46 protein-coding genes, 2 tRNA genes and 1 pseudogene (1 of these 49 running past the window's edge) are annotated in these 57,671 nt (G+C 43.8%); 33 read left to right on the top strand and 16 right to left on the bottom strand.

Annotation, left to right across the window (positions count from 1 at the left end; all coding sequences use genetic code 11):
* A protein-coding gene (locus tag DXC01_RS09560) for a YfhO family protein (protein ID WP_118698811.1) crosses the window boundary here: on the top strand, nt 1–580 show its end. 1,958 nt of this gene lie to the left of the window's left edge; the window shows 580 of its 2,538 coding nt (coding positions 1,959–2,538); its start codon lies beyond the left edge, outside the window; its stop codon occupies nt 578–580.
* An 83-nt stretch (nt 581–663) separates the two neighbouring features.
* On the opposite strand, the gene DXC01_RS09555 is transcribed toward DXC01_RS09560, so the two are convergent.
* Nucleotides 664–1,929 carry a D-alanyl-D-alanine carboxypeptidase family protein gene (locus tag DXC01_RS09555; protein ID WP_118698810.1) on the bottom strand — a complete coding sequence of 422 codons (1,266 nt, stop codon included), beginning with the start codon at nt 1,927–1,929 and terminating at the stop codon, nt 664–666.
* 223 nt (nt 1,930–2,152) lie between these two features.
* Here DXC01_RS09555 and DXC01_RS09550 point away from each other — a divergent pair, with 223 nt between their 5' ends.
* The 10 genes from DXC01_RS09550 (at nt 2,153) to DXC01_RS09505 (ending at nt 15,943) form a co-directional block, all read left to right on the top strand.
* Nucleotides 2,153–4,018 carry a glycosyltransferase family 2 protein gene (locus DXC01_RS09550; RefSeq protein ID WP_118698809.1) on the top strand — a complete coding sequence of 622 codons (1,866 nt, stop codon included), beginning with the start codon at nt 2,153–2,155 and terminating at the stop codon, nt 4,016–4,018.
* Between the two features lies 1 nt (nt 4,019).
* Nucleotides 4,020–4,973, top strand: coding sequence for a glycosyltransferase family 2 protein (locus DXC01_RS09545; protein WP_022214286.1), 954 nt, complete (start codon nt 4,020–4,022; stop codon nt 4,971–4,973).
* A 118-nt stretch (nt 4,974–5,091) separates the two neighbouring features.
* On the top strand, nt 5,092–6,495 hold the full coding sequence (locus DXC01_RS09540; RefSeq protein ID WP_022214285.1) for an undecaprenyl-phosphate glucose phosphotransferase: 1,404 nt from the start codon (nt 5,092–5,094) through the stop codon (nt 6,493–6,495).
* A 16-nt stretch (nt 6,496–6,511) separates the two neighbouring features.
* The gene (locus DXC01_RS20880) at nt 6,512–8,107 is read left to right on the top strand and encodes an LCP family protein (RefSeq protein WP_118698808.1); all 1,596 of its coding nucleotides are present in this window, start codon (nt 6,512–6,514) and stop codon (nt 8,105–8,107) included.
* Nucleotides 8,108–8,189: 82 nt separating this feature from the next.
* The gene (locus DXC01_RS09530; protein WP_118698807.1) at nt 8,190–9,113 is read left to right on the top strand and encodes a glycosyltransferase family 2 protein; all 924 of its coding nucleotides are present in this window, start codon (nt 8,190–8,192) and stop codon (nt 9,111–9,113) included.
* 124 nt (nt 9,114–9,237) lie between these two features.
* Entirely contained in the window at nt 9,238–10,704 is a 1,467-nt protein-coding gene (locus DXC01_RS09525; RefSeq protein WP_118698806.1) for a S1C family serine protease, read from the top strand.
* Between the two features lie 150 nt (nt 10,705–10,854).
* Nucleotides 10,855–12,279: an ATP-dependent Clp protease ATP-binding subunit ClpX gene (clpX, locus tag DXC01_RS09520; RefSeq protein ID WP_118698805.1), complete on the top strand. Its 1,425-nt coding sequence runs from the start codon at nt 10,855–10,857 to the stop codon at nt 12,277–12,279.
* Nucleotides 12,280–12,308: 29 nt separating this feature from the next.
* A complete protein-coding gene (locus DXC01_RS09515) occupies nt 12,309–12,899 on the top strand; it encodes a zinc ribbon domain-containing protein (protein ID WP_118698804.1) in 591 nt (196 codons plus the stop codon).
* Nucleotides 12,900–12,926: 27 nt separating this feature from the next.
* On the top strand, nt 12,927–14,258 hold the full coding sequence (locus tag DXC01_RS09510) for a serine hydrolase (protein ID WP_118698803.1): 1,332 nt from the start codon (nt 12,927–12,929) through the stop codon (nt 14,256–14,258).
* A gap of 20 nt (nt 14,259–14,278) precedes the next feature.
* Nucleotides 14,279–15,943 carry a hypothetical protein gene (locus DXC01_RS09505; RefSeq protein ID WP_118698802.1) on the top strand — a complete coding sequence of 555 codons (1,665 nt, stop codon included), beginning with the start codon at nt 14,279–14,281 and terminating at the stop codon, nt 15,941–15,943.
* A gap of 108 nt (nt 15,944–16,051) precedes the next feature.
* Here DXC01_RS09505 and DXC01_RS09500 read toward each other — a convergent pair.
* Nucleotides 16,052–16,135 (bottom strand) — tRNA-Leu (locus DXC01_RS09500).
* A gap of 33 nt (nt 16,136–16,168) precedes the next feature.
* A tRNA-Leu gene (locus tag DXC01_RS09495) sits at nt 16,169–16,252 on the bottom strand.
* Nucleotides 16,253–16,494: 242 nt separating this feature from the next.
* Between DXC01_RS09495 and DXC01_RS09490 the strand changes: the two genes are divergently transcribed.
* The 4 genes from DXC01_RS09490 (at nt 16,495) to DXC01_RS09475 (ending at nt 22,905) form a co-directional block, all read left to right on the top strand.
* Nucleotides 16,495–17,583 carry a carbamoyl phosphate synthase small subunit gene (locus tag DXC01_RS09490; protein WP_118698801.1) on the top strand — a complete coding sequence of 363 codons (1,089 nt, stop codon included), beginning with the start codon at nt 16,495–16,497 and terminating at the stop codon, nt 17,581–17,583.
* Nucleotides 17,570–20,785, top strand: a complete 3,216-nt coding sequence (carB, locus tag DXC01_RS09485) for a carbamoyl-phosphate synthase large subunit (protein WP_118252224.1) — start codon at nt 17,570–17,572, stop codon at nt 20,783–20,785. Before DXC01_RS09490 ends, carB begins: the two co-directional genes overlap by 14 nt.
* 200 nt (nt 20,786–20,985) lie before the next feature.
* A complete protein-coding gene (locus DXC01_RS09480) occupies nt 20,986–21,888 on the top strand; it encodes an undecaprenyl-diphosphate phosphatase (RefSeq protein ID WP_022214275.1) in 903 nt (300 codons plus the stop codon).
* A 102-nt stretch (nt 21,889–21,990) separates the two neighbouring features.
* The gene (locus DXC01_RS09475) at nt 21,991–22,905 is read left to right on the top strand and encodes a hypothetical protein (RefSeq protein WP_118698830.1); all 915 of its coding nucleotides are present in this window, start codon (nt 21,991–21,993) and stop codon (nt 22,903–22,905) included.
* Between the two features lie 67 nt (nt 22,906–22,972).
* Here the strand turns inward: DXC01_RS09475 and DXC01_RS09470 are convergent, their stop codons facing one another.
* Both DXC01_RS09470 and DXC01_RS09465 read right to left on the bottom strand, forming a co-directional pair.
* A complete protein-coding gene (locus tag DXC01_RS09470) occupies nt 22,973–23,896 on the bottom strand; it encodes a helix-turn-helix transcriptional regulator (protein ID WP_118698800.1) in 924 nt (307 codons plus the stop codon).
* Nucleotides 23,889–24,101 carry a TOBE domain-containing protein gene (locus DXC01_RS09465; RefSeq protein ID WP_022214272.1) on the bottom strand — a complete coding sequence of 71 codons (213 nt, stop codon included), beginning with the start codon at nt 24,099–24,101 and terminating at the stop codon, nt 23,889–23,891. The genes DXC01_RS09470 and DXC01_RS09465 overlap by 8 nt, the downstream gene beginning before the upstream one ends.
* A 157-nt stretch (nt 24,102–24,258) precedes the next feature.
* On the opposite strand from DXC01_RS09465, the gene modA reads away from it, so the two are divergent.
* The 3 genes from modA to DXC01_RS09450 all read left to right on the top strand — a co-directional run bounded on the left by modA (nt 24,259) and on the right by DXC01_RS09450 (nt 26,936).
* A complete protein-coding gene (modA, locus tag DXC01_RS09460) occupies nt 24,259–25,113 on the top strand; it encodes a molybdate ABC transporter substrate-binding protein (RefSeq protein ID WP_118698799.1) in 855 nt (284 codons plus the stop codon).
* 75 nt (nt 25,114–25,188) lie between these two features.
* Nucleotides 25,189–25,884 (top strand): molybdate ABC transporter permease subunit, encoded by a 696-nt coding sequence (modB, locus tag DXC01_RS09455; RefSeq protein ID WP_022214270.1) that lies wholly within the window; start codon nt 25,189–25,191, stop codon nt 25,882–25,884.
* On the top strand, nt 25,884–26,936 hold the full coding sequence (locus DXC01_RS09450; RefSeq protein WP_118698798.1) for a sulfate/molybdate ABC transporter ATP-binding protein: 1,053 nt from the start codon (nt 25,884–25,886) through the stop codon (nt 26,934–26,936). Before modB ends, DXC01_RS09450 begins: the two co-directional genes overlap by 1 nt.
* A 555-nt stretch (nt 26,937–27,491) precedes the next feature.
* Here the strand turns inward: DXC01_RS09450 and DXC01_RS09445 are convergent.
* From DXC01_RS09445 to DXC01_RS09435, 3 genes are all read right to left on the bottom strand, one after another.
* Nucleotides 27,492–28,580 carry a PucR family transcriptional regulator gene (locus DXC01_RS09445; protein WP_330427653.1) on the bottom strand — a complete coding sequence of 363 codons (1,089 nt, stop codon included), beginning with the start codon at nt 28,578–28,580 and terminating at the stop codon, nt 27,492–27,494.
* A 68-nt stretch (nt 28,581–28,648) separates the two neighbouring features.
* Nucleotides 28,649–29,740 (bottom strand): ABC transporter ATP-binding protein, encoded by a 1,092-nt coding sequence (locus DXC01_RS09440; protein ID WP_118252220.1) that lies wholly within the window; start codon nt 29,738–29,740, stop codon nt 28,649–28,651.
* Nucleotides 29,741–29,898: 158 nt separating this feature from the next.
* The gene (locus tag DXC01_RS09435) at nt 29,899–30,771 is read right to left on the bottom strand and encodes a damage-control phosphatase ARMT1 family protein (protein ID WP_022213188.1); all 873 of its coding nucleotides are present in this window, start codon (nt 30,769–30,771) and stop codon (nt 29,899–29,901) included.
* A 244-nt stretch (nt 30,772–31,015) separates the two neighbouring features.
* On the opposite strand from DXC01_RS09435, the gene DXC01_RS09430 reads away from it, so the two are divergent.
* The 8 genes from DXC01_RS09430 (at nt 31,016) to DXC01_RS21460 (ending at nt 43,397) form a co-directional block, all read left to right on the top strand.
* Nucleotides 31,016–32,731 (top strand): ATP-binding protein, encoded by a 1,716-nt coding sequence (locus DXC01_RS09430; RefSeq protein ID WP_158583627.1) that lies wholly within the window; start codon nt 31,016–31,018, stop codon nt 32,729–32,731.
* A complete protein-coding gene (locus tag DXC01_RS09425; RefSeq protein WP_118698796.1) occupies nt 32,728–37,209 on the top strand; it encodes a leucine-rich repeat protein in 4,482 nt (1,493 codons plus the stop codon). The genes DXC01_RS09430 and DXC01_RS09425 overlap by 4 nt, the downstream gene beginning before the upstream one ends.
* A complete protein-coding gene (locus DXC01_RS09420) occupies nt 37,206–38,147 on the top strand; it encodes an AAA family ATPase (protein ID WP_118698795.1) in 942 nt (313 codons plus the stop codon). The genes DXC01_RS09425 and DXC01_RS09420 overlap by 4 nt, the downstream gene beginning before the upstream one ends.
* A gap of 6 nt (nt 38,148–38,153) precedes the next feature.
* Nucleotides 38,154–39,323, top strand: coding sequence for a DUF58 domain-containing protein (locus tag DXC01_RS09415; protein WP_118698794.1), 1,170 nt, complete (start codon nt 38,154–38,156; stop codon nt 39,321–39,323).
* A 15-nt stretch (nt 39,324–39,338) separates the two neighbouring features.
* The gene (locus DXC01_RS09410) at nt 39,339–41,672 is read left to right on the top strand and encodes a transglutaminase-like domain-containing protein (RefSeq protein ID WP_118698793.1); all 2,334 of its coding nucleotides are present in this window, start codon (nt 39,339–39,341) and stop codon (nt 41,670–41,672) included.
* Nucleotides 41,673–41,776: 104 nt separating this feature from the next.
* The gene (locus DXC01_RS09405; RefSeq protein ID WP_118252250.1) at nt 41,777–42,247 is read left to right on the top strand and encodes an ABC transporter substrate-binding protein; all 471 of its coding nucleotides are present in this window, start codon (nt 41,777–41,779) and stop codon (nt 42,245–42,247) included.
* Nucleotides 42,248–42,383: 136 nt separating this feature from the next.
* A complete protein-coding gene (locus tag DXC01_RS21465; RefSeq protein ID WP_442857731.1) occupies nt 42,384–42,692 on the top strand; it encodes a ParA family protein in 309 nt (102 codons plus the stop codon).
* A 66-nt stretch (nt 42,693–42,758) separates the two neighbouring features.
* Nucleotides 42,759–43,397 (top strand): ParA family protein, encoded by a 639-nt coding sequence (locus tag DXC01_RS21460; RefSeq protein ID WP_442857730.1) that lies wholly within the window; start codon nt 42,759–42,761, stop codon nt 43,395–43,397.
* 33 nt (nt 43,398–43,430) lie between these two features.
* On the opposite strand, the gene DXC01_RS09395 is transcribed toward DXC01_RS21460, so the two are convergent.
* From DXC01_RS09395 to DXC01_RS09385, 3 genes are all read right to left on the bottom strand, one after another.
* Nucleotides 43,431–44,369, bottom strand: coding sequence for an Abi family protein (locus DXC01_RS09395; RefSeq protein ID WP_005422103.1), 939 nt, complete (start codon nt 44,367–44,369; stop codon nt 43,431–43,433).
* Nucleotides 44,370–44,560: 191 nt separating this feature from the next.
* The gene (locus DXC01_RS09390) at nt 44,561–45,310 is read right to left on the bottom strand and encodes a hypothetical protein (protein ID WP_005422101.1); all 750 of its coding nucleotides are present in this window, start codon (nt 45,308–45,310) and stop codon (nt 44,561–44,563) included.
* Between the two features lie 328 nt (nt 45,311–45,638).
* Complete coding sequence (locus DXC01_RS09385) at nt 45,639–46,478, bottom strand: helix-turn-helix domain-containing protein (RefSeq protein ID WP_005422097.1); 840 nt, start codon at nt 46,476–46,478, stop codon at nt 45,639–45,641.
* 325 nt (nt 46,479–46,803) lie between these two features.
* Here DXC01_RS09385 and DXC01_RS09380 point away from each other — a divergent pair, with 325 nt between their 5' ends.
* The 4 genes from DXC01_RS09380 (at nt 46,804) to DXC01_RS09365 (ending at nt 50,128) form a co-directional block, all read left to right on the top strand.
* Nucleotides 46,804–47,424: a CHC2 zinc finger domain-containing protein gene (locus tag DXC01_RS09380; protein WP_005422095.1), complete on the top strand. Its 621-nt coding sequence runs from the start codon at nt 46,804–46,806 to the stop codon at nt 47,422–47,424.
* Entirely contained in the window at nt 47,399–48,772 is a 1,374-nt protein-coding gene (locus tag DXC01_RS09375) for a DNA primase family protein (protein ID WP_303321400.1), read from the top strand. Before DXC01_RS09380 ends, DXC01_RS09375 begins: the two co-directional genes overlap by 26 nt.
* 113 nt (nt 48,773–48,885) lie before the next feature.
* The gene (gene mobV, locus DXC01_RS09370) at nt 48,886–49,860 is read left to right on the top strand and encodes a MobV family relaxase (protein WP_118252218.1); all 975 of its coding nucleotides are present in this window, start codon (nt 48,886–48,888) and stop codon (nt 49,858–49,860) included.
* Nucleotides 49,861–49,936: 76 nt separating this feature from the next.
* Nucleotides 49,937–50,128 carry a hypothetical protein gene (locus DXC01_RS09365; RefSeq protein ID WP_044924790.1) on the top strand — a complete coding sequence of 64 codons (192 nt, stop codon included), beginning with the start codon at nt 49,937–49,939 and terminating at the stop codon, nt 50,126–50,128.
* A gap of 195 nt (nt 50,129–50,323) precedes the next feature.
* Here the strand turns inward: DXC01_RS09365 and DXC01_RS09360 are convergent, their stop codons facing one another.
* The 3 genes from DXC01_RS09360 to DXC01_RS09350 form a co-directional block, all read right to left on the bottom strand.
* Entirely contained in the window at nt 50,324–51,505 is a 1,182-nt protein-coding gene (locus DXC01_RS09360) for an IS256 family transposase (RefSeq protein WP_243002366.1), read from the bottom strand.
* A 225-nt stretch (nt 51,506–51,730) separates the two neighbouring features.
* On the bottom strand, nt 51,731–52,210 hold the full coding sequence (locus DXC01_RS09355) for an MGMT family protein (RefSeq protein ID WP_117998174.1): 480 nt from the start codon (nt 52,208–52,210) through the stop codon (nt 51,731–51,733).
* A 109-nt stretch (nt 52,211–52,319) separates the two neighbouring features.
* On the bottom strand, nt 52,320–52,640 hold the full coding sequence (locus DXC01_RS09350; protein WP_118252216.1) for a TfoX/Sxy family protein: 321 nt from the start codon (nt 52,638–52,640) through the stop codon (nt 52,320–52,322).
* A 190-nt stretch (nt 52,641–52,830) separates the two neighbouring features.
* Between DXC01_RS09350 and DXC01_RS09345 the strand changes: the two genes are divergently transcribed.
* Complete coding sequence (locus DXC01_RS09345) at nt 52,831–54,780, top strand: recombinase family protein (protein ID WP_118252215.1); 1,950 nt, start codon at nt 52,831–52,833, stop codon at nt 54,778–54,780.
* Nucleotides 54,755–55,330, top strand: a pseudogene (locus DXC01_RS09340) (ABC transporter substrate-binding protein); the annotation flags it as partial. The gene DXC01_RS09345 and the pseudogene DXC01_RS09340, both read left to right, overlap by 26 nt.
* Before the next feature lie 4 nt (nt 55,331–55,334).
* On the opposite strand, the gene DXC01_RS09335 reads toward DXC01_RS09340, so the two are convergent.
* Both DXC01_RS09335 and DXC01_RS20600 read right to left on the bottom strand, forming a co-directional pair.
* Nucleotides 55,335–56,297 carry an MATE family efflux transporter gene (locus tag DXC01_RS09335; RefSeq protein ID WP_243111588.1) on the bottom strand — a complete coding sequence of 321 codons (963 nt, stop codon included), beginning with the start codon at nt 56,295–56,297 and terminating at the stop codon, nt 55,335–55,337.
* Nucleotides 56,281–56,493: an mATE efflux family protein gene (locus DXC01_RS20600; RefSeq protein WP_022213196.1), complete on the bottom strand. Its 213-nt coding sequence runs from the start codon at nt 56,491–56,493 to the stop codon at nt 56,281–56,283. Before DXC01_RS20600 ends, DXC01_RS09335 begins: the two co-directional genes overlap by 17 nt.
* Nucleotides 56,494–56,687: 194 nt before the next feature.
* Here DXC01_RS20600 and DXC01_RS09330 point away from each other — a divergent pair, with 194 nt between their 5' ends.
* Nucleotides 56,688–57,593: an AraC family transcriptional regulator gene (locus DXC01_RS09330; RefSeq protein WP_118698791.1), complete on the top strand. Its 906-nt coding sequence runs from the start codon at nt 56,688–56,690 to the stop codon at nt 57,591–57,593.
* The last annotated feature ends 78 nt before the right edge of the window (nt 57,594–57,671 follow it).

Raw genomic sequence — 57,671 nt, 5'->3', positions numbered from 1 at the left:
ACCGGACGAGACAAAATATAAGCTGCTGGATCAGGTGGGAAGTCTTTATATCCATGAGAATGTACTGGATGCACAGACAGCGCATTTCTATACGCAGGATATTTCAGAGGAGAGCCTTAAGGAACTCTGCACAGAGGAGAACAGGGAAGAACTTCTCGGAGAGGCGATCGCCCTGGAGGATGGAACGGAGATCGGAGATGCATCTGAGATCCAGACACTCAAATCCGAGGAGCAGGAGACAGCAGAGCAAAATTCTTCCGTGACGCTGGATGCGCCGCAGAAAGACTCTGTTGTGACAGGAAGTGTCCATGCAGAAGCAGATGGATATGCCCTGTTTATGATCCCATATGAAAAAGGCTGGAGTCTCACGATCGATGGAGAAAAAGCGGAACTGCTCCGCGGCGATATCGGATTCCTTGCATGTGAAGTGCCAGAGGGAGATCATACGATCCTTCTTACCTTCGAGGCACCGGGATTAAAGGCAGGCACGATAGGAAGTGTGCTGTTCTGGATCTTGTTTGCACAGAGCAGGCTCCTGATCATACGAAAGAATAAAACCAGAAAATCAGCGGGTGCTTGAGGGCACACCGCTGATTTTCTGGTTTATGAGAAGTGAAAAAATTGGAATGTATTTTGACCCGTAACTGTGAGGGTACTGAACAGTTACGATTTTGCTACTTTGATGATTCTCCAGAGAAGTAGAAGGAAGAGTATGAGACCGGCACCGCCGAACAGGATGTATGGAAGATTGTTCCTGTCTGCGGAATATTCTCTGGCAGCTTCTATATTCTGGTTGCTTTCAGTAGAAAAAGAAGAATTGTCTTCATGGGTGGCTGCCATAGTTGCTGTTCCGACAGGAGTACCACCAAAGAAATACTGACGGCTGTACTGTCCGTTTTCCTGTTCTTCGCCATCTTCAGTAGTGAGACTGTCTGCTGTGGCGCCGACAGGTACGTAGACATTGCCGCCGGAAACCATGTTGAAGTCGTTGTCTCCGAGGGAGAGCATCTGGAAATTATCAAATCCGTAGTTAAACAGGCTGACTGCTTCTGTTGTAGTTACACCGGAAGCACCCTGAAGAACAACAGCGATCAAGGTGACATCGTCCTTTTCGGCTACACAGACGAGTGTGCTGCCGGAGGCTTCTGTATAACCTTCCCTTCCACCAAGACAGTACTGATAATAGGCTGCATTGGATGAAGACATCAATGGAAAATTGTTGGTCAGTACACGTTCACCACCGGATACGTTAGTCGCTGGGATCGTATAAGAAACTGTATTGGAAATGGTCCGGAAGGATTCATTATCAATAGCTGCCTTCATAATAAGTGCCATGTCATGTGCGGTGGTATGCTGATTTTCATCTGGAAGTCCGGTAGACTTGGTAAATACTGTGTTGGTGCAGCCAAGCTGTGCAGCCCGGTCATTCATCATCTGAACGAAGTTTTCAACAGAACCGCCAACGTGTTCTGCAACCTGAAGTGCGATGTCATTTGCTGAGGAGAGCATGATCGCATAGAGGCATTGTTCCATTGTAAAAACCTCTCCAAGCTGTGCGGAAATATTGGCACCTCCGTCAGTAACACCGGAAACACCGGTTTCTGTCATGGTGACTTCATCAGTAAGCTGCGAATTTTCAAGAGCGACCAGGACAGTCATGACTTTGACTGTAGCACCGGGATACAGTTCCTGATCCATGTTTTTGGAATAAAGCATCGTCTGTGTGCTGTCCTCCATGATTACGGCCGCTGTGGAAGTAATCTCTGGTCCCTGAGGCCATCCCGGAATGCTGTTTGTTGTTATAGCAGAAGTAGCAGCCTGGGCAGTATCTGCGGCTGTTTCCTCGGCGGCCAGGACCGGTGTCTGGAACAATACAGAACAAGAAAGTCCCAGAGCCAGAAGACCGCTGTATAATCTTTTTAATCTCATAATCTATCTCCTGTGACTGATAAAATAGTGTGTCGTTTTTAACAAAAAAATACATATCAATTCATATCATATCCCATTTTTCGACGCAATTCAAGCAGAATGATATAGCCCCTTGCAAAAATAGGCCTGGAATGATAAAATAAAGCCGATTATGAGTAAAATTATTGTAAAATATGTGTTGCTGTGAGCAGTAACAAATAAGTAAAGTCTGAGGACACAATATATGAATAAAAAACAACAGGCAGGAGGCGGGATCCAGTGGGGACGCATGCTCAAGAAAATGAATCCCTACACGATCCAGAAGGGCTTCCGCTATCTGAAGCACTATGGACCGAAGGAATTCTGGATCCGTCTCCATGAACGTTTTGAGCCGGAAGAAGTTCCCTATGGTCCGTGGTATGAAGCGTATATTCCGGATAAGGCGGAACTTGAGAAGCAGAAGAAACATAAGTTTGCATACACACCGCGGATCAGTGTTGCTGTGCCGGCATTCCGTACACCGGAGGTTTTTCTGCGCCAGATGATCCAGTCACTTCTTGACCAGACCTATCCGAACTGGGAACTCTGTATTGCAAATGGAAGTCCGGATGATACGGAGATGACAGCCATCCTTAAGGAATATGCGTCAGCAGATCGGAGGATCTGCGTCAGAGATCTGCGCGAGAATCTGGGAATCGCAGGAAATACCAATGCGGCACTTACGATGGCATCAGGAGAGTTTGTGGGTCTTCTGGATCACGATGACCTTCTGGCACCGAATGCCCTTTATGAGATCGTTAAGAAACTCAATGAGGACAGAGAACTGGATGCCGTTTACACAGACGAGGACAAGGTCACAACAGACTTAAGTGAACATTTCCAGCCTCATCTGAAACCGGATTTCAACCTGGATCTCCTGAGGTCCAACAACTATATCTGTCACTTTTTTGTAGTCCGCAAGACTATCGTGGATAAGGTCGGCGGTTTCCGTCAGGAATTTGACGGGGCACAGGATCATGACTTTATTTTCCGCTGTGTGGAGGAAGCTTCCGGCAGAGTCGGACATGTACCGGAGATCGTTTATCATTGGCGTACACACAAGGCATCGACTGCAGATAATCCTGCCAGCAAGATGTATGCGTTTGATGCAGGCAAAAGAGCAATCGAAGCACACCTCAAGCGCGTGGGCGTAGAGGGTGAAGTAAGCCATACACCGGATCTTGGATTTTTCCGCGTGAAATATCCGGTCCACGGAGAGCCTATGGTTTCTATCATCATCCCAAATAAGGATGAGAAGGAATCCTTACAGGCATGCATAGAATCCATCAGGGAAAAAACAGAATATCAGAATTACGAGATCCTGATCATTGAGAATAACAGTACTTCCGAGGAGATTTTTCATTATTACAAAGAACTCTCCAGAGATCCAAAGATCCGTCTGCTCAGATGGAAGAAGGAATTCAACTATTCTGCCATCAACAACTATGGTGTCCGCCATGCAAAGGGCGATTACTTACTGTTCCTTAACAATGATGTGACGGTGATCACACCGGGCTGGATCAAAGAAATGCTCGGTGTCTGCCAGCGAGGAGAGGTCGGGGTGGTCGGCGTGAAGCTGATCTATCCGGACAATACGATCCAGCATGCAGGCTGTGTGATCGGTATCGGCGGCATTGCAGGCCATATGTTTGTTGACATGCCGGCGAACAGAACCGGGTATCTCCACAAGGCTTCGATCCTTCAGGATATGAGTGCTGTGACTGCGGCGTGCATGATGATGAAGCGCAGTGCATTTGAGGAAGCAGGCGGATTTACAGAGAAACTGTCTGTTGCATTTAACGATGTGGATCTGTGTCTGAAAGTTCGTAAGAATGGAAGTCTGATCGTGTATGATCCATATGTTCAGTTATATCATATGGAATCCAAGACGAGAGGTGCAGAGGACAGCGAGGCGAAGGTCAGACGTTTTCAGGAAGAAATTGAATACATGCGCTGTCAGTGGATCGACATCCTCAGGAAAGGTGATCCTTACTATAACAAGAATCTGTCTCTGACCAAATGGAATTACTCCCTTCGTCCGATCCGGGGAATGGAGAATAAGGAGAAATAATATGGAAGTATCGGTTGTCATACCGAATTATAATGGAATTGCGTTTCTGGACAGCGTACTTGCAAGTCTGGAAGGGCAGACACTCAAAAATTTCGAAGTGATCTTTGTGGATAATGGTTCTTCTGACGGAAGCTGTTCTTTCGTTGCGGGCAATTATCCGTGGGTGCATATCATTGAACTGCCTGAAAATTATGGTTTCTGCAAGGCAGTTAATGAAGGGATCAAAGCTTCCAGAGCACCGTATGTCCTTCTTCTGAACAATGATACAGAAGTGAAAGAGGATTTTCTGGAAGAGATGGTCGCCGCGATCCGCAGGCACAAGAGAGCTTTTTCCTGTGCGGCGAGAATGGTGCAGTATCATGACAGAGACCGCCTGGATGATGCAGGCAATTTCTACAATGCACTTGGCTGGTCTTTTGCGAGAGGCAAGGGCAGGGATATCCATACGTATGAGAAGGAAGAACAGATATTTTCCTCCTGCGGCGGTGCTGCGATCTACAGAAGAAAACTTTTTGAAAAGATTGGATATTTTGACGAAGAACATTTTGCATATCTGGAAGATACGGATATCGGATACCGTGCAAGGATCTACGGTTACGAGAACTGGTATGCGCCAAAGGCGGTCGTTTACCATGTGGGAAGCGGCACGAGCGGATCCAGGTATAATTATTTCAAGACCAGATATTCTTCAAGAAACAACGTTTATCTGATCTACAAAAATATGCCGCTGCTTCAGATTATTCTGAATCTTCCGTTCCTGGCAGCAGGATTTTTGATCAAGTTTTTGTTTTTTGCTGTCAAGGGCATGGGCAAAGAATATCTGGCAGGTATAAAGAATGGATTTTCCATCAGCCACAAGGGTCGAAAAGTCCCGTTTTCGATGAAACATCTGCCAAATTATGCCAGGATTCAGCTGGAATTATGGAAGAATATTTTTGTCAGATTTACTGCGTAAAGGCGGATTTACAGATCGCAGAGCTAAATTTTATAAAATAAAATTTGGTATTTTATTGATTTTGACAGTCAACTATTATAAGATAAACACACATAATGAAACAGTGAGGTGACAGAAATTGATTCAGGATAATCAGAAGAATTTCAGTCGTCTCCAGATGTTAATTGATGCCGTTGTAATTGCGGTTGCTTATGTCCTTGCGTGGATGATCCGTTTTATCGGACCGTTTTCGTATTCGGCAGTCCGGGCACTGGCGTTTGAGCAGTATATGTTTGCCCTGATCTTTATTATTCCGGGCTATCTGCTGCTATACCAGGCGTTTACCTTGTATGAACCTTTGCATCTGCAGGGGCGGCGGCTTGTGCTTGCCAATATTGTCAAGGCAAATGTTCTGGGACTTCTTCTTGTAGTATTCAGTCTTTATATGATCGGAGAGCCTGATTTTTCCAGACTTACGGTCTATATTTTCTGTGTAGTTAACATCTTTATGGAATGGGGAGTCAGACTTCTGATCTATTCTATCCTTAAGGATATGCGAAAGAGGGGACTGAACCAGAAGCAGATACTGCTGGTAGGTTACAGCCGTGCAGCGGAAGAGTACATTGACAGAATTAAGGAGAATCCTCAGTGGGGATATATCGTCCGTGGAATTCTGGATGACAATGTACCGGCGGGAACCCTCTATAATGGAGTAAAGGTGATCGGACGTATTGCGAATCTGACCGTGATCCTTCCTGCAAACAGACTGGATGAGATTGCAATTACATTGGGATTAAGTGAATATTATCGTCTGGAGGAGATCGTTGCAATGTGCGAGAAATCCGGAGTACACACGAAGTTTATTCCGGACTACAATAAGATCATTCCTACAAAGCCATATACGGAGGATATACTGGGACTTCCGGTGATCAATATCCGTTATGTGCCGCTGAGTAATACATTTAATGCCATGGTCAAGAGAACTATGGATGTTGTAGGTTCTATTATGGCGATTATTGTTTCTTCGCCGGTCATGCTTCTGATGTGTATCCTTATCAAGCTGACCTCACCAGGACCGCTGATCTATAAGCAGGAGAGAGTGGGACTTCACAACAAGACTTTCCGTATGTACAAATTCCGTTCCATGGAGATTCAGCCGGAGGCCGAGGAGCGTAAAGCGTGGACGGTCAAAAACGACCCGAGAGTTACCGGAATCGGCAAGTTCATGCGAAGGACAAGTATCGATGAACTTCCACAGCTTTTTAATATTCTGAAAGGCGATATGAGCCTGGTAGGACCAAGACCGGAAAGACCTTTCTTTGTAGAGAAATTCCGTGAGGAAATACCGAGATACATGGTCAAGCATCAGGTGCGTCCCGGACTTACAGGATGGGCACAGGTCAATGGTTACCGCGGAGATACATCCATCAGGAAGCGTATAGACTGTGACCTGTACTACATTGAGAACTGGAGCATCGGATTTGACATAAAGATTTTGTTCCTGACAATTTTCAAAGGCTTTATTAACAAAAATGCATATTAAGTAAGAAGGAGAAAAGATGGCAAGAAAACCAAAATCAAAAAAGAAAAAGATACTTTTTGCGGTTGAGATCATTGTACTTCTGGTATTTATCGGCGGACTTTATGTTTACGGTCAGCTGAATACCAAACTGGACAAGATCCAGCAGCCGGTATTGGACGAAAGCAAGATCCAGGTAAACCAGGAAGTACAGGATTCCATTGATTCTGAGACCTCCACACTGACCGGATATACCACATACGCTCTGTTTGGTATTGACCACCGTGACAAGAACACTGCTCTTGGTGGAGAAAACAGTGATACAATTATTATTGCAAGTGTCAACAACGACACCAAGGACGTTAAACTTGCATCTGTTTACCGTGATACACTTCTGAACATGGGATTCAGTGACAAGGAAACCTATTCCAAGGCAAATGCCGCATATGCTTATGGAGAAGCAGAGCAGGCAATCACCATGCTGAATACAAACCTTGACCTGAATATTTCTGATTACGCGACCGTAAACTTCAATGCGCTGACAACCATTATTGATGACCTTGGCGGTCTGGATATGGATATGTCCTATGCAGAGATCGTTCATATGAACAACTACTGTGTGGAAACCGCAGAAGAAACAGAAAAAGATTACACACCGATCGAACTTCCGGAAGAACCGGAGGACATCGAAAAAATCCAGTATACTTACCATCTGAACGGTGTACAGGCAACTTCTTACTGCCGTATCCGTTATACAGCAAGCCTGGATATGGGACGTACAGAACGTCAGCGAAAAGTTATCCAGATGATCGTTGACAAAGCAAAATCAGCAGGACTGAGCACGATCTTCAAGATCATGGATGATGTATTCCCGATGGTAACCACTTCCATGGACAAGACAGAGATCCTTCAGATGCTTCCGACACTCATCGGATACAGCGTCAACGATACAACCGGTTTTCCAAGTTCTTTCAAGTTCTCCAATGTTAAGGGAAGCGTTATCGTGCCGACCTCACTGGAGTCAAACGTTATTGAACTTCACAAATTCTTGTATGACGATCCGAACTATACACCTTCTGCAACAGTACTTGCAAACAGCCAGAGAATCCTTGAAATCGTCGGCGGTGAGGCAAGTCTGGATGATACACAGAAAGTAACCGAGGAAAACAGTGCAAATGATACCGTTATTTATGAGAATAACGGAACAACATGGGAAAATACTGCCGGAAGTGACGACAGTGGAAGCAATGATAATGATTACACCGGAGGAGATACAACCGGAGGAGATACAACCGGAGGAGATACAACCGGAGGAGATACCTCTGGCGGTGATGATTACACCGGAGGAGATACAACCGGAGGAGATACAACCGGAGGAGATACTTCTGGCGGCGATGATTATGGCGGAGGAGATACAACCGGAGGAGATACTTCTGGCGGCGATGATTATGGCGGAGGAGATACAACCGGAGGAGATACTTCTGGCGGCGATGATTATGGCGGAGGAGATACAACCGGAGGAGATACTTCCGGCGGTGATGATGGCGGCGATGACGGCGGTGATTACTCCGAACCTGATTATGGCGGAGACGGCGGCGGTGAAGACATTGCAACAGAATCCGTAGAAGCAGCTTAAGCTACGAAACAATGATATAAGATGATCAGAAGGGAATTTCTCAGGCAGGAATTCCCTTCTGTTATAAATGGAGATTTATACAATGGAAAAAACAACAGATGTGATCATTCCCACATATCGCCCGGGAAAAGAATTTGGCAGGCTGATCGAGCGTCTTCAGAAACAGAGCTGCCCGATCCACAGAATCATCATAATGAATACAGAGGAGAAATTCTGGAATAAAGAATGGGATGAGAAATATCCATTTCTGGAAGTTCATCATATCCCGAAAGCAGAATTTGATCACGGCGGCACCAGGAAAAAAGCAGCCGCGCTGTCTGAGGCAGATATCATGGTATTTATGACACAGGATGCACTTCCGGCAGACGGAGAGCTGATTCAGAATCTGACAGGAGCACTTTGTTCTGATGAGCAGATCGGGGCTGCCTATGCCAGACAGCTTCCGAATGCCGAGTGTAGTTTTGTGGAGCGTTACACGAGATCTTTCAACTATCCGGAAATTTCCTGCGTTAAGACGAAGGCTGATCTTCCCAGGTATGGTATCAAGACATATTTCTGCTCCAATGTATGTGCTGCTTATAAGAAAGATATTTTTGAGAAGCTTGGAGGCTTTGTAGAGCGGACGATCTTTAATGAGGATATGATCTATGCCGGAAATCTGATCCAGGCAGGATACGGGATCGCCTATGCCGCAGATGCGAAGGTGATCCATTCTCACAATTATTCCTGCATGCAGCAGTTTCACAGAAACTTTGACCTGGGTGTTTCACAGGCAGAGCATCCGGAAATTTTTGCATCGGTGAAATCAGAAGGTGAGGGCATCCGCCTGGTGAAGCAGACATTCCGCTATCTCCTTTCCAGAGGAAAGATCTGGCTGATCCCGGGTTTTGTCATGCAGTCAGGATGCAAATATGCGGGATATCTGGCAGGTAAAAAATATCAAAAACTTCCTCGCAGAGTCGTTATGTGGTGTACAATGAGTCCCTATTACTGGAAGGCATTCTGACCAGACTGAGAGAAGGGAAACAAACAGCAACACACGCTTTTTTAAAGGAGTTATCACACTTTGAACACAATTGACTGATACACTGTTTTCATACAAGAAAAGGATAAGAGAAAGGAGCAGAAAGATGGACGATGAAAGAAGATGGAATTCGGCTCCGCAGTATGAGAAGACAGTAGAAGATTCGAATGTGCCGCCTTCCTACGCACACTATCATATGCATCAGGGAACAACGACGCAGAATTCAGGAACATCAGATAAAAGAGTAACTCCAGGAAAACAGAAACCACGGAACAGACTGGGCACCACGATTGGACTTGCAGTTGTATTTGGTCTGGTAGCAGGCATTGTTTTTCAGGGTGTGAATCTGGCAGCAGGTTTTATAACAGATACGACACAGACAGATACCGTGCAGGAACAGATAGATACAGCACAGCTTGTGACAGAAGCATCTGCTGATTCAGGAACAGGGCAGGAAGACACAGCTGCCACGGGAACAGCAGGAAGTGTAGCAAGTGTGGCCAGGGCAGCGATGCCGACGGTCGTGGCGATCACATCAGTAAGCATTCAGGAAATTCCGTATTATTTCGGATTTGGATTTTCTTCCAGAAGCACACAGCAGTATTCCAGTGAGGGCAGTGGATCAGGCATTATCGTTGGGGAAAATGACGACGAACTCCTGATCGCGACCAATAATCATGTAGTATCCGGAGCAACGACCTTAAGTGTCTGCTTTATGGGCGATGATGTGGTCAGCGCAGAGCAGGAAGCAGCAGAGACTGCTTCTGACAGCACCGGAGATGTCAATGTAGAGGATGCTGTCAGTGCCAAGATCAAGGGAACAGATGAGACAAACGATCTGGCGGTGATCGCAGTTGCGAAGTCGGATATTCCGGCAGATACACTTTCCAGTATTAAGATCGCACAGCTTGACACTTCAGATGATCTGGATGTTGGAGAGCAGGTAGTTGCAATTGGTAATGCGCTTGGTTACGGACAGTCTGTAACTTCCGGCTGGATCAGCGCATTGAACAGAACCATTTCTACAGATGATACGACCGGATCCGGACTTATTCAGACAGATGCGGCAATCAACCCGGGTAACAGCGGTGGTGCGCTTCTCAACATGAAGGGTGAGGTTATCGGAATCAATTCAGCCAAGTTTGCAAGCAATGCAGTAGAAGGAATGGGATATGCTATTCCGATTTCCAAAGCACAGCCGATCCTGGAGGAACTGATGAGCCGTCAGACAAGAGACAAGGTAGACAGCTCGGAAGCGTCTTATCTGGGAATTACACCAGTAGATCTTTCTTCTGAGACAATGGAGATGTTTGACATGCCTGTAGGTGTTTTTGTAAGCGAAGTAAGCGAAGGTGAAGCTGCTGCGAACGCAGGGATCCAGAAGGGTGACATCATCACGGGATTTGACGGACAGGCAGTTACTGGCAGGGATGATCTTGAGAGCAAGATGGTCTATTATGCAGCCGGTGAGACGGTTGATGTGACGATTTCAAGGGCAGAGGATGGACAGTACGAGGAACAGACTGTGCAGGTAACTCTGGGGAAACGCCCGAAGTCAGGATATGGAGACTGAAGCGTGGTTATAGGATAAGTATTTTATAAAAACTTTAGTTTACAGTTTGGATGGTTATGATATAATGAACGCATAGGCTCTGGACCAGGATCAGGTTCGGGGGCCTGTGCGTTCTGTATTTTACAGAACCAAAACCGAAAGGAGCAAATTATGTCAGATAAATACAACGATGATATCATAGAGGAAGAGATTCAAAATGAGGATGACGACAACAAGTATGAATCGGAGAAATTCTGTACCCTCTGCCGCAGATCAGAGAAGCAGGCGGGTAAGATGATCGATCTTCCAAATAACATACATATCTGTTCGGACTGCATGCAGAAGAGTTTTGACAGCATGAACCAGCAGATGAGCAGCAGCAATTTTAATTATAATGATCTTTTTAACATGCCGAATATCAGCATGATTGATTTAAGCAGTTTACAGAACCCGACACAGCATCAGAAGGTCAAACCTAAGAAAAAAGAAAAGAAAGCTGAGCCGGTTCTGGATCTTAAGAAGATCCCTGCACCGCACAAGATCAAAGCAACACTGGATGAGTACGTGATCGGACAGGAGCATGCCAAGAAGGTTATGTCTGTGGCGGTCTACAATCACTACAAGAGAGTTGCAACAGATACGATGGACGATATCGCTATCGAGAAATCCAACATGCTTATGATCGGACCGACAGGATGTGGCAAGACCTATCTTGTCAAGACACTGGCGAAGCTTCTGGATGTGCCGCTCGCGATCGCGGATGCGACTTCTCTGACTGAGGCAGGCTATATTGGGGATGACATTGAGAGCGTTGTTTCCAAGCTTCTGGCAGCAGCAGACAACGATGTGGAGAAGGCGGAGCACGGCATTATCTTTATCGATGAGATCGACAAGATCGCCAAGAAGAAAAACACCAATCAGAGAGATGTAAGTGGAGAAGCTGTACAGCAGGGAATGCTGAAACTTCTGGAGGGAGCTGATGTAGAGGTTCCGATCGGAGCAAACAGCAAGAATGCAATGGTTCCGCTGACTACAGTAAATACCAGAAATATCCTGTTTATCTGTGGCGGTGCATTCCCGGATATTGAAGACATCATTAAGGAGAGACTGAACAAGCAGGCATCCATTGGATTTTATGCGGACCTGAAGGACAAATACGACAATGATCCACATCTTCTGGAGAAAGTGACCGTAGAGGATCTTCGAAACTTCGGAATGATTCCGGAATTCCTTGGCCGTCTGCCGATCATCTTTACGCTGAACGGACTGGATGAGGATATGATGGTCAAGATCCTTTCTGAGCCACGTAACGCAATTCTCAAGCAGTATCAGAAGCTTCTGGCACTGGATGAGGTGAAACTGGAATTTGACGACGGTGCACTTCATGCGATCGCAGCCAAAGCCATGGAGAAGGATACAGGAGCCAGAGCACTTCGTGCAATTCTGGAGGAATATATGCTGGATATCATGTATGAGATCCCGAAGGATGACAGCATTGGTGAAGTTATCATTACGAAGGAATATATTGAAGGAACCGGAGGACCACAGATCCTGCTCCGCGGGCAGGAAGTTCCACTTCTTACAGAGAATAACTAGGATTTCATAAGAAAGAGAGGAATTTTATTATGGCAAAGGATTTTTTTGGCACCTTAGGAGAAACACTCACAAAGACAGCACGAGAACTGAGCGGCCGTGCAGAGGAAGTCTATGAGACACAGCGCCTCAGAAACAAGATCTCCGGTGAAGAAAGACAGATCAACAAGGCGATGGCAGATCTCGGCAAGATCATCTACAAACGCTACAGAGATGGCGTTCCGGTAGACGAAGAGGAGAAGGCAATCTGTGAACAGATCGATGACAGAATGGCCCAGGTAGACAAATACAAAGAAGAGATGGACGGTGTCAAAGGAAACAGATTCTGTCCATCCTGCGGTAATCCGATTGGCAGAAATGATGCGTTCTGTTCCAGATGCGGGGCAGCCTGCCCGATTCCGGAACCGGAGGAAGAAGCCGGTGATACTGTGGACGGAACAGCCGAGGAGATTTATGAGACTGAGGAAACTTCCGAAGAAGTTGATGTGACAGACGGCACAGAGGAGACAGGGAGTAAAGTCAGCCTCTCCAAAGAAGAGACTGTACAGGAAGAAGTATCAGAGTCAGAGGCGAACGAAGTTCCAGAGAAAGAAGACAGTGTACAGGAAGAAAAAACTGAATAACGAAATCAGATAACAGGAGTGGCGGTTATGAAAGAGAAAGAAAAACGGACGGCAGGATCAGGCGGCAGGCTGGCAAGGGGTCTGCTGCTTACAGTATTGTTTATGATTTTGTCTGCGGGTCTTGTGGCAGTCCCGGCATCAGAAACACAGGCCGCATCAACGACAAAAAAGACGGTAAAGATCAAACTGGTGGGTTCCAGTGGGAGATATATCCTTGATACAGGCTATAACTGGTGGCTCAGGGACAAGAATGGCAGAAGTGTCGGCGGTTTCAACTACGTCAAAGTACCAGCAGGGAACCGATTAAAGAGTGGCTACTATATGTTTGACAACAGAGGACGTCTCTGTACAGGCAAACATTTCCACAAGGTAAACACGACACTTGGCAGAAAGCAGTTTAAGGGAACCTATTATTTTGGCGGACAGAACGGAAGTCTCTACCGGAAGAAAGGCTGGATCACTGTCGGAGGGAAGAAGTATCTACTCACACCTTATGGCAAGCGTTATGAGAACTGCTGGAGATACGGCTGTTATCTTCAGTCAGACGGAACTATTGCCAGAAGTAAGAAAGTACCGGACGGAAGTTACGTGGACTTTGAGGGGCATAAATGCTCCAGAGAGGATATGAAACTGAACAGTCTCAAGAAGAAACTGAGTCAGATGCTGAACAGCTACGGCGGTTCCTGGTCCGTTTATGTCAAAGACCTTAAGAATGGCGGCGTGATCAATCTGAATGACCAGCAAATGTATCCGGCGAGTACGATCAAGGCATTTGTCATGGCATCGACGTTCGACCAGATCAAGCGGGGAAATTTAAGCTATAATGCAACTGTAAAAAGCCTTCTGACAGATATGATCACAGTAAGTGATAATGAGGCATGCAATCAGCTGATCCGATACAACAGCAAATCCAGAAGTTTCCTCGATGGTGCAAGGACGATTAACCGCTATCTGAGTGCCAAAGGCTACACTGAGACAGGCTGTCATCACAGCCTTCATCCGGCAGCTTCTTCTTATGTCGGTGATGGCAGCAGCAATGTATCTTCTGCAAAGGACTGCGGAGTTCTTCTGGAGCGTATTTATAATGGAACCTGTGTGTCATCCAGCTATTCCAGAGCAATGCTGAACCTTCTTCTGAGACAGACAAGAAGATGGAAGATCCCGTCAGGGCTTCCATCGGGAGTCAAAGTTGCAAACAAGACAGGAGAAACTTCAAGTGTTGACCATGACATGGCAATTGTTTTTGGAAAAAAGACAGATTATGTGATCTGTGTATTTTCAAGAACCGGAAGTGAAGGCTATGCGATCCCGCGCATCAAAAGTATTTCGGGAACAGTATACAATTATCTGAACAAATAAAGTTGACAGGAAATGACAGAATGAATTTAAAACAGAAATGCAAAGAAATATCCATGGCACTGGCTGCAAATCTTCTGGCGCTGTTTGCGATGGTGCTGGTAATGCGCCCATCGTTTGAGACAAATGATGATATTGTTTTTGCAGAACTTGGAAGCGGACTGAGAGGAGTGAAGGATGCACACCTGGTATTTCAGAATTACGGGCTGGGTGTGATCTACCGGTTTCTGTACGCAGTGACAGGCAGACTGCCGTGGTACACGATTTTTCAGTATGTGATTCTTCTGGTGGCATTTACTGCAGTGACTTATGTATTAATAAACAGGCTGGAAGGAATTTCCGGCCTGTGTCTTTCTCTGATCCTTGTATGTGGATTTGGTTATGAAGGATACATTCATCTGCAGTTTACCAAGACAGCAGGAATTGCAGCGGCGGCATCCGTTTTTTTACTGCTTTATGTGCTGGAGAAGGAGAGATGGTCCTGGGCTGAGGCTGTCTTTGGTATCTGCCTCGGAATTATGGCTTATATGTACCGGGAGGACCAGTTCTGGGCAAGCTGCGGTCTGATGGCAGGAGCAGGACTTCTTTTCTTATTTGATCTCAGGAAATATAAGGGCAGGAAACTTCGCAGACTGGGACTGTGTGTTTTGACATTTGGAGTCCTTCTGGCGTGTGTGTTTGGCGTGGACAGATGGGATGCTTCAAACTACCAGAGTGCGGAGTGGAAAGAATACCAGGAGTTCAACCAGTTTCGTTCCAGGCTTCTGGACTATGGATTTCCGGATTATGATAGCAATCAGGAAATTTATGAAGAACTCGGGATCAGCAGGGATGCCTATGAACTGTACCGAAGCTGGAATTTCAATGACACAGAGAAATTTAATACAGATGTCATGAAGAAACTGGTGGATCTGAAACAGAAGCGTCCGCTGACAGGAAAGACTGTGACGGCATTTCTGAAGCGGTATCCTTCTGATCTTCTCAAAATGCCGATGTTTTATGTTTTTGCTGTTTTTGTGCTGGTCTGGCTGATCTGGGGACAGAAAGATATCTTTTCCGTACTTTCTGTGCTGGCAGAGTGGATGATGCTCATGGCGGTATATTTTTACCTGTATTATCAGGGGCGGTATATGGTGAACCGTGTCGATGTCGGTCTGTGGTTCAGCGCATGTCTCGTGATGCTGTGGATCATTTCAGCAGGAAAACTCAGGCATATGGATGCGAAGATGTCTGTGGTATTGTGCATAGTATGTGTGGCAGCAGGGCAGTTTTTGATGTACAGAGACTGGAGGATCATGACTTCGACTATCCCGGAGGCAAGAGTGAGCCAGAGGGCAGTTCTGGAAACGCTCGGAACAGATAAGGAGCATACGTATCTGGCAAAGAGTGGAATGCTTTCTGAGATCGTATGTTATGGTCCGTTTGACCGGATGCCGGAGAATCTTCTGGACAATGTGTACTGGTTTGGCGGATGGGAATGCCGGACACCTGGATATACGCAGGAGATGGAGGCGCATGGGATCACAAATCCTTACAGAGATGTGATCAACAATGACAGCATTTATCTGGTGGATGATAATATTGACCTGACACTGAAGTATATCCGTCAGTATTATGACAGCAGTGCACAGGCAGTGTTTATAAAGACAATCGGAAATGTGGATGTTTATCAGATCAGAAGTAAATAATAAGAGAGTCACCGATACTTCTCTGACTGCAATGTAATAAAAATCCCGCAGAATCTTTGAGATGAGATGCTGCGGGATATTATTTACCATATTAAGACAAAAAAAGAATGCAGGAGATGGGACTTGAACCCACACGATCTTGCGACCACAGGCACCTGAAGCCTGCGCGTCTGCCAATTCCGCCACTCCTGCATTTCAATATGAATCAGACATTGTCTGATTAAATGCAGAAGATGGGACTTGAACCCACACGATCTTGCGACCACAGGCACCTGAAGCCTGCGCGTCTGCCAATTCCGCCACTTCTGCATTTGATATAATCAGTCGAACTCGCCGACTGCCTGATTATAATAACCTATGAGGGATGAAATGTCAAGAGTAAAATCAAAAATAGTTTTAATTTTTTGGTTTGTCTTTTCAACTGCAACAATTTACCAAAGAAAAGTTTTTGAGTACAACTGAATTATTTTTAGTGTCGGAATCTGTTGAAAAAACAAAACTCTTATGATACAATCTTGAAGATTTAGATAAAAAGCAGAAAGGGAGATTATATGAAAGCATTTCTGATATTAGAAGACGGCCATGTGTTTAAAGGAACCAGTATCGGTTCAACAAGAGAAGTCATCAGTGAGATTGTTTTTAATACTTCCATGACAGGATATCTCGAAGTAATGACTGACCCATCGTATGCAGGACAGGCGGTCTGCATGACTTATCCTCTGATTGGCAATTATGGTATCTGTTATGAGGACCAGGAGTCCAGGAAGCCCTGGATCGATGGTTTTATTGTTCGTGAATTATCCCGTATCCCAAGCAACTTCAGAAGCGTGGATACGATCCAGCATTTTCTTGAAAAACATGATATACCGGGTATCGCAGGTATTGACACCCGTGCTCTTACCAAAATTCTTCGTGAAAAAGGTACCATGAATGGTATGATCACAGTCAACGAAAACTACAACTTAGATGAAATAATCCCCCGCTTAAAAGCATATACAACTGGAAAAGTAGTCGAGAAAGTTACCTGCCGTGAGAAGGACGTTCTCAAGGGCAATGGACCCAAAGTAGCTCTCATGGACTTCGGCGCGAAGCGCAATATCGCCCGTTCCCTGAATGAGAGAGGCTGCCAGGTAACCATCTATCCGGCACTTACACCGGCAGAAGAGATCCTTGCGGACAACCCGGACGGAATCATGCTCAGCAATGGTCCTGGAGACCCGAAGGAGTGTACTACTATAATAGAAGAAATCCGTAAGCTGTATGAATCTGATGTGCCGATCTTTGCGATCTGCCTCGGACATCAGTTGATGGCACTTGCAACAGGCGGAGATACACACAAGATGAAATATGGACACAGAGGCGGCAATCATCCGGTCAAGGATCTTGCGACAGGACGTGTTTACATTTCCTCACAGAACCATGGATATGTTGTTGACTCAGATATCCTGGAGCAGAAGGGAATCGCGAAACCTGCTTTTGTCAATGTAAACGACGGTACCAACGAAGGTATGGCTTACATCGGCAAAAACATCTTTACCGTACAGTTTCATCCGGAAGCCTGCCCTGGACCGCAGGATTCCAGCTACCTGTTTGACAGATTTATGAAAATGATGGGAGGAACAGATCATGCCGAGAAATAAAGATATCCACAAAGTTCTTGTAATTGGCTCCGGTCCGATTATCATCGGTCAGGCAGCAGAATTCGACTATGCAGGTACACAGGCATGCCGCTCTCTCAAGGAAGAAGGCATGGAAGTAGTTCTTCTGAACTCCAACCCTGCAACCATTATGACAGACAAAGATATCGCGGACAAAGTTTACATCGAGCCGCTTACTGTAGAAGTTGTAGAACAGCTCATCCTCAAGGAGAAACCGGACAGCGTTCTTCCGACTCTTGGAGGACAGGCCGGTCTGAACCTTGCAATGGAACTGGAAGAAAAAGGGTTCCTCAAGGAACACAATGTGCGCCTGATCGGTACCACTGCAGAGACCATCAAGAAGGCAGAGGACCGTCAGGAATTCAAGGACACCATGGAAAAGATTGGCGAGCCGGTCGCAGCTTCCAAGGTCGTAACAACCGTAGAAGATGGTGTCGCATTTACCAGAACCATCGGTTATCCGGTCGTTCTCCGTCCTGCTTACACCCTTGGCGGAAGCGGCGGCGGTATTGCCAACAACGAATATGAACTGAGAGAGATCCTCGAGAACGGACTCAGACTTTCCCGTGTAGGAGAAGTTCTGGTAGAACGCTGCATCGCAGGATGGAAAGAAATTGAATACGAAGTAATGCGTGACAGTGCAGGAAACTGCATCACAGTCTGCAACATGGAAAACATCGATCCGGTTGGTGTCCATACCGGTGACTCCATCGTAGTCGCACCGTCCCAGACACTTGGAGACAAGGAATATCAGATGCTCCGTACTTCCGCTCTGAACATCATCACAGAGCTTGGTATCACAGGTGGATGTAACGTACAGTACGCCCTTCATCCGGAGAGCTTCGAGTACTGTGTTATCGAGGTAAACCCTCGTGTAAGCCGTTCTTCCGCACTGGCAAGTAAGGCAACCGGTTACCCGATCGCCAAAGTTGCAGCAAAGATTGCTCTTGGATATACCCTCGATGAGATCCCGAATGCGATCACAGGCAAGACATACGCAAGTTTCGAGCCGATGCTTGACTACTGTGTAGTCAAGATCCCGAGACTTCCATTTGATAAATTTATCACAGCCAAGAGAACACTGACTACTCAGATGAAAGCTACCGGTGAGGTTATGAGTATCTGCCATAACTTTGAGGGTGCACTCATGAAAGCTATCCGTTCTCTGGAGCAGCACGTGGACAGCCTGATGTCCTACGATTTCACAGGACTTGATGAAGACGAGCTGATCGACGAGCTGGCAGTTGTAGATGATCGCCGTATCTGGAAGATCGCAGAAGCGATCCGCAGAGATATTTCCAAGGAATACATCCACAGGATCACCAAGATCGACAGATGGTTCATCGACAAGATCGCGATCCTGGTAGAGATGGAACAGGCACTCAGGACCCAGCCGCTGACAGAAGAACTTCTTCTTGAGGCGAAACGCATGGAATTCCCGGACTACGTGATCGCAGACCTCTGCGGAAGAACAGAGGCAGACATCAAGGCTCTCCGTCAGGGCTACAAGATCACAGCCGCATACAAGATGGTAGATACCTGTGCTGCTGAGTTTGCAGCCGCAACACCATATTACTACTCTGTATATGGCGGACCGGACACAGAAAACGAAGCCGTAGCTACCCATGATAAGAAAAAAGTCCTCGTCCTTGGTTCCGGACCGATCCGTATCGGACAAGGTATCGAGTTCGATTTCTGCTCCGTACATTGTACCTGGGCATTCAAAAAAGAGGGCTACGAGACGATCATCGTAAACAACAACCCGGAAACAGTCAGCACCGACTTCGATATCGCAGACAAACTGTACTTCGAGCCGCTGACACCGGAAGATGTGGAAAACATCGTAAATATCGAGAAACCGGACGGAGCAGTTGTTCAGTTCGGTGGACAGACCGCGATCAAACTTACCGAAGCACTGATGAAAATGGGAGTCAAGATCCTCGGAACATCAGCAGAGGATGTTGACGCGGCAGAGGACCGTGAGCTCTTCGATGAGATCCTGGAGAAATGCCAGATCCCGAGACCGAAGGGACACACCGTATTTACCGCCGAAGAAGCCAAAAAAGCAGCCAACGAACTTGGCTATCCGGTACTTGTTCGTCCTTCCTATGTACTTGGTGGACAGGGCATGCGTATCGCAGTCAGTGATGAGGATGTAGAGGAATACATCGGAATCATCAACCAGATCGCACAGGAACACCCGATCCTGGTAGATAAGTACCTGATGGGTAAGGAGATTGAAGTTGATGCGGTATGCGATGGCGAGGATATCCTGATCCCTGGAATCATGGAGCACATCGAACGTGCAGGTATCCATTCCGGTGACAGTATCTCCGTATATCCGGCACAGACTATCAGCCAGAATGCAAAGAATACGATCGCAGAGTACACACGCCGTCTGGCACAGGCACTCCATGTAATCGGAATGATCAACATCCAGTTCATCGTCTGCGGCGAAGAAGTATATGTTATCGAAGTAAACCCACGTTCCAGCCGTACCGTACCTTACATCAGCAAGGTGACAGGAATCCCGATCGTGCCGCTGGCAACCAAGGTCATCCTCGGATACAAACTCAAAGATATGGGCTACGAACCGGGACTTCAGCCGGAGGCAAAACATATCGCGATTAAGATGCCGGTATTCTCCTTCGAGAAGATCCGCGGCGCAGATATCAGCCTTGGACCGGAAATGAAATCCACAGGTGAGTGCCTTGGTATTGCAGAGAACTTCAATGAAGCCCTCTACAAAGCCTTTATCGGAGCAGGGATCAAACTTCCGAAATACAAGAACATGATCATCACCGTCAAGGACGAAGACCATGAAGAAGTTGTTCCGATCGCAAGACGTTTCGAGGCTCTTGGATACCGCATTTACGCAACAAGAGGAACCGCCAAAGTCCTCAAAGAAAACGGAATCAAAGCGATCCGTACCAACAAACTGGAACAGCCTGCACCGAACCTTATGGACCTTATCCTCGGACATAAGATCGACGTTGTCATCGACACACCGCCGCAGGGTGTAGAACACCAGAAGGATGGTTTCGTGATCCGTCGAAACGCGATCGAGACAGGTGTCAATGTCCTTACCAGTCTGGATACAGCAGAAGCACTTGTAACCAGCCTTGAGAACACAGATCTTCATAACCTGACACTGATCGACATTGCAACGATCGCAAGCAGATAAATCAGATAAGACATAATAATTTACTGACCGGAGAGACAGACGATGTTTCTCCGGTCTTGTGTATTACAGGAAATCTAAACAAAAGTTAAACTTTGAACGAAAATGCATCGAAAGGTTTACGAACCACGGAAACTGTAATATACTGTATAAGTTCAGAGAAAAGTTCTGGATCAAAAATAAAAACAGAGAGGAAAAGAAACATGAGTGTTTTGGAGTTTATAAAAGTTGTGATCCTCGGCATCGTAGAGGGAATCACAGAATGGCTTCCGATCAGCAGTACCGGTCATATGATCCTGGTAGATGAATTTATCAAGATGGATATGGCCACAGAGTTCAAGGATTTTTTCCTGGTTGTCATTCAGTTGGGTGCGATCCTTGCGGTCGTAGTCCTGTACTGGGGGAAATTGTGGCCGTTCTACATAAGGCAGATCCCGAAGAAAAAGAAAGCGCAGCTTGCCCGCAAGAATCCGGTTTCCCGTATCGCGCTGACTTTTGTTGAGAAATTCTGTGATAAGGACAAATGGATCCTCTGGTTTAAGATCGTGGTAGCCTGCATCCCGACGATCGTGATCGCCCTTCCGTTCAATGATTTTATCGAAGAGAAATTCAACAACTATGTAGTCGTTGCGATCGCCCTGATCGTTTACGGTGTGATCTTTATCCTTGTTGAAAACTACAATAAGAGAAGAAAACCGACCTGTACTTCCCTTGAAGACTTAAGTTTTGCTACAGCGTTCAAGATTGGTATCTTTCAGGTACTGTCTGTAGTGCCGGGAACATCCCGTTCCGGTTCTACAATCATCGGTGGAATCCTTGTAGGAACCTCAAGAACAGTAGCAGCAGAATTTACCTTCTTCCTGGCGATCCCGGTTATGTTCGGAGCCAGCCTTCTGAAACTGGTAAAATTCGGCTTTGCCTTTACACCGGCTGAGATCCTGACACTGGTAACAGGCGTTGTGGTAGCTTTCTTTGTTTCTGTTATCGCGATCAAGTTCCTGATGGGTTACATCAAAAAGCACGATTTCAAGGCTTTTGGATGGTATCGAATCGTTCTCGGTATCCTTGTACTCGGATATTTTATCGGCAGAAATTTCCTTGGATAATTGCTTAATTTGACATTTAAGTAAATCCGTGGGATAATGAACGCGAAAAACAAGAGAGTTTTGACTGTAATTCGTTGCAGTTCAGAAAGGATGGTTGAAAACATGCATAAATCTAAATATATCGCTATGATCGCAGCGGCGGCTATGGCATTGACACTGGCCGGATGCGGAGGCAAGGGTGGAGAACTCATTGAAGTAACACCGACTCCGATGGCGACACCGACACCTACCGTTGTTCCGGCAACCGTAACACCACTTCCGACTTCCACACCGGCACCGAAGATGATCGGTACCAAGACAGCGCAGGCGAAGTTTATTTATCTGTCAAACAGTCTTCAGAGTGATATCCGTGAACTCTATCTGAGAACTTCCGGAAATGAAGACGGAGACTGGGGCAAGAACCTGATCTCTATGGAGTCTTCCATCAAGGCTGCTGAACAGGTGCAGATGTATTATGGCGGAGAGACTTCTTCCAGCACAACAGAGTCCGGAGACTCATCAGAGAGCACTTCTGACAGTACTTCTGCAAATTATGATATGAAGCTTGTCACAGCAGATGGAAACAGCTATGAGATTTATTCTGTAAACTTTGGAGATATGGAAAAAGCTTCTCTGATGCTTGACGACAGTACATCTTCTGTATACCTGCGTTATATGAGCCTTTCCACAAAGAAAGAAACAGATACAAGAGGAAATTCAGTGGAGACGAGTGACAGCAGTGATGAGAGTTCAGAGGACAGCAGTTCCAGCGACAGTTCTTCCAGTGACAGCAGTGACTCTTATGACAGCAGTTCCGACAGCAGTAGTGATTCCTATGATAACTCTTATGACAGCAACGACGACAGCAGTTATGACGGCTCCTATGATGATTCCAGCGACAGCAGTGATGATTATAATGACGGAAGCTATGATGACAGTTACGATGGCAGCTATGATGATAGTTCCTATGACGACGGTGGTTATGCTGACGAAGGCTATGACACAGACGAGTCCAGCAGTTCAGACTGGGATTATTAACAAAAAAGAATCTGCCCGCATCCTTAAATGGAGGGGCAGATTTTTTATGTACAAAAATATATATTCTTTATAAATAAGACAGTTCTCCGGTATGAGCCGTGTAATAACAGTTCTGACCGCGGAGTGCAGTCTTGAATTCGTCGGAACGGGTGATCTCGATGAGTGCCTGAAATCCGGGAGAATTCAGAGAAGAGGCCTCCATGACAAGATACATCGGAACTTTGAGAAGTGGAATAAAGTCCAGCTTTCCGGCGTTGAGAACGACAGCTTTTTCTCCGATCGCAGTATCACAGTGTCTGTCGATCACTGCAGCAACGGCAGAAAAGTCAGAAACGAATTCTTTCTGATATCCGGATATGGAAGAAGCAGGGATCTGCATTTTCTTAAGCTGTTTATCCAGATAGATCCGGCTGGTACTGCCTTTTTCACGGTTGGCAAGAATGATGTCCTTGCGGGTAAGATCCTGGATACCAGAAATGTCCTTGGGATTTCCTTCTTTAATATATAACCCAAGTGTAAATTCATAGAGTGTAAGCAGTGCAAGTGGGATTCCCGGCAGCAGAGGAGTGATATCTTCTGCAAAAACTCCGGCAGCAGCGGCATGTACTTTCCCGAAATAAAGAGAGTAAAGACCGTTGTAGCTGTTCATATGAGAATGAAGGATCGGCAGTCCCAGAGGATGTGCAGCCATCTGCCCCATCAGAAGCTCCATCACAGAAGGAGCCTGTCCACTGATGATAAGTCCGCTGGAATTAAGGAGATAATCCCTTTTGAGAAGAGAACTCTCCGGGCGGAAATCAGGAGAAGCAGGACGCTGTTCGGAATCAGAAACAGTTCCCTTGAGATATTCTGCAAGCTGTTCTTCGCTGATCCGAAGCTGCTTGCCGATCTTTGAGGAGGAAAGTTCCCCTCGTTTGATCAGCTCATATACCGTCGTCTTTTTGACCCTTAGTCTGTCTGCAACTTCCTGGGCGGTATAGAGTTTATTCATCAATACCAACCATAACGTTAGTAGCCTTGATCACTGCATAAGCGTCAGATCCTACTTCCAGTCCAAGTTCTTCTACTGCAGAGCAGGAAATTGTGGAAACGATGATGTTGCCGCCTCCGATGTCAAGAGTTACGATAGAGTTGACAGCTCCTGTTTTGATGTCGATTACTTTTCCTTTTAACTGATTGCGTGCACTTAATTTCATAAAATTTTTTCTCCTATAAAAATATTTTTGGGTTTTATTAATATTTTCTATCATAGCACAGGGCAAATCGTTTGACAAGAATAGCTATCTGAGATAAAATAAATAAAACATGGCAAAACCGAATAAAACAGAACAACAATAAACAAAAGGAAAAAATATGAAGAAAAAATTAGTTACAGTAATGCTTGCAGGTGTGCTGGCAGCAGGCATGAGCGCAGGAAGTGTACAGGCAGCAACAGCAGATGACGCAAGCGGAGATCTGTATGTATTTATCGCAGCAAGCCTTAACAACGCTATGGAAGTTATCCAGAAGGATTTCAACGAGGAATATCCGGATGTAAATATCCTTTTCAACGCAGACAGCTCAGGAACACTTCAGACACAGATCGAAGAAGGTTCCAGATGTGATATCTTCTTCTCAGCAGCAACCAAACAGATGGACGCTCTGGTAGACGAAGACCTCGCTAAGAAAGATTCCGTAGTAGATCTCCTTGAGAACAAAGTTGTTCTGATCAAACCAAAGGACGGAGAAACCAAGGTTACAGGATTTGAGAACATCACAGACGCAGCTAACATCGCTCTGGCAGGAGAGGATGTACCGGTTGGACAGTACTCCCGTGAGATCTTCAAGAACCTCGGAATCGAAGATGATGTAAACAAGATGGAGATCAACGAAGGTAAAAACGTAACAGACGTTCTCGCATCCGTCAGCGAAGGAAGTAACGAGATTGGTATCGTATACGCAACAGATGCAGCTTCCGTAGCAGATAAAGTTGACATCATCGCAGAAGCACCGGCTGGATCCCTTGAAACACCAGTTCTTTACCCGGTAGGACTGACAGAGGATGCAGAGGCATCTGAGTCCGAAGCAGCGGCAGCAGATGCATTCCTTGCATACCTTCAGACAGATGATGCTCTCAAAGTATTCGAAGAGTACGGATTCGCTCCATACACAGCAGAAGAAACAGCAGATGACGCTGAAGCAGAAGTAACAGAGGAAGCTGCCAACTAATATAAAAAATAAAAAGTCAGCAAAAGGGGCGGATCATAGTCTGCCCTTTTTTGCTGATAAAGGGGAAATAATACAATGATGGAATTTTTACAGGATATAAACTGGAGTCCCCTGTGGATATCCCTCAAGACAGGCGTAGTGGCAACTACGATCGCATTTTTTCTGGGAATTTTCTGTGCAAGAAAGATCATGAAACTCAAACCAGGTTCCAGAGCGGTCCTGGATGGGATCCTCACGATGCCGCTGGTTCTTCCACCGACAGTTGCAGGCTTCTTTCTCCTTTTGATCTTCAGCCTCAGACGCTCATTCGGTAAGTTTCTTCTCGAAAATTTTGACTTCAAAGTTGTACAGACCTGGAAAGGCTGCGTCATTGCAGCAGCAGTGATCGCATTTCCGCTGATGTACCGCAACGCCAGAGCTGCGTTTGAGCAGGTGGACGTAAACCTGATCTATGCAGGACAGACCCTGGGAATGAGCGACCGCAAGATCTTCTGGAAAGTCATCGTACCGGCAGCAGGTCCGGGAATCGCCTCCGGAACTGTACTTGCCTTTGCGAGAGCGATCGGAGAGTACGGTGCAACTTCCATGCTTGCAGGAAACATCCTCGGCAAGACAAGAACCGTTTCCGTAGCGATCGCAGCAGAAACCTCGGCAGGAAACTATGATGTTGCCGGTTTCTGGGTTGTGGTGATCGTGGTGATCTCATTCGCGATCGTGGCACTCATCAATATCGTCTCCGGCAGGGGAATGAAGAGCAGGAGGTGGATTTAATGGCCATCCATGTAGAAATAGAAAAAAGCTTTAAGGGATTTTCGCTGAAAACAGCATTCGACAGCAAAAGCTCCGCAACAGGGATCCTCGGAGCATCCGGAAGCGGCAAGAGCATGACCCTGCGCTGCATCGCCGGAATCGAGAAACCGGACAAGGGAAAGATCATCATCAACGGAAGAACTGTGTTTGACTCTGAAAAAAAGATCAATCTCAAACCACAGGAGAGAAGGATCGGCTACCTTTTTCAGAACTATGCCCTTTTCCCGACCATGACAGTAAAGGACAACATCAAATGCGGTTTCCGCGGAGAAAAAGGAATTCAGGATGCCAAAGTAGCAGACTTTGTTAAGAGATACCACCTCGACGGACTCGAAAACCGCTACCCATCCCAGCTCTCCGGCGGTCAGCAGCAGCGAGTAGCCCTCGCAAGAATGATGATCGGAGAACCAGAGGCGATCCTCCTCGACGAACCATTCTCCGCCCTCGACGGCTACCTCAAGGACACCCTCCAGAAAGACATGGAAGACTTCCTCAAACAATACCAGGGCGACATGATCATGGTAACACATAGCCGTGACGAAGCTTTCCGCTTCTGCAAAGAACTCATGCTCCTCAAAGACGGCAGAACCCTGACCTTCGGAGACACCAGGCACCTCTTCGAGCAGCCAGGCCTCCTCGAAGTAGCCCGCCTCACCGGCTGCAAAAACAATTCCAGGGCTCGTAAGCTGGGGGCTTACGAGATCGAGGCTCTGGATTGGGGTCTCAAACTCCACACCACCCAGGAAGTCCCGGATGACATTACGCATGTAGCTATCCGAGGGCACTGGATGCAGCCTGCCGAGACCCCTGGCCAGAATACTGTTCCCTTCGAAGTTCAGGATTACATAGAAACTACCTTCGAACATCAGTATTTGGTTAAGTGTCCAAATGCGGACACAGACGCTGTTCTCTGGTGGATGCGACCTAAACCGAATTTTCAGTTGGACCCAAGAGCCAACTTACCTAAGTACCTGTACCTCCCACCCGAGCATCTGATGCTCCTGAAACCCTGAGGGGGAGCATCTCAAAGTTGCGAAGGCCGAAGCTCCCAAGCAGCGGACATTCGCAATCCGCATACGCTACTTGCTCATACACGCAATAAATTGCGTGTATACTCCCCCTACTTGGCCACGCCTGGTGCATCAAGACAGAACGGGTTGACGTCAACTGCTAAGGCTGTTTCGCTGCGCGAAAAGCGCGGAAACTTGAGTTCGTGATAGCTGGAGTTCCCGCGAGCACGCCGAAGGCGTGGTGTCGACGGGTCCGTAGTATGTGATACTGCGGAAGCATGTAGAACAATAGATACGTAGGATTAGTTGGTTTAAGGTGCAAATCTGAAGCATACAGAAAAACCAACAACATAAATAAGCACAGACTCAGGGAGCAACCGTGCAAGTCTGCGCTTATATTTATACGGAAATTTTCTGACTTGAAACACCAGGAGAATTTTTCAAAGGGCTCCCCATAAGATAAATTTTCGTCCAACACTTAGCCCAGGGGTTGTCAGGGGACTGGCAAGTCCCTTGACGGTTTGGTTTCCTTTCAGAAAGGAACAGAAAACACCGTTTTCAGGGATTTGAGCGGTATCGCAGATACCCAGAAACAAGCATCGCAATTTTAAATGTCAAAGCATCCTCAAACGACCTCAAATCCAATCCAAACCGTTTCTGTATCTTTTCAAAACGATATACAAGTGTATTCCTATGCACATACAACTGCCTGGACGTCTCTGACAAATTCAAGTTATTTTCAAAGAACGTCCGTATTATATTCAAAGTCTCCCCATCAATCACATCCAAAGATTCCCCATCGAAAATCTCTTCGATAAACATCTCACAAACTTCCTCCGGAAGCTGATAGATCAACCGTCCAATCCCAAGCTTCCGATACCCGAACACATTCCGTTCGGAATAAAAAATCTTCCCGATCTCCAGCGCCATCCGCGCTTCCTTATATGCGTTCGCGAGATCACGAAGCCCATTTGCTACATTACTATATGCAACCCACGCCTGCGTCATAGCCTCAGCACCAAGCATATCCACCAGCATATGCGCCGTAGCCTCCAGATTTTCATATGTCTCCGTAGAGACAAGCTCCCTCACGATAATGATCCCCTTATCATCCACCGACGTAATAAAATCATGTGTCCGCGCAGAAAAAATATTCCGGATCATAGTCAGCGCATGTTCATCCCCGGTCTGCCGCGTCTCGACGAGAAAGACAGCGCGCTGACAGGAAGAAGAAATATGTAGTTTCTTCGCCCTGTTAAAAGCCTCGACCTCACTGTAAGATCCAAGCAGCAGCTTCTGCATAAAAGCATTCTTGTCATTTTTTTCAGAATAAGCTTCGATCAGGCTTCGGATCTGGCAGACTGCCAGTTCTCCGATCGTAGAAGTGCTTTCTCCGCTTCCCCACACGATCAGAATATAAAGAAGCTCATCACGGTCCATAACCTTATAAAGACAGCAGGAGGCATTGGCAGTGCACAGCGCATCTCCATTTCGGAAATTCTCCAGCTTGCCGGCAGAAGGAATCCTTCTTTCACCGGTAGCGACAAAAACTGAATTATCCTCTGAAAGAAGACAGAAATCAAGACCACTGATCTGTTTCCAGTCCTCCATACATTTCTGCAGATTTCTCTGTATAGATATAGACATAATAAATTCCTTTCTTAATAAAAAAATAACCCGGGGAGAAAAGTCCCCCGGGTTTTAAATTTTTAATCTTAGTTTGTGATAACAAGCTCGGAATCTTTGTCGAAGAAGTGAGTTTTCTCCATATCGAAGTCAAATTTAACCGGATCGCCTGTTTTTGCTTTTGTGCCAGGATCAACACGAGCTGTGATCTGAGTTCCGTTTACATCGAAGTACAGGAATACTTCTGCACCAAGAAGCTCATAAACCTTAACTGTAGAAGACATGGAACCATTCGGTGTATCTGCAACGTCTTCCGGACGGATACCCATAACAACTGTTTTTCCTACATAGCCGCCATCTTTGAGAGTTTTTGCTTTAGCAGCCGGGATAACCAGTTCGTCTTTGCCTAATACTGCAACAACGTCAGAACCTTTTTCTTTGATCTCAACATCAAGGAAGTTCATCTGCGGGGATCCCATGAATCCAGCTACGAACAGGTTGCCTGGTTTCTGGTACAGGTTCTGTGGTGTATCTACCTGCTGAACAACACCGTCTTTCATAACAACGATTCTGGTACCAAGTGTCATAGCCTCTGTCTGGTCATGTGTTACATAGATGATAGTAGCACCCAGTCTCTGATGGATCTTGGAGATCTCGATACGCATCTGTACACGAAGTTTTGCATCCAGGTTGGAGAGCGGCTCATCCATAAGGAATACCTTAGGATTACGAACGATAGCACGTCCCATAGCAACACGCTGTCTCTGTCCACCGGAAAGAGCCTTCGGTTTACGATCAAGGAGTTTGTCAAGGTCAAGGATTCTTGCTGCTTCACGAACTGCTTTGTCGATCTCGTCCTTCGGAACTTTACGAAGTTTCAGTCCGAATGCCATGTTATCATATACTGTCATATGAGGATACAGAGCGTAGTTCTGGAATACCATTGCGATATCACGGTCCTTCGGCTCTACATCGTTCATAACTTTGTCACCGATCTTTAAGGTACCGCTGGAGATCTCTTCCAGTCCGGCTACCATACGAAGTGTAGTAGATTTACCACATCCAGATGGTCCTACAAAGATGATAAATTCTTTATCTTCGATTTCAAGGTTGAAATCTTTAACGGCTTCGAAACCGTTCGGATATGTCTTGTTGATATGCTGTAAAGATAAACTTGCCATTTCTTATTCCTCCAAAATAATTGTAGTAGTTTTTGCTTTCGTTTTGAACTGTTATCAGTATAGCGAAAACAAAAGACGCTTACCAGTGAAGATTTTTACAAAGATTTTGGTGGTTTCTTGACAGATTGACGAAAAGGGGGAAAAGCTTCGTCAATCCGTCAGATCCGGCGTTCATTTATGAACATACCTTCCAGTGGATGTGCATGGAACTGACGCTGGAACCATTCACATTTACACAGAAAAAGATAATAAATATTGAGACCGCATTCATGCAGTGTTTCATAGTTGCCCTGGCCCTTGGCGATGATGAGATCTGCTGTTTCAAGCAGTTTCCGTGCTTCCTCGCTGATATGCGGAAGCCAGGTGCCGCCGACATCATTGCCATTGCCGATGACTCTGGTAATCTCTGTAAGCCCGATCTCCTCGGCATCTTCCATTGTCGCATCGTTGATAGCAGGGAAACCGCGGACGATCACAGTGATGGCAAGCTCAGGATAGAATTCTTTCAGCAGTTTGACGACAAGCTTATCAAGTACAACTTCACCACAGTTATCTGTCAGGTAAACAAGCCTGGAGGCAGAGGCGAGTTCTTCGCGGAAGCGGCGGTATTCATTTTCGTCAAGTGGATCCTTATTTTCTTCATTAAGAAGAGAGAGGACAGTGGCAGAATCCACATTTGCAAGTGCGGCAAAATCAATATAGTTGCCGATACGTGCATAGAGAAGTGCCGTTTTCAGCGGATCGTCAGAGTTCCGGATCGTTTCCTCAAGAGATGGTTCCAGATCTAGCATGAGCTGATTGAATTCTTTCTTGATGGAAGAGTAATCTTCCATGGGCTGCTCCCAGAAATCGCTGAACATTTTTTTCAGATCAATGGAAATACTCGGGGCACAGTCGTCCTCGCCGGCATTTGCCATAAGCTCCATGACTTTTTTCATATATTCGGTTTTTCGGTCTGCGTCATCAAAATCACGGATCTTTTTTTCCTGCTTGTTGATGGCACAGCACATACAGAATGGATTCAGTTTCATGAGTTTCCTCCTTGGAACATAAAGTTTTGATACAGATATTTCCTATTATAAGGCTTCGGACAGAATAAGACAAGAAATATGGCAGAAGGCGTGTTTTTTGTTGAATATATTTAGCAATTACTTATCGAAAACCGCATGAATCGGGCAAATATCTATTTCTTTTCCTGTTGATTTTGTGTAGAATAAATAGAAGTAGAAAATCGCAGACTGGGAGATCATGCGGAACAGGGGGAATTGTGAGAAAGTGAATGAGATTGCAGATTTGCTGACAATACTTGGAAATTACTTTCCGCTGGTGGCAATTGGAAGCGTAGAAGCACTGGCGGCTGTATTTTTGCTTGCAAAAAGAGGGCGAAACAAGAATAAACAAAAAAACAGTTCCACACTTCGGGGTGGAGAGAGCGTATTTCTTAAGGAAATAAATTTCAGAGAAAATGAAGCCTGTGTTGTGATACGGCAAAGTGACAGAATGCCGGTTTATGCAACAGAAGGGACAGAGAAACTTCTTGGAGTTGGTTTACAGGAACTTCAGAATGATGTGACCTGCCTGGATCATAACCTCCAGACCGGAGAACACCAGAATGGCATCTGGGAACATTACCGAAACTGGGATGGTACACACACAGAAATTTTTGAATTTCCTATGAAAAATGATATCTGGCTTACGATGTCCATGAGCAGTGCATCTGACGGCAGATACAGTCTTCTTTCTTTTACAGACACCACGAAGCAGCATAACCAGATTGAACAGTACGAGGAACTGCTTCGCAAAGCCGAAGAAGAAAGTCAGTCCAAAACAACATTCCTGAATCGTATGTCCCATGAGATCCGGACACCGATGAATGGAATCATGGGTATGCTTACGCTGGCAGAAAGCAGTCTTGAGAGCAATGCTCCTTCGCGCACCTATCTGACCAAGGCGGAAGAACTTTCCGGGCATCTGCTGGCACTGATCAATGACATTCTGGATATGTCCAGGATCGAGGCCGGCAAGGTAGAACTTGAACACAAGAGTTTCAGCCTCAGAAATCTTGGCAGGCGGCTCTACGATATGTTCGCGAAGAATCTGGAAGCAGAGGGAATTCACTATGAGATCAAATTTGAGGATATGACCATAGATCATGTGATCGGAGATGAACTCAGAATCAGCCAGGTCATCATTAACTTCCTTTCCAATGCAATCAAGTTTACCCGCAGGGGAGAAATCACAGTTACGTTCCGCCAGATGATGCTTCAGGATGGAATGGCAGATCTTATGATCTGTGTCCATGATACAGGTATCGGAATGGAACCGGAATTTATCAACCGTATTTTCCGTCCATTTGAGCAGGAGAGTAGTGATACTGCAAGGAAATACGGTGGTTCCGGTCTTGGTATGGCGATCACCGATAATCTGGTCAGACTGATGGGCGGAGAGATCGTGGTAAGAAGTACTCCGGGAAAAGGGTCAGATTTCTCTGTATTTCTGCATCTTCCGGCAGCAGAAGAACCTCTGGGCGATACAGGAACACAGAATTCAGAGCACAAGGCAGAACCGGAAGAAGACACCAATGCTTTTGCCGGACGCCGTATACTTGTTGCGGAGGATAATGATATCAACGCCATGATCGCAACGGAGATTCTGGAACAGATGGGTGCAGAAGTCGATCTGGCACAGAATGGTCAGGAAGCAGTTGACCGTTTTGCTGCACATCCGGAAGAGTATTATGATTTTATCCTTATGGATGTGCAGATGCCTGTCATGGATGGACGGACAGCAGCGAAACAGATTCGCCAGATGAACAGGGCGGATGCAAAGAGTGTACTGATCTTTGCACTTTCTGCAGATGCTTTTGTGGAGGACGAACGTCGTTCCATTGAGAGTGGTATGAATGGACATTATGCAAAACCGGTGGATTTCACCGCATTGCAGCATAATATAGGAGTATTCCTCAGAGAAAAAGAGAAGGGACTATCATGAACAAGAAAAAAATCGGACTTGCTGTTACAATAGTACCGGTTCTTGCAGCCGGCACCGTTGCCATGGCATCAGCTTATAAGTCAGGAACAGATTTCAAACCGTTTCAGAATGACCAAGAGATCCAGACGAATCAGGTCGTATTTGACGGTGACGAATCTGGCGTAGACCGTAAGAAGAAAGACGATAGCAAAGAAAGCAGTCTTCTCAAAGATAAACAGGACGATCAGGAAAAAGAAAGCACCGAGCTCAAAGACCAGGCGGACTATCTGTTTGAGAATGAACAGGTGAATACAAAGGCAGTAGGACTTCTGGACGGAGAGAATACAGGAAGTGATATTCCAAAGCAGGATCAGCAGGAGGAAGAACAGCAGAAACCGGAAGAAACCTATAGCATAGTCAAAGATCCTTCCAAAGCGGATACAGAATTAAATGGTACCACGCAGAATGGAGGAAATGGAAGCAGCAGTAGTAATTCTTCAGGTACAGATAAGTCGGGAAGTTCCTCAGGAACTAAGAAGAATAACAGCAAAACAGACAACAACAGCCCTTCACCGACCAAAACTCCTGGTTCCAGTTCCGGAAACAATACAACAAAGACAACGCCGACTCCGGTGCCAACTTCAGCACCGGCACCGACTACGGCACCAGCACCAACAACTACACCTTCAAGACCATCCAGTTCAATCAAGGATCCGGAATCCACGAAATCAAATCCGACAATTGGAGGAGGTACCGGTCTGATCACATTCAAACCTTATGTAGAAGGGGTGACACCGGCATCTGATGATAAAGAAGACGGAAGTAATACAAGTATTGTAATTGAACAGTCCAGCTATAACAGCGGAAGTGTCCTTTATGAAGACCAGAAAGTGACAAAAAGGGATGTCTATAATTCACTGGATACGCTGGTATATGGCAAGGACGGCAACGGTTATCTGTGGGGAGCAGATGCACTGGATAAGTATATCCGTATTGAAGCAGTTTCGTTTGACGGCGGCCAGAGCTGGAAGACAGATTTCCCGTTAACGATTCCGGAAGGCCTCGAAGAAGGAAAGATGCTCATCCGTGTATCATACCGAATGTCAGCCAAAGATTCCAACTGGAAAAAGAAACTGGTTTCTTACATTCCAAAGGGAAACCGTATCTTTGTTCTCGCTAATCGGGTTGATGAAGAAGAACAGGTGATTCTTGAAGATGATATTCTGAATACAGAACAGCATCCGGAACTGGGAGAAATTTTCAACCTTTTCCGTTATCAGGACAATATTATATCCGGTAATCAGCTCACCAGCCTGTTTCCGGGATGGGAAGAAGACGGGGAACTGGTGCCGTGGCTTTATAAAGTCACAAAAGGTCGTCACATTCTGGAACCGGCAGACAAAATTCCATTGGATTCCAGATATACTGCCAAACTTGTCTATGAGTGGATGTCGGATAACTATGAGGTGGGCGACCAGTACATGAACCTCTGTTATCTTCAGACTCTCACAGGATTTACGGACAAGGCACAGGAAGCGTATTATATTAGAACTGATAAACGTCAGTACCGCAAGGTGAGTGTTCCGGAATACATACAGGCAGTTATTATTGATGCAGGTGCCGGGCTGAATACAGATTACCTTGAAATTCCGGATACGGTTCTGTACATTGAGGACACAGAAGGCGGACTGGATGTAGACCAGGGATATCTGGTAAACTCCGGAAACCGTAATTATTCTGCTACAAAAGAAGGGGTTCTGACCAATAAAGATCAGACCAGCTACCTGGCAATTCCACATAAAATGGAAAAACTGACTGTGCCGGAAACCGTAACAAAGGTAAGCCTGAATGCTGACAACAATCTGAGTGAACTGTATCTTGAGGCAAGGACACTGGATCTGATGCCGGAGATCAGCTATCAGAATCTTCATGGATGCAAGACGATCATAGATGATAATCTTCTGAATGCTTTTCTTGAACAGAATTACAAGGCAGCAGAGGGAAATGATAATACAGTGGCAGCAGAAGAAAATCCTGAAATTACTTATACGGTACAGAATGAGGGAATTGTAAGTAATGAGAGAAAACTCCGCAAGATCCTTAATACAGGAAGAACGTCTTATGTTCTGCCAAACAGTGTAAAAGTCATTCAGAATGGAGCATTTGAGGGTGTGGAAGGGACTTCGACCCTTATTATGCCAGGAAACGGCAGTACAGTGGAGCTGGAGGCAGAATGTCTGTCCGACAGTCGGATAGAGATAATCCGCTGTTACTCTCAGGAACAGTATGATTCTGTGCAGGAACAGCTTCAGAAAGCCGGCGCGTCACCGGAAATTTCTGTAGAACTGCTTGGAACTTCTACAGAAGGCTATATCTACAGCAGCACGATCCGGAATGATAAAGAAGAGACAGTTCTGATCGAGGCACCAAAGGATATTACATATTTTGACGGTACAGTGACTGCTGCGGACGGAACAGTACTGACAATTAATGCGATTGATGATAATGCATTTGAAAACTGTACAGAGCTTATCTGGGCGATCCTTCCGGAAAGTGTCGACAATATCGGATATCAGGCATTTAAAGGATGTACATCACTTCAGGGCGTGCTGATCAATAACAAGGATACAATTACGATTGGGAATATGGCATTTGAAAACTGTGATTCGCTCAGATTTCTTGCATCCAATGCAATGACGGGTTATCTGGAAGATGACTCAGTACCGGAACTTCATGATTCTGCCGGGAACAGCATGGTATATGTACCGACGAATGCTGATGGATATTCTGCAAGATGCGTAAACTTTACGGAAGATTCCGGTGTTTATGGATACGATATCGTGGATATTGGCGGCGAAGGCAGAATGCTGTATGGCCTGAATGAATACGGAAGTCCGTGGCTTGCTATTCGAAGCGGACTCACGATGGCAGATCAGGTAGAACTGCCATGGACGACACAGGAGATTTTTTCCTATGCCATGGAAAAAACATGTTCCGAGAGTGGAAGTTTTACACTGAACTGGGAGGAACTTTGGGGACTCTGGGCATTTGACCCGGGGGCATTTGCGAATTCACAGCTTGGAGGAGATGTTATTCTCCAGGATAATCCGTTTGTCAGTTCTGACGTATTTGCCGGCTGTAAGAACATTACATCAGCAGTGGTACCGGGATACAGTATTCAGTTTGCGGAAGGCATTTTTGCAGGATGCAGTTCTCTTACCTCTGTGACATTAGGAGAGTTTGGATTAAACAGTTATCTGTATGCGAATGTTTTTGATGGATGTTCTTCTCTGACAGATATCATATTTACCGGAGGAGAACCGGAACTTTCCATTTATGGAACACAGCCGTTCCATTTTAACAGTTACTGGACCAGAGAGGAAGAAGTGGAACACATTAAGATTCATGTGATGGCGGGCAATGAGGCTGCTTTTGCCAAAAAGTGGCGTTATCTGTTCTGCGGATATTATGAGCTGGGCAGCGACACCGCTTATCTTCGTATGTGGTCCGACCTTCAGTGGGAATTTATTGACTGGGATACATGGGAGTTCCTGCCGGATGAACAGATTGACAGTATTCTGGAGCAGAGACTTCTCGAATCCGAGAATAATATCCGTACCATGCTCGGAGCAGAACAGGTGACAGAGCCAACAGATTTTTACCCGTATCGTTACAATTCCGGTGATTATGAGGTGACACTGATCGGTGCACCGTCCTATATACAGAATCTGGACATTGCAGCCGAAAAAGAGAAAATGGAACTTCCACTGGCAACTTCCGTAAATTACATTGCGTCAGGAGCGTTTTCAAAATGCAGCAACCTGAGTTCTGTAACGATTCCGTCTACTGTCATCGGAATCAGCGAAAATACTTTCTCTGGTGTGAATTCAGAGAAACTGGTTCTTAATTTCCAGAGTGAGACACCGCTTAAGCTTCAGAGAAGTTCAGATGATACAGAATACAGTTTTGGTGTGGATGACAGTAAGCTTGAAATCCATGTACCGGCAGGCTGTGAGGCAAACTATATTGAGGAATGGCGTTATGCGCTGGCTGGTTATGCAGATCTGGATGCGGTAAAACAGGCTGTCATAAATGATCTGACAGGCGAGGATGGAACAGCTCCGACAGATGAAGAAATCGACAAAGAAATATCCAGGCGTCTCCTTCCGGCAGAAAACAGGATTCGCGTGATGATGGGACTTGATCCGAAAGAAGAGAAGAAAGAGACTGATACTTTGGGTGAAGAACTGTCCGGTAATGAAATCCCGAACGTTGAGGAAGAAGCAGAAGAAACACAGGAAACAGAGGAAACAGACGACAGTATATCCTTCGAAATTCCAGCAGAAGATGAGACTGTATCAGATCCGGAGCAGGATAATTCAGAAGATGACGGACCAGAAGACATAGAAGATACAGAAGATACATCAGAAGATGAAGAACCAGAAGCAGAGACTGACGTAGAAGGATCTGTGGAAAATGAGGAGGAAATACAGGAATGATCGTTGAACAATCCAGAGAAATCATAGAAGAAGTAAACAAAGCGTTCATTGGCAAGAATAATATCATCGAAAAAGTGCTGATGACGATCTACGCGGGTGGACATGTCCTTCTGGAAGATTGTCCCGGTGTAGGCAAAACAACCCTGGCCCTGGCGTTTGCCAAGGTTCTGGGACTGAGTAATAAGCGTATTCAGTTTACCACAGATACGCTGCCGTCAGATATCACAGGCTTTAATATGTACAACAGAGAAAAGAATCAGTTTGAATACAGAGAAGGAGCTGCAAACTGCCAGCTTCTTCTTGCTGATGAGATTAACCGAACTTCTCCAAAGACTCAGGCGGCACTTCTTGAGGTTATGGAAGAGCATACGATCAGCCTTGATGGTGTGACGCATGAACTTCCGGTTCCATTTGTATGTATTGCGACGGAGAACCCGCTTGGTTTTGCCGGAACACAGCCGCTTCCGGAATCACAGCTTGACCGCTTTATGGTGTGCCTTTCCATTGGATATCCGACACTCGAGAACCAGATGAAGATCATCAACGCGCAGCGCTACAGTAATCCGCTTCTGGATCTCAGGACTGTGACAAGTGCACAGAATATCCTGGAAGTCCAGAATTATCTTACTTCTGTCCGTATGACAGACAGCATGCTGAAATATGCAATTCTTCTCTGCGAAGAGACGAGAGAACATCCGCTGGTAGAACTGGGTATCTCACCGCGAGGTGTTTCTGCTCTGGTGAAGATGGCAAAGGCAAGTGCTGTCCTGAACGAAAGAAATTATGTGATCCCGGAGGATGTGCAGAATGTATTTGCAGATGTCTGTGCCCACAGACTGGTCATGCGTCCACAGGCACAGGTGGAGGGAGTCACAGCAAGGGCGCTTCTGGAAGATATCCTTACCAAAGTCAGACCTGCATCAGCAGAAGAAAGGTAAGCAGATATGTGGAAAAATCGGTTAGGTTATATCCTTGCTTTTTCAGGATGTATGATACTGCTGTTTGCTTACAGCAGACCTTTTATGCTTTATTCGGTCGTTCTGCTTATGACGCTTGCTGTGGCAATGTATCTGTTCCTTCGAAGGGATATCCGGAGTATCGAGACAGTGTTGACAATTGCGCCGACAGTTAAGGAAGGACAGGAAGTTTTTCTGTCTGTGGATATCAGTTCTGAACATTTTTTTCATGCGGCGGGTTATGTAATGGCAGAACTGGAGATCAGGAATGAAATGTTTGATACAGTAGAACACAGGAAGTTTCTGATGAGTCTCAGTGGCCGCAGAAACCATTTTGAGATTCCGGCAGAAACAGATTTCTGTGGAGAAACCTGTATAGAATGTCAGAATATCTGGATTTTTGACCTGTTCAAACTGTTCAGGGCCGGAGGGAAAAAGCCCAGGGCAATTCGGACAGTCATTTATCCGGAAACGATGGATATCCGTGTGGAACTGGACAAAAACATGGCGGGTGCACCGCAGGAGGAAGGAATGATCCAGAACCGCAAGGGAAATGATCTGAGCGAGATCTTTGATATCCGTGAATATGTGCCAGGAGATGATATACGCTCGATCCACTGGAAACTTTCCAGTAAGACCGACACACTGATCCTTAAGGAAGCCAGCGATCCTTCTCACTACAATGTTGTAATCCTTCCGGATTTTGGACGTAAACAGCTTGGAGAGACAGTTTCAGCCAGGGAAGTGAATGCGGCAGTCGGGATTGGAGTGGCAGTCGGACAGCAGTTTATCATGAAAGGAGTTCCTTTCTGTATTGCTTTTCCAGGTCCAAATGGTCTACATCTGACGGAGATCAGGAATAAAAGTGACTATCAGAAGATGCTGACACAGTGGCTTGCCTGCCGGATCCAGGATAACGGTGGAGACGGATTGAAATATTTTGCGACAGGACGTATGGAGAAATATTTCACAAGGCTTTTGATCCTTTCCGCAGGGAAATATGATCAGAATTTAAGTCTTCTGGATGGAAAGATCAGTATTACCGTCTTGAATGCGGTTCAGGACAGCACTACTGTGAAGGCCAGCAAAAATGGAACCTGTCAGATTGTGGAGATTCCGGCAGACAATAAAAAAGATACGTATCGTATCATATGTTAAGGATCAGAAGAGAGAATGAGAAATAAAAAAGAACAGATTCCTGTTCAGAGACTTTATATGGACCGGAATCAAAACAGATACAAAAATATCATATGGATCACATTTCTGGCACTTCTTCTGACGGGCGGAATCTTTCTTGTCATAAGAGAAAGCTGGAAGGGACAGTTATCCGCGCTGCCTGTATGTATCCTGACGGCAGGCGCAGGGATTTTGTGCTGTGTTCTGGCTGAGATCATGAGAGAGAGAATGCGGTTTGCCACGGCAATTGCAGGACTGCCATGGATCGTGCTTCTGGTCTTTACAGGAGCTTTTCGTGGAGGCTGGACAGGCGCACAGGCATGGATCAATATGCTGATCAGCCAGTGGAATACTGCGAATGCGGGCGGTCTGGCATTATTTTCTGTGCAGGCGTCCATGCATGATGCATTTGTTTTTACATTGATCCTTGTCCTGGCAGTAGCTGAGATCTCCTGGTTTCTGGCAGATGGGAGACATCTTTTGCTGGCAAATGTTTTCTGCATTCTGTGGGTTATCCTGCAGCTTTTGTGCGGGGTACTGAATCCTGCAGCCTGTGGATTTTTGTTTGCGGCTCTTTGTGGAATGTGTGTGTCCGATGATGAGATGATTTTTACAAGAAACAGGGCGGGCTGGACAATTGGAGTCCTGATCGTTTTCTGCATATTCGGAAGAGTCGTATCAGAGGAGGAAATTCTGGCAGTCAGTCAGTTTCGTGAATCTGTACAGGAAGAGATACACAAGATCCGATATGGAGAGGATACACTGCCGGAAGGAAATCTGTATCTGGCATCCGAACTTAAGGCGGATGCCAGGGAGATGCTTAAGTTAAAGACAGAGCAGCAGAAAACACTGTATCTTCGAGGTTTCGTCGGATCTGTTTATGAAGATGGAGTCTGGGAAGAACCGGCAGATGCTGTCTATGGCGGTGAGAATGCTGGAATGCTGGGCTGGCTTGAGGAAAATTCATTTGATCCGCTTTGCCAGATTTCAGATTACTATGCTCATAGTGATGAGGAAAAAAATCCAGACAAAAATGAGATCCAGATCCGGGTGACCGGAGCTTCACGTTACTATGTATATACACCGGCAGCTGTGGAAGATATCAAAAAAGGAAAACTGACTGAGGATAAAGACATCAGATTTTGTAACAAAGGTTTTTTTGCTGCACGGAATTATACGATAGAAGAAACTTCCGGAACAAGACCGGCAGAACTAATGGTGACAGAGCCCTGGGTGAGTACACCGGAATCAGTAGAACAGAAGCAGTACAGTGAGACGGAAGCTGTTTACCGTGCCTTTGTTTATGATACTTACCGTGATGTGGATCCCGAAACACGCGATCTGGTCCAGCAGATGTTCTGGGATGATTACGAGTCAGACAGTGATGGGATTTACAGTTCCATCTGCCGCATCAGAGATGTCTTGAAAGAAAACGTTGAGTATACGGAGAATATAGAGGAAGTTCCGGATGGAGAAGACCTTGTGAGATATTTCCTTACAGGATCGCAGAGAGGAAATGCAATGCTGTATGCTTCCGCAGCTGTAGATGCACTGAGAGTCCATGGAATCCCTGCAAGATATGTGGAAGGATACTATATTTCGGAATCAGATCTCAAGAACAGCCAGAGTGAGGAGATCATCCTTACCGGGGAAAACACGCATGCGTGGGCAGAAGCATATTTTGATGGAATCGGATGGCTTCCGCTGGATGTGACACCGGGATACTATTATGATGCAGTTACTCTTCAGAAGATGGTAAGTACGCCGGATGTCGCACAGAAGAATGCTGTGCTTAAAGATAATTCTTTTGGCTCACAGGAGGTAACCGGTCTGGATGGAGCAGGCGGCAAAAGTGCCCGTGAGAGACTTACCAGGGCCGCACGTGATGTTGGTGCGATCTGCCTTGGGATCGTGGCAGTACTGCTTATCCTTTTTGTAGCGGTGATCATAGTGTGCGAAGTGATAAGAAATGTCTGCCTGTGGACTGACAGAAAAGCAGACAGGGGAGCTTCACCGAGAGAAAAAATACTGAGAACAGAGAAAAAGATCTACAGTTATCTGGCACTTGTGGGTATCAGGGCACGGCTGGGATGGAATACAGAGGAAACAGACAGGCTTATTGCAGACTTTTTTGAAGAGATCGAATCGGGAGAGTATACCCGTGTCTGCAATCTGATCGAAAAAGTGATCTATGGTGAGATCGAACTGGAACCTCATGAAGAACGAACCGTGACCAGTTTCCTGAATAAACTTCTGACCAGTCAGAAATTCATGGACAGGAGAGCCTGGCTGAGACGAAGATACACCTATGTATGGATGAACAGGAAGTAGAACAGGGAAGAGAATATTATTATTTTGCAATAAAATATTGTACCGAGAACATTTTTTTGTTTTGTGCATACTCTAACAGCAGAAGTTTCAAAAGGAGTATCTGCATGAAAAATAAAAAATGGATCTCACTGGCAGCAGCAGTGGTTCTGGCGGTGACGGCACTGCCGATGGGAGTATTTGCTGCGAAGAAAGATGGAGAAGAGGAGAAGCTTACGAAGGTTACACTGAATGAAGTAGCGCATTCGATTTTCTATGCGCCGCAGTATGTGGCAATCGAAGAGGGATATTTTGCAGAGGAAGGTCTGGATCTGACACTGGTGACGGGTTTTGGTGCAGATAAAGTTCTGACTGCTCTGATCTCCGGTGAAGCAGATATCGGATTTATGGGAGCAGAAGCATCCATTTATGCATACCAGGAAGGTGCGACTGACCCGGCAGTGAACTTTGCGCAGCTTACTCAGCGTGCCGGAAACTTCCTTGTGGCAAGGGAAGAAATGCCTGACTTCAAATGGGAAGACCTGAAAGGAAAGAAAGTTCTCGGCGGTCGCAAGGGTGGCGTACATACATCAATGTAAATTATGAGACGATTGTGATTTTGTGTAATTGGGTGGATGGGTTGAATAGTACATCTCTTAAATAAAATATCTCTTTTGATTATGAGGATATTGATTTATAATGAATATATCTTTACACTTAGGAGGAAACCATTTTATGGCAAAAATAATTGCATTATTTAATAACAAAGGTGGGGTCAGTAAAACCACTACTACGTTTCATTTGGGCTGGAAATTAGCCGAATTGGGATACAAAACATTGATGATAGATACTGATCCCCAATGTAACCTTACAGGATTATGCTTAAATGCCGATAAGGAAAATAAGTTAACACAGTTTTATGAAGCAAATAATTATAATATAAAATCAGCACTATCACCGGTTCTCAATAATGAAATGAGGCCGCTTGAAGCGACAACTTGTTATGAATTTGAGCACAACGAAAATCTATTTTTACTTCCTTGACATATAGAGTTTTCTGAATATGACGCAACATACAATATTGCTGAAAATATGACAGGATCTTTAGTTGTGTTACAAAATGTTCCTGGCGCATTAAGACAATTAATCACTATGACTAGTGAAAAATATCATTTGGATTTTGTTTTACTTGACATGAGTCCAAGCATATCTGCCACAAATGCCAACATTTTGATGGGAAGTGATTTTTTTATTATTCCATGTGCCCCAGATTATTTTTGCTATATGGCCATAGAATCACTTATTAAAGTGTTTCCTAAATGGTGTTCTACTTATGATAATTTGCGAAAAGCAGAAGTTTTTAAAAACGCAATTTACAAGATGAATGATACTGTACCTAAATTTCTAGGTACTATACAACAGCGATACCGCCCGCGAAATGGCTCGCCGGTAAAAGCATTTTCAGAATGGATTGACGATATTAATAAAATTGTTGCAGAAAAATTAGTTCCTGTATTGGATGAAAATGGAATGCTTATTCAAAAAAGAACTAATTACAATTTAATAAATATTGCAGATTTTAATAGTCTAATTGCTCAATCACAAATGAACAATACACCTGTTTTTGAGTTGACGCAAGAACAAGTTGAAAAGACGGGGAGTGTCTGGGAAAATATGAAACGTAATAGAGATGATTTTAGTGTTACCTTTGAAACATTAGCAAAAACAATTATCGCTTTAACAAATTAAACAAGTGTGGAGATACCATTGATGTATCTCCACTTATATTTTGCGGAATTTTGTTATCTCTTTCCAGTTAATCGGAAACCCCATATATTCAAAAAGATCATTTAATTTCAAATTTGAATTCTGCTTTTCATATCGGTCAAAAATATGCAATAATTGCTTTTTAAACAGTAAAAAATCGGTCTTTGGAAGTAGATAACGAAAAGTAATGACTACGCTAAACAAGTCATTTTTTCCATATATATATTTTGAACCATTTTTAGAAATGCCTAATTTTTTATGTAACAATGTATCTGGAATGTCAATATATGTGTGATAGGAAAACAACCTTTCGTTATGAGCACATACATTTCGGTACAGTGTTAATACCTTCAAATATTTTATCATTTCATTTTTCTTGACATTTCCAAAATCCTGGCAAATTGCTCCTTGCATATTTTGAGGTAAGAATTCAAACATTTTGGATATCTGACCAAAAGTAAGGGTATTCATAATCACCCATAACGGAATATTATGATATTTGTTACGCTGATAAACAAGATATTCATGATCCTTGTTTTTATTAGCCATCATATCTAGCATTTTGATTAATTTAGTAATTCCATATTTATTTTTTGGAATATTGCCGTAATTATTGGATTTAAGATATTCTTCTTGACGTTCACCATGTTTTCTACAGAAGTGATAAGAAATGGACGAACGCATTTTTCTTTCTACGCGACATAAATATTTAAAGAATATTCCACGTAACTCTTCATCAAATTCATAAAGAGCAACTATATTTTCAAAACATGCTTCATTAATGTATTTGCGAGTATGAATATCAATAAAAGGATGTTTGTATCCGCCAATTAATGCATAGTAACTGATATTCTGCAGGGATTCTACCGCAAAATCATCATCTGTAATAACTAGATTTTTTTCATTTTTCAGTTTTTCAACCTGTGCGGTATATGTAATAAACGGTTTGCTCATATGTACCTCGCTGCAAAATGTTCCAGATAAAGAAAAAGGAGAGGGGCCTCGGCACCCTCCCCCGATCGCAGGCTTCTCAAGTTTCTGCAATCTGATCACTAAAGATAATATAACTGATATAACTAAGAAAGTCAATCAGAAATTATCTTTATTTAGATTGTATTCAATCTGATTATTTTTATGTACTATTATTAAGCTTTTCCGGTTTCATATAGATAAGTATATAAATTGCTTTGGCTTGTCTTTATCATATCATAATAATGCAACACATTATCTTTTTCTTGTGCAATAACAAAGCATTCCTTTGATATAAACGAAAGATAAGTATCTTTACATACTTTTAAATGTCTATATTCGAGCAAACATTGTAAATCTTCTGAAATACAATCGATTATAAACTTAGCAACTTCTGCGTTTGTAGAAGTATTTTCAAAACAATAATCATATGGTAAAAACAATAACATATTCTTATTTACTGAGACTTTTTTTAATACCTGTATTATTGTTTTTCCTTCTGGAAGCTTAATGAGCCCTTTTTCTATTTTAATTAAATCGTCTATATTCATAGAACGAAAGCACTTGATTATATCATAAACTTTTCGTTCTCCTTTTAATCGTGAAGGACCTTTTCCTACTACCCCAGGACAAAATTCAGTTATAGTAGGGCTTAACATGCGTCTGGCTTCCATATATTTAGTATCGACCATAATTTTAAAATCTAAATCATAAAAAGAATTAAAAATGTCTGCTTCTCCATGATTTTGCTCTTCATGTTTTCTTAAAATAAATGCTTGATTGCCCTTACAAGTGACAAGTTTTGAAGAATTGATAAATGTCGTTAAAAAATCTTCATAATTAGCTGGATGCCCATCTATAAAATTTTTTATATAAATTGTTGGCGGTAATTGTTTTATTAGTAATTTATTTTTGTCAAGTTCCATATATTCTCCAAGCTTGTATTTTTTATTATAATGAGAAACTGTTGATATTCATATTAGTTACTCTGGGTCATCCAATAGGGGCGAGTAGCATCCCTGTTGGCACACGATTTTCCGTCAGGAAAGTCTAGTGTGTTATACCTTTATGAAATTGTGGCTGCCGGAAAGAAATTCTATATCCTTGCGATTATCTCCAATTTCCGGCATTCTGTGCTGAAAGGTACTCCGTAAAGGAGTTACCTGAAAGTACAGAACTGAGTCTGAATATTAGCATGACGATGCTGTTATTCAGACGATGCCACATTTGAAGAAAGGTATATCCATGCTTACGTCAGCTATTCTCTGAATTCTTTTCTTGCACGCTATTATCACAAATATATTTTGCCAAATTCTGTACCATTGCAAGTCCTTCGTCATTCAGATCGGTTGTCTGTCCCATATAAAAAGCTACTGCATTTGCTAAGTCAGTACTTGTGATATCAGAAACCGGCTTATCAGGCAATGCGTCCCGAATCATCTGTACGGCTTCGGCTGTAGCAACCGCTTTTGTTGGTTCTTTTTTCTGCATACTAGATTTAATATCACGTAATATTGCCATAAACTGAATCTTGATTTTTTCAATGTCTGCTTCATTTGCTCCTAATTTCTGTGAGCTTAAAAACTGCTTATCTTTTATAATCTCTTTTCTTTTTGAGGGTTCTACAGTCATCAAATCAGTCAGTTGATCAACAGCCAAATCAATGACCTTATTTCGTGCCATTATACCCTCAGCAATGGTATCATCAAAATAATTCCGAATCATAATACATAATTTTGGAAAATGTTCATGTTCCAATAATCGGTTTAAAATATCTACATCTATTCTTCTGGTAATCAGTCTCGTTACCGCTTCTTCCGACAGTCTAAGTTCCGATATATCATAACTTTTGGGTGAAGTAATCTGAGTGATTCCAAGCAGATAATCAGTAGAAACATGAAAAAACCTGGCGGCATCTATTACAATGCTTATATTAGGATTTTTTGTTTCACCGCTCTCTATACGACTGATTTGTGAATGAGTCACATGAAGCTGATCAGCCAACTGTTTTTGGCTTAAATCATGGTCTTTCCGCAAATTACTCAATCGGTATGCAAGACTTGTTTCATCTTCTATTAAATCAGATTTTCCCATTGTTTCGTCACCTCCTAAACTACTTCCATTATATCTGTGCCTGTGCAAATTTGCAATTTTTTATCAAATCGTATTCGTGATTTTCATTGTACGTGAATAAATCAGGGGTGCGATTTTTTCATGCTAAACTGTCAACATGATCGATCAGACAGAACCTTGAAAACTAAATGACCGTTCCGGAACTTTATAAACCGCCACGATTTTCTGATCAGAAAAGAGCGCTCACAAAGAGACGACACAGCGCCGAGAAGGGTTGCCTGTCAGGAAAGGAACTGGATAAAACGGCACAGCTTTAAATTCAAACTTAAATCAGGAGGAAAATAGAATGAGATTATTTGAAACAATAAAAGAAACTGTAACAGTCGGACAGGCTGCCGAATATTATGGCATGAAAATTGGAAGAAACAACATGATCTGTTGCCCATTTCATAATGACCATTACCCAAGTATGAAACTAAACACAACTTATTACTACTGCTTTGGCTGTGGTGCTACCGGAGATGTGATCCAGTTTGTTGCAAATCTATTTGGACTGAGTAACTATGAAGCCGCCAAGAAAATTGCTGTAGATTTTGGTATTACACCAGATAATCCGCCAGTAATAGCAGCTCTGAAAAAGCCCGAGTACATGGAAACAAAAAGCAGACAGAAAGAATTACATGAATGCCAGAAAATGGTATGCGAATATCTTCATCGTCTGGAAAAATGGAAAGCACTGTATGCACCAGAACGACCGGATTTACCTATGGACGAACGATTTGAAGAAGCATGTGAAAATCTGAGTTATATCGAATATCTGGCAGATTATCTGACCTTTGCAGATGAAGAAGAAGGCTTTGAAGTTGTAAAATCCATGAAAGAAACAGGCTATCTGGAAGATTTGAAATATCTTTCAGGGTCTCGTGATGAGGAGGATGTATATGCAGAAGAAGCAAAAGCAGCTTAGTAATTATCCAGTTTGGTTTGACGGAACCAATATCAATGAAGCAGCCTTTTGTGAAGAATTTCTCCATACGCATAAAATACTCTTTGCCAACAATGCATTTTTTACTCCAGAGGGGCGGGTCACTGATGATCTGCCCCTTCGTGGGGAAATATTTGAAAGTCTGAAACATTATGCCATTAACAATGTTCCACGCAAAGTGACAAATATTTTAGAAGTTATGAAACTGGCAGCTTATATAGAGGATTTTCCACCAGAAGCCAATAAAATCCATCTTGCAAATGGAACGATATATATAGATGGCACATTTATCCCTGAAAAACCAGATATTGTACGAATGCGTCTTCCAGTCAATTATAATCCAGATACACCAGAAGCTTCTACATGGCTGTCATTTTTAGATCAACTGCTCTACCCGGAAGATATTCCAACTTTACAGGAATTCATAGGGTATTGCCTGATTCCAAGCAACAAGGGACAACGGATGATGATTATAAAAGGAAATGGCGGAGAGGGTAAATCACAGATTGGTGCTGTTCTGAACAGCCTGTTAGGCTCAAATATGAAAGACGGAAGTATCGGTAAAATTTCTGAAAACCGCTTTGCTAGAGCTGACCTTGAGCATATTTTATTGTGTGTAGATGATGATATGCGAATGGAAGCCCTAAAACAGACCAGTTATGTGAAATCCATTGTTACTGCTCAGGGGAAAATGGACTTAGAGCGTAAAGGAAAGCAAAGTTATCAGGGGTGGCTTTTTTCCAGACTGCTTGCATTCAGCAATGGAGATTTACAGGCATTGTATGACCGTAGTGATGGATTTTACCGAAGGCAATTAGTACTGACAGCAAAGGAGAAACCTGCTGATCGTGTAGATGATCCTTATCTGGCAGAAAAAATGAAGAAGGAAGCCGAAAGTATTTTTCTCTGGGCGTTTAAAGGACTACAACGGTTAGTCCGTCAGAATTTTAAATTTACAGAAAGTCCCCGTATTAAGGCGAATCGTGAAAATGTGAAACGGGACAACAACAATGTACTGGAGTTTTTAGAATCAGAAGGATATATTCGCTTTCAGGCAGAGGCAAGTGCAAGTTCCAAAGAACTGTATGAGAGCTATCGGCTCTGGTGTGAAGAAAATTCCATGACTGCATTAAAAAATCGTAGTTTCTCAGATGCTATGATTGCTGTTCAAGCAAAATATAATCTGGAACATTGCAATACAATAAAAAATTCTGCTGGGAGACGAGTATGGGGATTTACGGGAGTAAAGGTTATTACAAAGCCGTTCTATACAGATGGTTTTATGGACGATTCCCAGTGTACGTACGTACCGAAAGAATGGACAAATTAATCTGGTACGTATGTACGTAGTAATTCAATGTAAGTTACACATTATATATTTTTCAGGTTGGCTGTCAAAATAATATGACAGTTAGCCTGTTTTGGGGAAAGGAGGAAGTACAAATGCAAAAAGCACAATACGGTATTTTAAGATTTGCAAAATACAAAGGACCTGAAATCAGCAATATTGAAGCTCACAATGAACGGAAAAAAGAAAAATATGCCAGTAATCCGGATATAGACAACAGTCGAGGAAATTTGAATTATCATTTGATTGAACCAGTCGGAAAGTACCGGGCAGAGTCGAATCGACTGATTGAAGAATACGGATGCCGGACACGCAAAGACAGTGTACGTGTTGTTGAAGTTCTAATTACCGCTACACCAGAATTTTTCAAAGGTAAGAAAAAGAGTGAAATCAGAGCGTATTTCCAAACAGCTTTGGAATTTATAAAGAAATATCAGGATTCAGAGACAATCCTTTCGGCTGTGGTGCATATGGACGAGAAAACTCCACATATGCACCTTTCTTTTGTCCCGATAACTCAGGATGGAAGACTTTGTGCAAAAGAGATTCTTGGAAATAAGAAAAAGCTGACCTGGTGGCAGGACGAGTTCTGGAAACACATGGTAGAAAAATATCCAGATCTGGAACGTGGAGAAGCCGCCAGCATGACCGGACGTGAACATATTCCACCACGACTTTTTAAAGAAGCAGCGCATCTTACCCGGCAGGCTAAGCAAATCACTGATCTGTTGGAAAGTACAAATATTTTTAATGCTGGTAAAAATACAGATAAAGCTGTGGAACTATTGCAGAAATTTTTTCCTGCAATAGAGAACTTTCAGACGCAGGTTCGGAAATATGATAAGACGATTAGTTCCTTAAAGTCAGATAATGTATCATTAAAAAGGCAGACACAGGATTTAAGCAGACAGGTAAAAGAAGCAACGTCCAGCAGTATACGAAAGAAAATGGATGATGCCAGACTCAGAGCCGATTATGAAAATCTCCAGAAGCTGATGGGACGTATTCCACCAGAAATACTGGAACTGGCAAAAAGAGGACAATTAACCCATTCAGATCGTGAACGGTAAATTGATTTTAAAGTGGACAGACACGAAAACTGTCCATTTTTTATATGATAATCATAGAAAAGTTAACAGAAAGGATGTGATAGCCTTGCGTAAGCCAACGTATTATCTCTGGCGTAACGATTTTCCGTCACAGGAAGAATTTGAAGCGGAACGCAAGAAATATGCTGACATCGGCTTTCGGGTTGTCACATTTCTGGATGGAGATTCAAACACTAATATTCATGATGGTATTAAAGCACTGGTCAAAAATCACTGGGATAATGTGTGATTTAACCAGTGCTTTAATTATAGACGGTGTGAAATTTTTTCTGTAAATTTAGATCTTCTATGATAATTATGGCGGCTTAACAGCGGTTTCTGCGGTTAAGCCGTTGTCTATTTAATAGCAAAAATAATCTGGCATGTCAAGAGCACCCAGAAAAATCTGGGTGTATATTTATTCCCGGCATTCCACTTTGGATTGTTATATCACCATCCGGTCAGGGTACATGATTTCCAGCTCACCACGTACTCTCCCCCAATTGCGGATCGGCATTGTCCATTTTTTTGCAATCTCAAAAGTGCCCAGATATAATGCTTTCATCAGTGACTGGGAACTCGGGAATACGCTTCTCTGCTTGTTTAGTCTACGATAGCATGAATTCAGTGATTCAATGGCATTCGTAGTATAAAAGGCAGTACGGACATCCTTGGAAAATTTGAAGATGGGGGAGACTGCATCCCAGTTATCATGCCAGCGGTTCATGGCACTTGGGTATTGTCCGGACCATTTCTTTGTTACAGTTTCCAGCTGCTTTCTGGCAGTTTCTTCGCTCGCTGCGGTATAAATTGTTTTCAGATCTTTCGCAAAAGTTTTCATATCCTTGTTTGCGACATATTTAAGGGTATTTCTTACCATATGCACAATGCATCTCTGCTGTTCTGTTTTAGGAAATGCAGTAGAGATCGCATCTTTAATCCCAGTCAATCCATCAGAACAGAGAATGAGGATATCCTGAACTCCACGATTCTTTAAACTATTCAGCACAGACAGCCAATATTTACTGCTTTCATTTTCTCCAACAACAATGCTTAGAACTTCTTTCTTTCCATCTTCATTAATCCCAAGGACAACATATGCGGCAAGCTTTCTGATCACACCGTCATCCCGCACAGAAAAGTGCACAGCATCAATAAAAACAATTGGATACACAGGTGATAATGGACGATTTTGCCATTCCTCAATTCGCGGCAGAAGCTTATCTGTGATATCAGATATCATACCCTCACTGACTTCAAATCCATAGATATCCTCTATAGTCTCTGAAATCTGCCTGGTAGTCATTCCCTTTGCATACATGGCAATGATCTTGTCATCAATCGAAGAAATGTCTTTCTGACGCTTAGGAAGTACCTGCGGTTCAAAGGAGCTTTGACGATCCTGCGGAACATCCACTTCAAATTCACCATATTTACTCCGAACAGTCTTAGACTTTTTACCATTACGGTAATTAGGCTCATCGGATCTTTCGTAACGATCATAGCCAAGATGATTATCCATTTCTGTTTCAAGCATATCTTGAATTGTTCCGGAAAGAAGATCTTTTAATGCATCCTGAATATCCTCCGCAGATTGGATATCATACTCCTGGAGTAATCCTTGAATAAGATTTCTCTTTCCTTCCGTCATTGGTTTTGGTTTGTAAACTTCTTTCTTTCTTTCTGTTTGCCATAATAAAAGGCCTCCTATGATTTTAATATTTTATCATAGAAGACCTTTGTTGTGTTGAATTTACAGAGTTTTTTTCACAGGCTCTAATTATACAAACCTGAAGTTATCTATCAATTGTCCAATAATCCTTATAAGCGTAACCATCTATTGTTCCAAAGCCTACTTCAAATCAAAGAGGGAATTTTCATAGCCCTTTACATAATATCGTACATTTTTACGCCCTTTTTGAATAATGGTGTGTCCTTCTGCTTCTAATTTTTCTTTTTGTGCTTCAATACCATTTGGGTATTTAGCATTTAGTTCTCCGTTCGCTTTTAATGTTCTCCAATAAGGTGTTTCATCTTCTGAACGCTGATAACTCGCCCATGCCACAATAGAAACAAAAATTCCTGCCGTAATGGGTTCTGTAAAATCTGCACCACTTAACTCTGCAAAGTATTCTCGTATTTTTCCGACGGTAATCACTTTACCATACGGAATTTTTTTCATTACTTTGTCATAGTCGATTGGCGGTGCAAAATACATTTTACTGCCACCATATTTTTCAATGCTTTTCTGGTCTGTAATAATTTGAAATTTGGGCATATCCTTATTATCGTGCAACATAGCATTAAAATCTTTTTTATCTTCGTTTGCCATTTCTGCCACCTCCTACTTTAAGGATAATCTGTTTGGCATTCCTATGCAATGAGGCTGTTTGAAAAACTTGACAACTCCCGATTTATCAGTTACCAAAACAGGAAGTTGTCTATTTCTTCTTTTTCGGTTTTAGGGCTGGCAGTTCATCATACATTGCATGAAACAAGCCTGTCAAAAATTCCTTATTATCAACTTCATCTACCAACAACATCTCTTTTGCTCCCCCATAGGGTAATTCATACGGAGCTGTCGGCATATAATTAATTGCTGATTTTACTGGTTTAACAAGTAATCTATCATCATAGATACCGCCTACAATCTTGCCACGATAATAAATAATAAATTCTCCCATCATAGCTCGATAAGTAATTTCTTCTAACTCAGATAGCTGCCCTAAAATAAACTCTAAGTATTCCTTGCTTGATGCCATATTTCCTCCTCAAATTGTTATTTCTAAAATTGTATCAAATTCTGCCTGTTTCCGCAATCAACAAAAATGTCTAATACTATCTGTTTTTAATAATCTTAAGATTTTTCTATATACATCTTCCAGTTTTAAATATATAATATAATTACATAGAGCATAATAATTATATTTACATTTAAAGAAAGGAACATCTATGAATGCAGGATATGTCCGTCTTTCCAGAGACGATGATAAAAGGAATTATGTTTCCATAGAAAATCAGAAGCTGATTATCAACCAGTATGCAACAGATCATGGTGTGGTTATTGACCGCTGGTATGAAGATGATGGCATTTCCGGCTATATCTTTGACAGACCGGGATTTCAGCAGATGATGGCTGATCTGGATAAAGATATTGATACCGTATATGTTAAAGACTTTTCACGTCTTGGCAGACACAATGCAAAGGTTCTTTTGCTTCTGGACGAATTTCAGGAACGTGGAAAGCATCTAGTGGTGATTGACGATAATTATGATTCTATGGATTCCAGTGACGATACGATTGGCATTAAAACATGGTTTAATGAGCGATATGTAAAAGACACCAGTAAGAAAATCAAACGTGCCATTGGAGCCAGACAAAAAGAAGGAACACTGATTACCAGACCACCGTTTGGGTATTGCCGTAATGAAAAAGATAAAACTGTTCTGGAAATTGTACCGAAAGAAGCGGAATATATTAAAAAGATTTACGACTTATATTTATCTGGTTCGGGATATCGTAAAATTGCCACATATTTGACTGAGCAGGGGGCACCGACTCCATCTATGATACAGCGTGAACGTGAAATAGAAGAAGGTAGATTGTCCAAAAGACAGGTAGCTTCTAAATGGTCTGATGCTATGATAAAAGAAATACTGGATAATGATTTTTACATTGGTACTTTTCGTTTGAAAAAACGTGCAAGAAATACGGTTCATGGAAAAGATAAACGTGTGCCAAAGGAAGAACAATGTATTTTTGAGAATCATCACCCAGCAATTATTGATAAGGCTACCTTTGCGTTGATACAGGAATTAAAGGGAAAACGTAACCGTACCAATTATCGGGGAAGCCGGGGGCAGTGGCTTGGCTCAGAGATTCCGAATCCTTTTGGCAGTTGCCTGTTCTGTAAAGACTGTGGCAGCCGCCTTACACCAATTAAACGCAAAACTTCCAGCAAGGAACGGAAATATTACATCTGTACCACTTATAACACCAAAGGCAGACGTTATTGCTCCAAAGCACATTTAATTGAAGAAGATGATCTGATGGAAGATGTTCTGACTTATATCAAGATGTGTCGAAATGCTCTCTGTGAAGTTATTTCTACCTATGATTTAAAGGATTTTGAAGCAGAGAAAAAAACAATAGCGGAAAAACGGCAGGAACTGCACACAGCTATCAATGAGCGAAAAAGTCAACTGAAAGTTCTGCTTACCCAAAAAGTAAAAGATCTGGCTGTCGCTGCAGGAAATGAAGATTTAATCAATGAAACGTATGATTCTATGCAGAAAGACTTATTTGCTCAAATTCATGGTCTGGAAATGCAGATAAAAGAACTGAATGAAACTGCCATAGAAACGCCTGATGTAAAGGATAAACTAAAAAATGCTCTTGAGGTGGTAGATAAAATCATTGCAGGAGGCAGCCTTGACCGAAGAGATATTGAACTTCTGATTGAAAAAATCGTAGTGGACGAAGACGGGATGCCGGAAATTACACTGAAATACGGCTTGTCTAATCTGATTAGTTACAGTCCTGCTGATGAAATGAACCGAAGAGAAAATACCATGATTGCGATTGTGATGAAACTGATTGCTGAGGATGAACGTGGATTTTCTTCTGCAAAATATTTGTCAGAGCATATTACTGATCTGGGATTCAAGAAAACAAAACAGAGTATCCTTCCATATATTGAGCTGATGAAGGAACTTGGAATTCTTGAAGTCACAGATAATCCATTGAAGCCATACAATATTGTAAAGTCAAAAGAAGAAATCACGCAGCTTACCAAAGACTATCTGCCGGATGTATCAGCAGAAACCACTGCGAAACATCTAGCAGATGATTATTTACATGGTATTAGTGACGACAGGCGGCATGCCGGAAATGGTCTTTGAATACATTCTACGTAAAAACGGACTGGATCCGCAGAAAGACCTGACCATCGACCAGAGCATTGATTTCGGTTCCACGGCGGCGGCTTTTACAGGTGATGCTTCAGCAGATTTTACCGTAGAATTTGAGCCGTCTGCGACTGCACTGGAAAAAGAAGGCGCAGGATATGTTGTTGCTTCGCTCGGAGTAGATTCCGGCTATGTTCCATACACTTCCTACAGTGCAAAGACCAGTTACATGCAAAAAAATCCAGAAGTCATCCAGAAATTCACAAATGCTCTCCAGAAAGGCATGGAATATGTCCAGACTCACACCCCGGAAGAAATCGCGAAAGTCATTGCACCACAGTTTGCAGAAACTGACCTCGACACAGTTACGACTATCGTAAAACGTTACTATGATCAGGATACCTGGAAATCCAATCTTATCTTCGAAAAAGAGAGTTTTGAACTCCTGGAAGACATCCTCGAAGATGCCAGTGAACTGAATGAACGAGTAGCATATGAAGATCTCGTAACAACAGAATACGCCGAGAAGGCGGCAGAAAAATAAACAGTTAAGCTCTGCGCATCATCTTGTAGTAAACCGGAATCAGCAGGGAGCAGGCTCCGATCCATGCGAGAGGACTGGCGATGCAGACAGAAGTGTATCCGATCATGCCGGAGAGACCAACGGTAGCGGCGATACGCATGACCAGTTCGATCATACAGGCAGCAAAAGGAGCCTGCCCATTCTGCATACTCTGGATGGAAGTCCGGTAAACAGCAAGAAGCCCTAGGATAAAATAAAACGGTGCAACAACAGTCAGATACATATCGGAATAATGATAAATTTCCTTCGTAGGATCGGACAGGAACATCTGCACGATCGGATGACGCAGGAGCAGAATGCCGACGCACATAATAAGATTGAGCGTTTCTGTCTGGATCAGACAAGCCCGCACACCCTGACGTATACGGTCACTTTTGCCCGCACCGAAATTCTGGGCAACATAGTTGGAAATAGCAGTCATCATGGCATTATTCACAAGAACTGAAACCTGATCTGCCTTGGAAGCAGCCGTATATCCGGCGACTGCAGCAGTACCAAGGGAGTTTACGACAGTCTGCATGGCGAGCTGTCCGATACACATGACAGACATCTGGAATCCCATAGGAAATCCCGTTTTCAGATGTAGTCCGATCATTCCTCCCAGGTCGTGGAAATCTTCACGGCGCAGATGCAGTACCGGAAAGTTTTTCAGCCTGACGATCAGACTGAACAGGGCAGAGAGAAACTGTGAAAGGATCGTAGCCCATGCAGCTCCCGCAACACCCATATGGAACGGTACAATAAACAGGATATCCAGAAAAATATTCAAAACAGAAGAAAACACCAGGAAATAAAGTGGAGTTTTGCTGTCACCAAGTGCACGGAGCATGTTTGAGATCATATTGTAAAAAACAGTAGCGCCCGTTCCGAGAAGGACCACGAACATATAATCATAAGCTTCTCCGGAGATGTCATCCGGGATCTGCATCCATCTGAGAATCTGGTGAGCCAGCAGACAGCAGATCAGAGTCAGCACCAAGAGTCTTGCCGACGATCACAGAGTCAGCGAGTGTATAAAAAAGCTGGAACAGATTTCCGAGAATGACCGGAACAGCAAATTTTAACAATGACCAGAACGGATTTCCGACGGTGAGATCCATTTCGTTTGATTTTGGTCTGGACATAAGAAAACCTCCTTATAGTAGTTTGCGTGCTTTTTATTGCACGCCTCATTATAGAGAAATACATGGTAAAATACGATTCTGGTATTGTTGTTTCTGATACAGATATTGACCAGATCATCGAATTTATTTATGATAATTAAGAGCTTATTTTAATTCGGAAGCGGAAAAAACAACAGAAGCTGGAGAACTACAAGATGGCAAAAAGAAAAATCCTGGTAGACAGTACAAGAAGAGAACTTGAAGCACACGGAACAGAAACCTTTCCCATGACAGTAAATCATGATGATCTATGGTCATTTGAAGGCAAAAATGTTCCCATCCACTGGCATAATGATCTGGAGATCAGTCTCCCAAGAGAAGGCGAGGCAATTTATCAGGTTTATCAGAAAAGTTACAGGGTCAGACCGGGAGAAGGGCTTCTGCTGAATCGAAATGTGCCGCACAGCTGCAGTTCTCCGAGGAACGAGAGGGCTTTGTACAGTACGATCCTTGTAAGACCGGATTTTCTGTATGGTGATTTCGGCAGCGATGTCGAGCGGAATTGTTTCCGGCCGTTTCTGCAAAATTCAGCAGTTCCCTGCATTCATCTGACAGAAGCAGACGAAAATGGAAAAGAAATCCTGCAGAAACTGAACCAGGTGGAAACTGTTTTTGATCAGAAATCATTCTGTTACGAGTTAAAGATCAAGGGGCTTCTGTGCGAAGTATTCAGCATGATCCTGTATGCTCACAGACAGGAATTGACAAAATTTATTCCAGCCAATCAGCAGGAACTGGAACGTCTGGAAAAGATGCTGAACTATCTCAACCTCCACTTTGCAGAAGTAATTTCCCTCCAGGAACTGGCAGACCAGGTTCACTTATCAAGAGAAGTCTGCTGCCGTCTTTTCAAAAAAATGACCGGAAAAACAATCACCGGATACCTGGAAGAATACCGCGTCAACAAAAGCTTCCCCCTGGTACAGAGCGGGCAGTATTCCATGACCCAGATCGCAGAACTGGCAGGCTTCAGCAACCCCAGCCGCTTTGCCAGCGCCTTCCGCAAAAGATTCGGCTGCAACCCGGGAGAGTACAATTCCCTGAAAAATAATAGATTGTAGGTAAAAGCTTTAAAAAAATATTTAGGATAATAAGCGGGAATCCTCGGCAATTCAATTACCGAGATGAAAGCGCAGGAG

Source organism: Blautia sp. OM07-19, assembly GCF_003481595.1.
In the GTDB taxonomy this organism is placed as follows: Bacteria; Bacillota; Clostridia; order Lachnospirales; family Lachnospiraceae; genus Blautia_A; species Blautia_A intestinihominis.
Note: the sequence above shows the minus strand (reverse complement) of the source record. Positions and strands in the feature narration are given on the sequence as shown.

What these genes read in the sequence shown, in the direction of transcription:
- DXC01_RS09440 (WP_118252220.1), bottom strand. Translation starts at nt 29,740, where the DNA reads ATGGCAAGTTTATCTTTACAGCATATCAACAAGACATATCCGAACGGT.
- DXC01_RS09490 (WP_118698801.1), top strand. Translation starts at nt 16,495, where the DNA reads ATGAAAGCATTTCTGATATTAGAAGACGGCCATGTGTTTAAAGGAACC.
- DXC01_RS09555 (WP_118698810.1), bottom strand. Translation starts at nt 1,929, where the DNA reads ATGAGATTAAAAAGATTATACAGCGGTCTTCTGGCTCTGGGACTTTCT.
- DXC01_RS09515 (WP_118698804.1), top strand. Translation starts at nt 12,309, where the DNA reads ATGGCAAAGGATTTTTTTGGCACCTTAGGAGAAACACTCACAAAGACA.
- DXC01_RS20600 (WP_022213196.1), bottom strand. Translation starts at nt 56,493, where the DNA reads ATGTCCAGACCAAAATCAAACGAAATGGATCTCACCGTCGGAAATCCG.
- DXC01_RS09395 (WP_005422103.1), bottom strand. Translation starts at nt 44,369, where the DNA reads ATGAGCAAACCGTTTATTACATATACCGCACAGGTTGAAAAACTGAAA.
- DXC01_RS09435 (WP_022213188.1), bottom strand. Translation starts at nt 30,771, where the DNA reads ATGAAACTGAATCCATTCTGTATGTGCTGTGCCATCAACAAGCAGGAA.
- DXC01_RS09355 (WP_117998174.1), bottom strand. Translation starts at nt 52,210, where the DNA reads ATGGCAAACGAAGATAAAAAAGATTTTAATGCTATGTTGCACGATAAT.
- DXC01_RS09380 (WP_005422095.1), top strand. Translation starts at nt 46,804, where the DNA reads ATGAGATTATTTGAAACAATAAAAGAAACTGTAACAGTCGGACAGGCT.
- DXC01_RS09445 (WP_330427653.1), bottom strand. Translation starts at nt 28,580, where the DNA reads ATGTCTATATCTATACAGAGAAATCTGCAGAAATGTATGGAGGACTGG.
- DXC01_RS09530 (WP_118698807.1), top strand. Translation starts at nt 8,190, where the DNA reads ATGGAAAAAACAACAGATGTGATCATTCCCACATATCGCCCGGGAAAA.
- DXC01_RS09510 (WP_118698803.1), top strand. Translation starts at nt 12,927, where the DNA reads ATGAAAGAGAAAGAAAAACGGACGGCAGGATCAGGCGGCAGGCTGGCA.
- carB (WP_118252224.1), top strand. Translation starts at nt 17,570, where the DNA reads ATGCCGAGAAATAAAGATATCCACAAAGTTCTTGTAATTGGCTCCGGT.
- DXC01_RS09465 (WP_022214272.1), bottom strand. Translation starts at nt 24,101, where the DNA reads ATGAAATTAAGTGCACGCAATCAGTTAAAAGGAAAAGTAATCGACATC.
- modB (WP_022214270.1), top strand. Translation starts at nt 25,189, where the DNA reads ATGATGGAATTTTTACAGGATATAAACTGGAGTCCCCTGTGGATATCC.
- DXC01_RS09375 (WP_303321400.1), top strand. Translation starts at nt 47,399, where the DNA reads ATGCAGAAGAAGCAAAAGCAGCTTAGTAATTATCCAGTTTGGTTTGAC.
- DXC01_RS09330 (WP_118698791.1), top strand. Translation starts at nt 56,688, where the DNA reads ATGGCAAAAAGAAAAATCCTGGTAGACAGTACAAGAAGAGAACTTGAA.
- DXC01_RS20880 (WP_118698808.1), top strand. Translation starts at nt 6,512, where the DNA reads ATGGCAAGAAAACCAAAATCAAAAAAGAAAAAGATACTTTTTGCGGTT.
- DXC01_RS21465 (WP_442857731.1), top strand. Translation starts at nt 42,384, where the DNA reads ATGGCAAAAATAATTGCATTATTTAATAACAAAGGTGGGGTCAGTAAA.
- DXC01_RS09335 (WP_243111588.1), bottom strand. Translation starts at nt 56,297, where the DNA reads ATGCAGATCCCGGATGACATCTCCGGAGAAGCTTATGATTATATGTTC.
- DXC01_RS09480 (WP_022214275.1), top strand. Translation starts at nt 20,986, where the DNA reads ATGAGTGTTTTGGAGTTTATAAAAGTTGTGATCCTCGGCATCGTAGAG.
- DXC01_RS09415 (WP_118698794.1), top strand. Translation starts at nt 38,154, where the DNA reads ATGTGGAAAAATCGGTTAGGTTATATCCTTGCTTTTTCAGGATGTATG.
- DXC01_RS09385 (WP_005422097.1), bottom strand. Translation starts at nt 46,478, where the DNA reads ATGGGAAAATCTGATTTAATAGAAGATGAAACAAGTCTTGCATACCGA.
- DXC01_RS09470 (WP_118698800.1), bottom strand. Translation starts at nt 23,896, where the DNA reads ATGAATAAACTCTATACCGCCCAGGAAGTTGCAGACAGACTAAGGGTC.
- modA (WP_118698799.1), top strand. Translation starts at nt 24,259, where the DNA reads ATGAAGAAAAAATTAGTTACAGTAATGCTTGCAGGTGTGCTGGCAGCA.
- DXC01_RS09475 (WP_118698830.1), top strand. Translation starts at nt 21,991, where the DNA reads ATGCATAAATCTAAATATATCGCTATGATCGCAGCGGCGGCTATGGCA.
- DXC01_RS09410 (WP_118698793.1), top strand. Translation starts at nt 39,339, where the DNA reads ATGAGAAATAAAAAAGAACAGATTCCTGTTCAGAGACTTTATATGGAC.
- DXC01_RS09405 (WP_118252250.1), top strand. Translation starts at nt 41,777, where the DNA reads ATGAAAAATAAAAAATGGATCTCACTGGCAGCAGCAGTGGTTCTGGCG.
- DXC01_RS09390 (WP_005422101.1), bottom strand. Translation starts at nt 45,310, where the DNA reads ATGGAACTTGACAAAAATAAATTACTAATAAAACAATTACCGCCAACA.
- DXC01_RS09450 (WP_118698798.1), top strand. Translation starts at nt 25,884, where the DNA reads ATGGCCATCCATGTAGAAATAGAAAAAAGCTTTAAGGGATTTTCGCTG.
- DXC01_RS09420 (WP_118698795.1), top strand. Translation starts at nt 37,206, where the DNA reads ATGATCGTTGAACAATCCAGAGAAATCATAGAAGAAGTAAACAAAGCG.
- DXC01_RS09350 (WP_118252216.1), bottom strand. Translation starts at nt 52,640, where the DNA reads ATGGCATCAAGCAAGGAATACTTAGAGTTTATTTTAGGGCAGCTATCT.
- DXC01_RS09345 (WP_118252215.1), top strand. Translation starts at nt 52,831, where the DNA reads ATGAATGCAGGATATGTCCGTCTTTCCAGAGACGATGATAAAAGGAAT.
- DXC01_RS09525 (WP_118698806.1), top strand. Translation starts at nt 9,238, where the DNA reads ATGGACGATGAAAGAAGATGGAATTCGGCTCCGCAGTATGAGAAGACA.
- mobV (WP_118252218.1), top strand. Translation starts at nt 48,886, where the DNA reads ATGCAAAAAGCACAATACGGTATTTTAAGATTTGCAAAATACAAAGGA.
- DXC01_RS09505 (WP_118698802.1), top strand. Translation starts at nt 14,279, where the DNA reads ATGAATTTAAAACAGAAATGCAAAGAAATATCCATGGCACTGGCTGCA.
- DXC01_RS09545 (WP_022214286.1), top strand. Translation starts at nt 4,020, where the DNA reads ATGGAAGTATCGGTTGTCATACCGAATTATAATGGAATTGCGTTTCTG.
- DXC01_RS09550 (WP_118698809.1), top strand. Translation starts at nt 2,153, where the DNA reads ATGAATAAAAAACAACAGGCAGGAGGCGGGATCCAGTGGGGACGCATG.
- clpX (WP_118698805.1), top strand. Translation starts at nt 10,855, where the DNA reads ATGTCAGATAAATACAACGATGATATCATAGAGGAAGAGATTCAAAAT.
- DXC01_RS09425 (WP_118698796.1), top strand. Translation starts at nt 32,728, where the DNA reads ATGAACAAGAAAAAAATCGGACTTGCTGTTACAATAGTACCGGTTCTT.